This window comes from Agrobacterium sp. MCAB5 (assembly GCF_052114365.1).
Taxonomy (GTDB): domain Bacteria; phylum Pseudomonadota; class Alphaproteobacteria; order Rhizobiales; family Rhizobiaceae; genus Agrobacterium; species Agrobacterium tumefaciens.
The window spans coordinates 113,083-169,198 of sequence record NZ_JBFREP010000004.1; the positions used below are offsets into that span (position 1 = coordinate 113,083).

Genomic DNA, 56,116 nt, shown 5'->3' on the forward strand with positions numbered 1-56,116 from the left:
ATTTTGACCCCTGGAGCCATGTTGATGACGGCAGATCGACTTGCCGCTCATCCGGTTGTCATCACCGTAAGTGATTGATATTTAGTCGATAATATCCACAAAGCCTTCCGTGTGACGACCTAGTGGATGTTCAGAATATGCGCGTGGCTGCTTGCGACGAGAAACGATTCCCGCGCTTTTTCGATGTCGCATTTTCCAGCGATAGCATCGAGACAGTTTCTGCGTGCGTCCTCATATTCCGGTCCGTGTTCGTCGGGCCAGCGGTACATCAGCATGTCCAGCGCCACCAGAGGGCTGTAGATTTCCACCGCTGCGGATAGCGGCAGGTGGATCGCCACCGGCTTCATCCACGAGGCGTGGTGACACGGCTCCGTTTTGTTAATCAGCATGTCATTCTCCTCCCTGTTTCATGCGCCTTGACGGCAGATTTCACTCCCATGCGCGAAATGCTCACCTCACGAAATGGTTCCCGATCACCTAAAATGTGATCGGGAAGGGGGTTCCAATTTGCCAAGATGAATGGAAGATGAACGAATTGATGAACCGGAGATGAACAAAACCGTGATTCGGGCGTTGTAATAGCCAAGAAGGAGAACGCACATGTTCAATTTGTCAGGCATTCAGGAAAGCTTCTTTGGAGACCGCATGGCGGGTGTGTGCGAGGCCATCACCTCTGCACTGGCTTTCGAAAACGGTCTCGAGAAGTCGCGGATTTCCGCAACCGTCGAAAATGACGTGATCTATCTTGAAGGGACGGCGGATTCGGTCGAGGCAATCGACATTGCCATCAATCTTGCCGCATCCATTTCCAATTGCCGGATTTTGAGCCATATCGAGCCGGTTTACTGAGATCTTGCCGGCCGGGCGAAACGTCGTCCGGCCTTTTCAGACGCAGTAACGCGGCAATGTCATTTCCGGTTGCCGATTTGTGCACTGCGAACCACATCGCCCGGTTTGATGCCGTAGCGTTTGGCAGTGCCGCCATTCAGTTCAAGCACGAATTTGACCGACCCACGGGAGCTTATGATCGCTTCTGAATGTGGCACGGCGTTTTCGTGGATATGGGTTATGCGCCCGTCCCGGGCGATGAACAGCATGTCGAGAGGAATGAGAGTATTCCTCATCCACATGGCCACATCCCGCTCCTTGCCGAAATCGAACAGCATACCGCTTCCAAGCGGCATGGACTTGCGAAACATAAGGCCCTGTTCGCGCTGGGCGTTGTCCAGCGCCAGTTCCGCAACAAATTCGTGGGTTTCTCCGGAGGCGGTCTCTATCGTCAGCGGTTCGGATTGAAACGTCTGCTGCTGTTGAGCCTGCGCTGCGCTTGAGAGCGTGAAAAAAAGAAGCGCCAGAACGGCGCTCTTCATCAAGTTGCGAAACACAGCGGCCATCAGTGCGACATCCCGATCGGGGCCGGGTTGTCGGGGTGGATTTCCGCCGCCATCAAACCCTTGTCGCCATCGCCAAAGCGCACCAGCACCACCTGGCCCGGACGCAGTTCCGTGAGGCCGAAACGGCGCAGCGTCTCCATATGCACGAAAATATCTTCCGTGCCTTCGCCGCGCGTCAAGAAGCCGAAACCCTTCGTGCGGTTGAACCACTTGACGATTGCACGCTCAAGCCCGCTTGACGGCGTGACCTGCACATGGGTGCGCACCGGCGGCAGCTGCGACGGGTGAACGGCGGTGGACTGATCCATCGACAGGATGCGGAAGGCCTGAAAGCCGCGGTCACGCCGCTGGATGAGGGCAACGATGCGCGTACCCTCGAGAATGGTCTGATACCCATCGCGGCGCAGGCAGGAGACATGCAGCAGCACGTCCTGCATGCCGTTGTCAGGCACGATAAAGCCGAAACCCTTGGCAACGTCGAACCATTTCACCGCCCCGGTGATTTCGGTCAGGTCCACGGCATCGGCCGAAAGGTCCTCGACATCGACTATCGTTTTCGATGACATCCTATCAGCCATATCCTGCCAACCCCTCGATTACGCGCCACACACCGGTCAACTGATTCCTGTGTACCAGATTAACATCTTGGTAACGGTTCCACGCAAGCCCTAGTTTTTGATTTGCGTAGCTGCTTTTATGTCGCCGTCCTTGTCCGGGGCTTGCGATCATGCGTTTATGGCCCGGAAAAGCGTATTGGAGAGGAAGAAAATGCGGTATCTGCACACGATGGTTCGCGTCAAAGACCTTGGCGAATCAATGAAATTCTATTGCGACCTGATGGGTCTCGAGGAAATACGCCGGATCGAAAACGAAAAAGGCCGTTTCACTCTGGTTTTTCTTGCAGCGCGCGACGATGTCTCTGCGGCGCGGGAAAAAAAGGCGCCTTCCCTTGAACTCACCTACAATTGGGACACCGAAGATTACACTGGCGGCCGCAATTTCGGGCACCTGGCCTATGAGGTCGACAATATTTACGACTTCTGTGCCCACCTTCAGCAAAATGGCGTCGTGATCAACCGGCCGCCGCGTGACGGTCACATGGCCTTCGTTCGTTCGCCCGACGGTATTTCTTTCGAAATCTTGCAGAAGGGCGAAAGCCTCGCGCCAGCCGAACCGTGGATATCTATGCAGAATACGGGTTCCTGGTAGGGGTTTTCCCGACCAGAAGCGACGATTTCGGTCACTCTTGCCTTGTCCGGATGGGTTGAGGCATAGTCCGCGAATCGAAACGGCATGTYCTGTTTTGAAAAAGCAGACGATTCCGTTCCCGTGCTGCTGTTGTAAATGCAAGATACGGAGGCCACCCATGAAAGCTGTCGATAGCGCGAAAGGACGCGTTGCCTGTCAGCGTCTTGTTGTCGCGGTTTCGTTGCTCGGCCTTGCCGGATGCGTTTCAGCGGTGACGGATGACGACATGGCTGCCAACAGCAAAAAGCCGGCARTTTCCGCCGAGCAGAAGGCGCWGGCSGCATCGGCGGTTCATAATCCGGCCGCCAAACAGCAGCAGGGGCATTACGTGGATCCCGCCGTGGCCTCCGCAACCGGCGGGGCCGTTGCGGCCCAGCCGCAGGCGCCCGGTGGCCCCGCACAGGGTTACGGTGCCGCCGCCGATATCGGCGGCCTGACGACGCAGCCGACGGCGATTTCCGCGGGTACATCAAGCATATATTCAAGCAGACCTGCCGTTGCGGCGGGGGCTACAGCCGCAGCGGGTGCACCTTCCCAGGGAATCGCGCCCGCCGTCAGCAGCGTCTACTCGGCACCGGTGCAGGCGACACAGCCGCAACCGGTATCCGCAACGGGACAAGCGCCGACTGCCGTGCCGGTACCGGCAGAACAGCACAGCGAAAACCGTCAGGCGGTTCCCGTACCAGCGCCGCAAAATGCGTCGGAACAGCTCGCAGCTGCTTCAGCACAGTCTTCTGGAGCCGGRAAACGGGCAGGCGAGGGGCAGGAAAGTGAGGGCACAGTCGTGCCGCTGGCAGCTTTCTTCGCCGGWGCGGCCAAGAAGCGCCTTCCGAAAATGATCGAAAACGGTACGGCGGAGAATACGCAGGTTGCSGCGCTYTCCGGCGGGTCGGACAGGACGATGGGTATAGCGCTTTCCGGCCGTTCGATGATGTCTGACGAATTCGACGATGCGCATCTYGAAGACGAGGATGACCAGCCGGCCGGCCTGATGAAGCTTGCCTCGCTCTCCGGCCTCACTCGAGTTTCTCCGAACGGGCTTTTCCTGCAGACCGATCATGTTGAAGTCGGTTGTTTCAAGCCGGAACTGGTGCGCATGATCAAGGATGTCGAGCGCCACTACAACAGCCCGGCCATCGTCACCTCGGGTTATCGCCCGCCAAAGGGCATAAGGCAGGGTTCCAAGCACTACACCTGCGATGCAGCCGACATCCAGATCAAGGGCGTTTCCAAATGGGAGCTTGCGTCCTATCTGCGCTCGATGCCTCAACGTGGTGGTGTAGGCACCTATTGCCACACCGAATCGGTTCACATGGATACSGGCGAAGCCAGAGACTGGAACTGGCGCTGCCGCCGCACCGCCCCGCGTAAATAATCTCGCGCCGCATTCTCRAACCATCARAGCTTGCGCGTTGCTCGCCCGAAATTTTGCCGGCGTGGAAATCACGGCATGCAGACAGGGTGCGCCACATGCTGTAGGAGACGGTTTCCCGACCCTATGCGCATGGTGCTTTCCGAATGCTGCCGATATCCGCTTTTCCCGTTTACATCATCTCCATCGCCAGAGCGCGCGCCCGTCTTGAAAAGATGCTGAACGGAGCATCAGGTCTTGGGCTGGATTTGCGCCCGGTGGAAGGTGTTGACGGTAAGACCATTCCCGCTGCCGAATGGACGGATTTTAACAGGCGCGGCTTTGAGCTTCGCAACGGCCGTCATGCCTTGCCTGGGGAGTATGGCTGTTATGCCAGCCATATCAAGGCACTGGAGATWTTCCTCGCCACGGATGCGCCGGTKGCCGTGATCGTTGAGGATGATGTTGCCTTCACGCCTGACTTCTCCGATCGGGTCAAGGCAATGGTCGCGATCATGCCTGAGAATTCCATCGTAAAGCTGACCAATCACCGCCACAGAGGTTTCAGAGCCAGGAAGACCAGCGCTCTCGGAGACAAGCTGGGGCGCTGCATATACGGGCCACAGGGATCGTCGGCCTGCTATATCATCTCACGCGGTGGAGCGGAGGAGTTTCTGAAAGCGGCAAGGGTGATGACGCTGCCTTTCGACCGGGCGCTGGAATGCGGCTGGGGTTACGGCACGCATGTCTACGTCACCGAAAAGGATTTTCTGCCTTTCGGCGATCCGGACACGCTGGTCGGCACGCGCGCGGAATATCGCGGCAGCAAATTTGCCCGGTTGAACCGGGTGCCAGCCTATCTCTCCAGTTTTTATGACAATATTGCGCGGTATGTGTACGCCTATCTGTAGAGGGAGGCCGCTTAACGCACGAAATCTTCCCTCTGGACCGCTTTGCGGCCCGTGAGGCTTTCTTTTTGGATGCTGAAGAAAATCGGCTTGGTGGAGTCCGTTCCATTTTCGTGCGGATGGATCGTTGAGCCTCCCGGCTCCCACCAGTTCGGGTGTTTCTGGATCAGAGACCAGGCGTAGATCCGCTCGCTTTGCCATTGCTCGTTATCTTCAAGCTCCTGATAGAGGCCATGGAGAATTACGCTTGTCCATGTGCTGGTGTTTTTGACCTCATCGACCTGAAGGCAAACATGAGGGTTCAGGCGCATATTCTCTATCTTGGCTCCCATCATCGAGAAGCTGTAGACTCCACCCTCGTGAAACACGAAATGGATCGGCACCACATAGGGCCTGTCATGATCGATACAGGCAAGATGCCCGAAGCTCATCCGGGAAAGGAATGCGATGCATTCCGCCGATGTCATTTCTTCTAGATGGACACTTGACGCCATGATGATCACTCCGTTCTGGGCAGGTGACAACGATCATCTGATCGCGCCGCCTTCATTTTCCCATCTCTCGACAGCCGGGCTTCCGGATTTTTGGGTAGACTGAAATATGTCCCGGTTCTTATGGTGAGGAGCCGACGCAGCCGGGATTGGTTTACGCCTGCCGGAACCACGTCGAATGGCGGCGATCAGAACTGGCCTGCACGCGTCGAATTTCGACGAACCGCATAACGTTGCAGCACCTTTTTCAAGCCTGTCGATCGCCTTGACGAGCAGTGGCGCACGATCTGGATCGACATTTCGTTTTCGATTGATGGAAGACATTTCGTCCTCCTTTGGTTGGGGCCAAGGCAGATGCACCTTTACACAACAGCGCCCGCTTCAAATGCTGCCATTGATTTATTCTGCGCTCTATATGAGGGATGCGCAAGCACATAGCTTGTCTGGAAACCATCCATGAAGTGCTGCAGCTGCTACTGTACGACCGGCACACCAAGCGCGTTCCGTTGCACATGGAATCGGCGCGCGGGCGCGATTTTCCGTATTYTGWCGTAAATTTTCTAGCCTGTTTGTTTCAGCACGAGTTTTGTCAAAAGGTCGATCTGCTGCTGCTGTTTATCGACGAGAGCTTTCAGCTCGATAGAGCGCATCCGATCGAACTTATCGTGCAGCGCCATGATTTCGATCTCTGCCTTCAGATTGACCTCGTAGTCATGTGCGGCGTCGATCCGATCCTTGGCCGCATGGCGGTTCTGGCTCATCATGATCACCGGCGCCTGAACCGCTGCGAGCATGGATAAGATGAGATTGAGGAAAATGAACGGGTAGGGATCGAAGGCGTTCGAAGTCGCGATAATGTTTGCGCTCAGCCATATCGCAAGCAAAGCCGCAAATATAAGGATAAAGGTCCAGGAACCACCGAATTTGGCAACCGCATCCGCAAGCCGCTGGCCGGGCGTCAGTCTCTCGTCGAAAACCGCATTCGCGTCAGTCGAGATGGTGCGCCTTGCTGCAAGACGACGAAATATTGCTTTTTCCCTGTCTGGCAGCAGCTCAAGCGGTTTCCCCAGATAACGGCTCGCTCCCTGCGCCAGGTCCTGAGGTATGAGGATGTCACTGTCGTCTTCGATAYGGGTTGCCATYGTTCTTTCTCCCTTGGCTCGCGYCAMTCCGACRACCGMCTCCGGACCGAAGGYCGCCCCTACACGGATCAGGTATTAGCACACGCCATCGTACCATGCTTTGCATTGAGCKGCCTTATCGGCCGGTTCGCGAGCCAGGGGACGGCGTGTCGGGGAGGGCGGCGATTTGCGTTCTTCTGGGRGGCAGTTTCAGGGACGAGRTCTGTCGKRACGCAACTTCAWGTCACGCGGCGCAAGCGCATATCGTTACCGCCAGCGAACATATCGATGAGCATTATGCGTCTTAACTTACTGATATCTTTGATGAAGGTGGTGAGAGCGCAGGGATTCGAACCCTGGACCTACTGATTAAAAGTCAGTTGCTCTACCGGCTGAGCTACGCTCTCCCGTGTCGGGGCTGGGATGCCCTTCGGAAGTGCGCGGAACATAGGTAGAGCGATCCGTTCGGTCAACCCAAAAAAAGCGCTTTCTACAATCAATCCGKTTTTTTTTGTCGCACCCCCGAAAAGGTGATTGGAGAGAGGGGGCGGCTGGGGATAAAAGCGGCGTCAGACATGTCTGGCAAACGGGTGAAATCGTTTTGCGGCAATGGCATGCGCCAAAATGAGAGCGTGAAACGCGGCGAATCTCGGGAATCGCGACGTGCCTTGCTGATCTTTTTGCGCGTGACGTTATCCCAAAACCGATTCCCGCTTTTGGGAGACATGCGTCAATGCGGAGTTCTTTCTTGTCGATTGCCGATATTTCCCTGTTCAGCGCGCTTCTGGCCGGTGCCCTGTCATTTCTGTCGCCCTGCGTCCTGCCGTTGGTGCCGCCTTACCTCTGCTATATGGCCGGTGTTTCGGTGGAGCAGTTCAGGACGGAGAATACCGCGCCGCGKCCTGAAATCCGCCGGGCCGTGCTGTTTTCGGCTTTCTTCTTCACGCTCGGTTTTGCCACGGTCTTCGTGGCGCTGGGTGCCGGTGCTTCGACGATCGGCACGCTGTTGCGCCAGAACCTCGATATTCTCGCCAAGATTGGCGGTTTCATCATCATCCTGATGGGCCTTAACTTTCTCGGTGTTTTCCGCATTGGCCTGTTTTCGCGTGAGGCGCGGTTTCAGGGGGCGGGCAAACCGGCCACGCTTTCCGGCGCCTATGTCATGGGCCTYGCCTTTGCCTTCGGCTGGACGCCCTGCATCGGTCCTGTCCTCGGCGCGATCCTCGGCGTTGCCGCCTCGCGTGACACGGTTGGMGATGGCGCGATGCTGCTTGCGGTCTATTCGCTTGGCCTTGCGGTGCCATTCTGGATTGCTGCAGCCTTTTCCGGTTCCTTCATGCGTTTCCTCGTCCGTTTCCGCCGCCATCTCGGTCTTGTGGAAAAGCTGATGGGTGTGTTGCTGGTGCTCACCGGCCTCGCTTTCATGACCGGTTTCATCACCAATGTGGCGATCTGGTTCCAGGAGACCTTTCCGATCCTGATGAAAATCGGCTAAGCCTCCCCGCGTATTTCATACGCGGGGGAAAGACTGTGGCCGATATCGTCGGATTGCTTTTGCCGTTTTTCGGCCTGATCTTCATCGGCTACGGCGCGGCGCGCATAACGAAACAGCCGGTCGAGGCGATGGGCTGGCTGAACACCTTCATCATCTATGCGGCGCTTCCGGCGCTGTTTTTCAAGCTGGTGTCGAAAACGCCGGTGGAAGAACTGACGCGCATGGATTTCGTTGCCGCCAGTCTTGCCTGCACCTACGGCATTTTCTTGGCTGTGTTCCTGATCGGCCGGTTCGTGAGAAAGAACAATCTCGCCGAAACGACGATCCAGAGTTTCGCGGCAAGCTACGGCAATATTGGTTATATGGGTCCGGGGCTTGCGCTTTTGGCGCTCGGTGAGAAAGCGGCAGTGCCCGTCGCGCTGATCGTCTGTCTCGAAAACGCCGCYCATTTCATCGTCGCACCGGCAATGATGGCGGTTGCGGGCGGTGACAAGCGCTCTGYAGCAAGGCTTGCGCTGGATGTGGCGCGCAAGGTCATTACTCACCCGTTCATCGTGTCGGTAATCGCCGGTTTTCTGGCCGCTTCGCTGTCATGGCAGCCGCCGGAGGCGGTGCAGCGGCTGGTGGATTATCTGGCGCAATCGGCAGCACCMTGCGCTCTGTTTGCCATGGGTGTCACGCTGGCGCTGMGGCCAATGAAGCGGGTGCCGGTCGAAATCAGCTATATCGTCCCGGCAAAGCTTATCCTGCATCCGCTTGCCGCTTATCTTGTGCTCTCGTCGCTCGGGCGGTTCGAACCGGTATGGATATATTCCGCCGTGCTGCTTGCGGGCTTGCCGACCGCGACAAATGTCTTCGTCATCGGTCAGCAATATCACGTCTGGCAGGAGAGGGCGTCGGCGACGATCCTGATCTCGACGGTGCTTTCGGTCTTCACGCTGACGGGCGTGGTTTATTTCATCCAGCCTTTTTGAAGCTGCCGAACAGCAGCGAGGGCAGGGCCTTCAGCCCGCGCCCCGGCTCGATGCCTTCGCGCATGACTATGCTTCTGAGCGTGCCGATGCCGGATAGCACATGCAGACCAGCCGCACGCGCCATCTGCACCGGCAGTAGATCGGAAAGCAGCGACCGGTTGAGGAGATCGACGCTGAGGGTGCGGGTGTAGACATCCGCCCGCCGCTTGCGGTCGAAGCTGCTGCCGGCATCCGCCGCAATCGGGCGGTCGGAGACGGCGCCGAGCAGTTCGGTGAGGGCGATGATGTCGCGCAGGCTGAGGTTCAGACCCTGTGCGCCGATGGGCGGGAAACCATGTGCAGCCTCGCCGATCAGGGCGACGCGGCCCTTGCCGAAGCGATGCGCGGTCATGGAAGACAGCGGCCATGCCTGCACGCTGTCTTCCACCGTAACGGCGCCGAGCATGGATTGCATGCGCTCCTCCACCCTGAGGCTGAGCGCTTCAAGCGGCAGTGCCATCAGCTCTTCCGCTTGCGCTGGAGTGACAACCCAGACGAGGCTGGAGCGGTCGCCGGGCAGGGGAACCTGCGTGAAAGGTCCCGTGGGTGTATGGAATTCTGTCGAGACATTGCCGTGCGGCCGGCTATGGCTGAAGTTCAAAACGATGGCCGTCTGCGGATAGGACCAGGATYTGACGCCGATTGCGGCTGCATCCCGCACCATCGACTTCCTGCCATCCGCGCCGATCAGAAAATCGGCGGAGAGCGCTTCACCATCGCCAAGTGTTACCGATACACGGTCGTTGCCGATATCAATCGTCTCGGCGGTGGTTTCGAAGCGGGTAATATTGTGTTCCTGTTCGACCGCTTCGCTAAGCACGCCAAGCAGCGCCTCATTGGGAATATTCCAGCCGAATGCATCCAGCCCGATTTCAGAGGAGCGGAACTGCACGGTGGGCGCGCGCAGCAGGCGGTCGGTGCCGTCAATAATCTGCATGGTGGAAAGACGGGCTGCGGCAGGGGCTATGCGCGACCAGAGGCCAAGGCGGTCCATGAAGCGGATCGACTGGTCCATCAGCGCCGTCGTACGCCGGTCCTTCTTTTTGCTGGGGGGCGCAACAAGCGCCACGTGGCGGCCCGCCCGCGCAAGAGCTATGGCCGCAATCTGGCCCGCAAGTCCCGCACCGGTGATGGCGATATCGAAGTGTCTCATGGTCCTGATCCGTTGTTATTTCCAAGGCATCATAAAGGCTTTGCGCGGGTAAATCCACTTTGACCCCGGAACATCCCGGCGTAAACATTCGTTGGTTGTACCGCTATATTAGTCCTAGGATAAGCCAGATCAGCCGGTTGCAAAGCGTGGTGAATGGCCGCATACCGGAATGAACAGGGCGGATGAAAAGCGGGGCGCAGACGCTGACCATGAAAATTTTCAACTACAAGCGTGTTCCCTACGCGGAAATCCGCGCCTTTTCCGTTCATATTTTGACGGCATCCGGGTCATTTCTGGCTTTTCTTGGCGTCGTCGCCGCTTCCGAACACCGCTTTGTCGACATGTTCTGGTGGCTGGGGCTTGCGCTGCTGGTGGATGGCATTGACGGACCCATCGCCCGCAAGGTTCGGGTGAAGGAAGTTCTGCCCAACTGGTCCGGCGATACGCTCGACAATATCATCGACTATGTCACCTATGTGCTCTTGCCCGCCTTTGCGCTTTACCAGAGCGGCATGATCGGCGARCCGCTATCCTTCGTTGCGGCTGGCATGATCGTGGTGTCGAGCGCCATCTATTATGCCGACATGGGCATGAAGACGGACGAATATTTCTTCTCCGGCTTTCCGGTGGTGTGGAACATGGTGGTGTTCACGCTGTTCGTCATGGATGCCAGCGCCACAACAGCCATGACTGTTGTTACCGTTTCGGTGTTCCTGACATTCCTGCCGATCAATTTCCTGCATCCGGTGCGCGTGAAGCGATTGCGGCCGCTTAATCTGGCAATCGTGTTCGTCTGGTGTGCGCTTGGCGGTTATGCGTTGCTGATGCATTTCGAAACGCCGACCTGGGCGGTGATCGGCTTTGTAGCGAGCGGGCTTTATCTCTATTGCATCGGCGGAATATTGCAGTTTTTTCCCGCGCTCGGCGCGAAATAAGAAAAGCGTAAAGCCGTTTATTGCTTGTGCAAATTGCATTTAAGCAACGTCTTTTTCAGTTGTGCGCAGCAGCAAAACAGTTATCAATAAATCATGATCGCGCAGCATTGCATACGTGTTGTAGCCTGATTGGGAACAATGACCACGGTTGCTGAAATGCTTCGAAGAAAGCATGGGTAGCCGGTGTAGAGAGGGAATTCGTGACTGGAACTATGGCGCCGGAGGCCGTGCCTCTCCTGTCCGTTCGCAAGCTGACCAAGCTGTTCGGCAATTTCGCCGCATGCAACGGCATCGACCTCGATATAGCGCCGGGCGAAATCCACGCGCTTCTGGGTGAAAACGGCGCGGGCAAGTCCACGCTCGTCAAGATGCTGTTCGGCGTGCTCTCGCCGAGCGAGGGTGATATCGTCTGGCAGGGTCAGCCGGTTTCCATAGGTTCGCCAAGCGAGGCCCGCAGGCTCGGCATCGGCATGGTGTTCCAGCATTTCTCCCTGTTTGAGGCGTTGACGGTTGCTGAAAACATCGCCCTGTCGCTGGACCCGAAAATTTCATTGAAGGAAATCGCCAAGGAAGCGGAACAGCTTTCGCGCGCCTATGGCCTGCCTCTCGATCCCAATGCGCATGTCGCAGATCTTTCGGTTGGCGAGCGCCAGCGTATCGAGATCGTGCGCGCCCTGTTGCAGAACCCGCGCCTTATCATTCTCGACGAGCCGACCTCGGTTTTGACGCCGCAGGAGGCGGACAAGCTGTTCGAGACGCTGGCGAAGCTGAAGGCCGAAGGCCGTTCGGTGCTTTATATCAGCCACCGGCTGGAAGAGGTGCAGCGTATCTGCGACCGCGCCACCGTTCTGCGCCACGGCAAGGTTACGGGCGCCTGCGATCCGCGCAAGGAAACACCGGCATCTCTGGCGCGCATGATGGTAGGCAGCGATGTCGCAAGCGTTTCGCGACCGACGGGCGAYGCCCTCGGTCAACCGCAGATCGAAGTCATGGGGCTTTCCGTTRCGCCACGCACGCCCTTTGCCGTGGCGTTGAAAGCGGTTTCCATGACTGTGCGCGCCGGCGAAGTGCTGGCGATTGCCGGGGTTGCCGGAAACGGGCAGGGCGAGTTGTTCGATGCACTCTCCGGCGAATATCCTGTCTATAATAATGATGCGATCCATCTCCGCGGCAAGCCGGYCGGYCGCATCGGCATCAATGGCCGGCGGCTGATGGGCGCCGGTTTCGTACCCGAGGAGCGCCAYGGCCATGCCGCCGTTCCCGGCATGAGCCTTTCCGACAATCTTCTGCTGGCGCGGGCGCGCTCCGACCGCAAGGCRTTTCTGACGGGYGGTTTYCTGCGCATCGTCAGGGGTTCAGCTATCAAGGCGGCGGCGCGGCGCATATCGGAAACCATGGATGTGCGCAAAAGCGGGGGAGATCCGCTGGCGGGATCGCTGTCGGGTGGCAATCTGCAAAAATTCATCGTCGGGCGCGAACTCGATCGTCAACCGGCCGTACTTGTTGTCAACCAGCCGACATGGGGTGTGGATGCGGGGGCGGCGAGCCGTATCCGGCAGGCGCTTGTCGATCTCGCCAAAGCCGGCTCTGCCGTCATCGTCATCAGCCAGGACCTCGATGAAATCTTCGAGGTCGCCACCAATATCGCGGTCATTTCCGATGGGCAGCTTTCGCAGGCCTATCCGGTGGAAGACATGACGCTTGAAAAGATCGGCCTGCTGATGGGCGGCGTCCACACACAGTCAGGAGCCGCCCAGCATGCGCATTGAGCTTGAAAAACGGGCAGGGATCTCGAAGCTATTTACCCTTCTCTCGCCGCTTCTGGCACTGGTGCTGACGCTGCTTGTCGGCGCCATCATGTTCGCCATACTCGGCAAAAATCCGCTCGATGCGCTTTACGCCTTTTTCATCGAGCCTCTGCTGGAGGTCTGGTCGCTGCATGAGCTGGCGATCAAGGCCGCACCGCTGATCCTGATCGCGGTTGGCCTGTCTATCTGTTATCGCTCCAACAACTGGAACATCGGCGCGGAAGGACAATTCACCATCGGCGCGATCACCGGTTCCATCCTGCCGGTGCTTTATCCGGAYTGGCATTCGCCACTCATCCTGCCGTTGATGCTGGTTATGGGCGCCATCGGTGGCGCACTCTATGCCGGTATTCCGGCGCTGTTGAAGACGAAGTTCAACACCAACGAAATCCTCGTCAGCCTGATGCTGGTCTATGTCGCGCAGCTTTTTCTCGACTGGCTGACGCGCGGCATCTGGCGCGATCCGGGCGGCTATAACTTCCCGCAGACGAAACCCTTCAACGAGAGCGCAGTGCTGCCGGAAATGCTGGCATCGGGCCGGGCGCATTGGGGTTTCGTGTTTGCCATCGTGGCGGCCATCGCGCTGTGGTTCATGATGCGTTACATGCTGAAAGGCTTCGAGGTCACGGTTCTTGGCCAATCGGCGCGGGCAGGGCGTTTTGCCGGTTTCTCATCGAGCCGCATGGTCTGGTTTTCGATGCTGCTTTCCGGCGCGCTTGCCGGGCTTGCGGGCATTTCGGAAGCCTCCGGCTCCATCGGCCATCTTCAACCCAGCATTTCTCCGGGTTACGGCTTCACCGCCATCATCGTCGCCTTTCTMGGCCGCCTCAATCCGCTCGGTATCATCCTCTCCGGGCTGGTGCTTGCACTGACCTATCTTGGTGGTGAGGCGGCGCAGCTTTCCATCGGTGTGTCTGACAAGGTGACGCGTGTGTTTCAGGGGYTGATGCTGTTCTTCGTACTCTCCTGCGATACGCTGATCTTTTACCGCATCAGGGTCGTCTTCACCGGCAAGGCGCATAACAGCCAAGGAGCGGCATGATGGATATGCTTCAGGCCATCCTTCTCACGGTCATCACTGCCGCCACACCGCTCGTCCTTGCCGCCTCGGGCGAGCTGGTGGCGGAACGCTCCGGCGTCCTCAATCTCGGCGTCGAGGGCATGATGATCATGGGTGCGGTCTGCGCTTTCGCTGCCGCGCATATGACCGGTTCGCCCTATCTCGGCATTCTGGCCGGTATCGCGTCGGGCGCGGTTTTCTCGCTGCTCTTCGGTTTCCTGACGCTGACGCTCGTTACCAACCAGGTGGCGACGGGACTTGCGCTGACCATTCTCGGTCTTGGCGTTTCCGGCATGCTGGGCGAAAGCTTCGTTGGCCTGCCGGGCGTCAAGCTGCAGCCCATCGTCTTTCCGGTGCTGTCGGAGATACCCTTCATCGGCCCCTTGCTGTTCCGGCAAGACCTGATCTTCTACATGTCCATCGCGCTCGTTGCCGGCATAAGCTGGTTTCTGTTCAAGAGCCGCACGGGTCTCAAGATCCGCGCCATCGGCGACAATCACGGTTCTGCCCATGCGCTTGGCATCAACGTCATCCGCACACGCTATCTGGCTGTCATGTTYGGCGGTGCGTGCGCGGGGCTTGCYGGCGCGCAGCTTTCGCTGGTCTATACGCCGCAATGGGTGGAAAACATGTCGGCCGGGCGTGGCTGGATTGCACTGGCGCTTGTCGTCTTCGCGTCCTGGCGTCCATGGCGGGTGCTGGCAGGCGGTTATCTGTTCGGCGCTGTCACCATCGGGCAGTTGCACGCCCAGGCATTCGGCATTGGCGTGCCGTCGCAACTGCTTTCGGCGCTGCCCTATATCGCAACTATTGTCGTGCTGGTCATCATCTCGCATAATCGCCGCACGACCTTGATCAACACGCCGGCATCACTGGGCAAATCCTTCGTGCCGGACCGGTGAGAAAAACTTCCAGTCTCCAAACCAAACAGGGGTAAAAATGAAAAAACTGGTCATCGCACTTGCTGCTTCCATAGCGGCTCTTGGAGGCGTCGTTTCTTCGGCTGAGGCCGCCGACGCAAAGAAGGTCTGCTTCATCTATGTCGGCAGCCGCACCGATGGCGGCTGGACGCAGGCGCACGAAATCGGTCGCGAAGAGCTCCAGAAGCATTTCGGCGACAAGATCGAAACGCCGTTCCTCGAAAGCGTTCCGGAAGGCCCGGATGCCGAACGCGCCATCGAGCGCATGGCACGTTCCGGCTGTGAGCTGGTCTTCACCACTTCCTTCGGCTTCATGGATGCGACCATTAAGGTTGCCCAGAAGTTCCCCAAGGTGAAGTTCGAGCACGCCACCGGCTTCAAGACCGCCGAAAACGTCGCGACCTACAATTCGCGTTTCTATGAAGGCCGCTACATTCAGGGCCAGATCGCCGCAAAGATGTCGAAGAAGGGTGTTGCCGGCTATATCGCTTCCTTCCCGATCCCGGAAGTGGTGATGGGCATCGACGCTTTCGTTCTGGGCGCGCAGTCCGTCAATCCTGAGTTCAAGGTCAAGGTTGTCTGGGCCAACACTTGGTTTGACCCCGGCAAGGAAGCCGATGCCGCCAAGGCGCTTATCGACCAGGGCGTCGATATCCTGACGCAGCACACCGACACGACGGCTCCGATGCAGGTTGCAGCCGAGCGCGGCATCAAGGCCTTCGGTCAGGCTTCCGATATGATCAAGGCCGGTCCGGAGACACAGCTGACCGCGATCAAGGACACCTGGGGCGCCTATTACATCAAGCGCACGCAGGCCCTGCTTGACGGCACGTGGAAGTCCGAATCCATCTGGGACGGCCTGAAGGACGGCATCCTGACCATGGCGCCTTACACCAACATGCCTGATGACGTGAAGAAGATGGCTGAGGAAACCGAAGCCAAGATCAAGTCGGGCGAGTTGCACCCCTTTACCGGTCCGGTGAAGAAGCAGGACGGTTCGGAATGGCTGAAGGCGGGTGAGAAGGCTGAAGACGGCGTTCTGCTCGGCCTCAACTTCTACGTTGCCGGCGTGGACGACAAGTTGCCGCAATAATATGACACGCAGGTACTAGCTGCTAACGGGACCGCGCATGCAATTCATGCGCGGTCTTTGTTATTTTGATGTGTTTTATTGTTCGAACGAAGTTTGGCTTTGCTTTTCAAGCGCGTTGATGTTTTTCACTGTATTCTGCGTTGAAAATCGGGCTGCTTTCCTAGATTACACAAGTCAGGCGCGATTTTTACATCTTCAACCGAACGGAAGGACATGGAATTTGCAGCGCGGAATGCTCGATGCGGCGATCGGTTTTCGAAAGTTGCGGACAAATCATGCTCAGGTCGTTCACAAGCTCGGTCTCGATATCGTGTCCGGAGTTTTCAAGACGGGTGACATCCTGCCGGGCGATGCCGAGYTGATGGAGCGGCTGAAAGTCTCTCGAACGGTGCTTCGCGAGGCGATGAAGACGCTCACCGCCAAGGGCATGATCTCCCCCAAGGCGCGCATCGGTACCCGTGTGACGGAGCGCGAAAGCTGGAACATGTTCGACAGCGAGGTGCTGCTCTGGCACTTCGAGGCTGGTGTCAGCGAGGAATTCCTGGTGCATCTCTACGATATCCGCCAGGCGTTCGAACCCTATGGCGCGGGTCTTGCTGCCGCCAGGGCAAAAGACGCCGATATCGCAAGGCTTGTCGCTTACGCCAATGAGATGGGCAACACGGCTTATTCCAAGGAAAAGCGCGCGCTTGCGGATATGAATTTCCACGTTCTCATCACCGAAATGTCCGGCAACCCGTTCATGCGCACCGTCGGTTCGCTGATAAAGGCGGCGCTGGCGGGCATTTTCCGGATGAGCAACCCGGAAGCCGATCCCAACGAGATTTCCGACGTGTCTGCCTCTCACCTGCGACTCGTTGAAGCGTTTCGCCTACGCGATGAGGGGGCAGCCCGGCGCGAGATGGAAAGGCTGATTGAAAACGGCCGTCAGCAGATACTCGAATTCACGGCCCGTAACTCCCGCCCATAGATCATGCCAGCCTGCCGCTGATCACGTTTGATGAAAATCGGCGTGGAAATTTGGTGGAGATTTGCATGGTTTCTTAAGTGGGGCGCCGTTATAGCAGTGCCGGAAAGAAATCACCCATACGCCCGTCCGCARTGCTGGCCGGCGTAAAGTCAAACATTGCCCCTGTCCGGGCCGCCTGTGGCCGGTGACGGGGTGTTGGAGGTCTTATGGAGCGCAGCTCTCTAGCCGTTATTCTCGCAGCGGGCGACAGCACGCGCATGAAGTCTTCGAAGTCCAAGGTGCTTCATCCGGTCGCTGGACGCCCGATGATCGGGCATGTGGTGGAGGCTGTTGCTGGAGCGGGCGTCGGCGCGGTGGCGCTGGTGGTCGGGCGCGATGCCGACAATGTCGCTGCTGCGGCAAGTCTCAAGGGCCTCCAGGTCGAGGCTTTCCTGCAAAAGGAACGCAAGGGCACCGGTCATGCGGTTCTTGCCGCACGCGAGGCGATCGAACGCGGTTTTGACGATGTCATCGTGGCTTATGGCGATGTGCCGCTCATCACCTCAGCCACGCTCGACAGGGCGCGCGAGGCGATTGCCGACGGTGCCGATGTCGCCGTTATCGGGTTCCATACCGACCGTCCTACGGGTTACGGGCGGCTTCTGGTCGAGAATGGCGAGCTGGTCGCGATCCGAGAGGAAAAGGATGCCACCGACGAGGAACGCAAGGTCACCTGGTGTAACAGCGGATTGATGGCCATCAACGGCCGCAATGCGCTGGATCTGCTGGATCGGATCGGCAACAGCAATGTGAAGGGCGAATATTATCTGACTGACATCGTCGAGATCGCCCGTTCTCTCGGCCGCCGCGCCATTGCCATCGATGCGCCGGAAAAGGAATTGACCGGCTGCAACAACCGCGCTGAACTCGCCTTCATCGAGAGGCTCTGGCAGGAGCGCCGCCGTCACGAATTGATGGTCGACGGYGTTTCGATGATCGCGCCTGAGACAGTATTCCTTTCCTTCGATACGAAGATCGGTCAGGATGTCCTGATCGAGCCCAACGTCGTTTTCGGTCCCGGCGTGACGATCGAGCCGGGTGCGATCATTCATGCATTTTCGCATCTGGAAGGGGCCTATCTGGCCCAGGGTGCGGTTGTCGGTCCATTTGCGCGGTTGCGTCCGGGTGCAAACCTGCACGCCAACGCCAAGGTCGGCAATTTCTGTGAGGTCAAGAAGGCCGAGATCGGCGAGGGCGCAAAGGTCAACCATTTGACCTATATCGGCGATGCTTTCGTGGGTGCAGGCAGCAATATCGGCGCGGGTGCCATCACCTGCAATTATGACGGTTACAACAAGTCCGAAACGCGGATCGGAGCCAACAGCTTCATCGGCTCGAATTCGTCGCTGGTTGCTCCCGTCTCCATTGGAGAGCGGGCCTATATCGCCTCCGGCAGCGTGATTACCGATGACGTGCCTGCCGATGCGCTGGCTTTCGGGCGCGCGCGCCAGGAGGTGAAACCGGGCAGGGCGGTCGCSTTGCGCGAGCGGGCGAAAGCGCTGAAGGAAGCGAAGAAAAAATCCTCTTAGATGACGTTACCGAGCGATACTGAAAGTGACCGGCGGGATAATTGCCGATTTCAGAGAAACGGTTAAAGCATTTCCAGTAAAGGTGCGCAGCGGTTTTACGTCCGGAAATGCGTCAGAACAAAAAGGTGGTGTATTTTCGCATTTCAGGCAAAGGCGGAAATACTCTGGAAGTTTCGGTGAAGAGATCGCCGTCTGGAGAAATATATGTGCGGAATTGTCGGAATTGTCGGAACGCAGCCCGTTGCTGAACGGCTTGTCGATGCGCTGAAGCGCCTCGAATATCGCGGTTACGATTCGGCGGGTGTCGCCACCATCGACAATGGCGCGATGGACCGTCGCCGGGCGGAAGGCAAGCTGTTCAATCTGGAAAAGCTGGTCTCTGAAAAGCCGCTGCCAGGTGTCGTCGGCATCGCGCATACGCGCTGGGCGACGCACGGCGTGCCGAACGAAACCAACGCCCACCCGCATTTCGTCGAAGGCGTTGCCGTCGTTCATAACGGCATCATCGAAAACTTCTCCGAATTGCGCGAGGAACTGAGCGCCGAGGGTGCAACCTTCACCACCCAGACCGACACCGAAGTGGTGGCGCAGCTTCTGGCAAAATACACCCGYGAAGGGCTTGGCCATCGCGAGGCGATGCTGAAGATGCTGAACCACGTGACCGGTGCCTATGCGCTGGTGGTGATGTTTCAGGACGATCCCCATACGCTGCTTTCGGCGCGCTCCGGCCCGCCGCTTGCCGTCGGTTACGGCAGGGGCGAGATGTTCCTGGGGTCCGACGCGATCGCGCTTTCGCCTTTCACCAATGAGATCACCTATCTGGTGGATGGCGACTGCGCCATCGTGACCCGTGACGGTGCGGAAATCATYGATTTCTCCGGCAAGCCGGTGAAACGCGAGCGCCAGATTTCGCAGGCGACGGCTTTCGTGGTCGACAAGGGCAACCACCGCCATTTCATGGAAAAGGAAATCTATGAGCAGCCGGAAGTCATTTCCCATGCGCTCAGCCACTATGTGGATTTCGCCTCCAAAACCGTGAAGGATGCCGATAAGGCGATCGATTTCGCCAGGCTTTCCGGCCTTGCCATTTCCGCCTGCGGCACGGCCTATCTTTCCGGCCTGATCGGCAAATACTGGTTCGAACGTTACGCGCGCCTGCCGGTGGAAATCGATGTCGCATCGGAATTCCGTTACCGCGAGATCCCGCTCGTTCCCACGCAGGCCGCACTGTTCATTTCGCAATCGGGCGAAACCGCCGATACGCTGGCGGCCTTGCGTTACTGCCAGCAAGAGGGACTGAAGATCGGCGCAGTGGTCAATACACGTGAATCGACCATGGCGCGCGAATCGGATGCGATCTTTCCGATCCTCGCCGGCCCGGAAATCGGCGTGGCCTCCACCAAGGCCTTCACCTGCCAGCTTGCCGTGCTCGCTTCGCTCGCGGTTGCCGCGGGCAAGGCGCGCGGCACGCTTAAGCCGGGCGAGGAAAAGGAACTGGTGCAGCAGCTTATCGAGATGCCGCGCATCATGAGCAAGGTGCTGAACCTCATCCAGCCGCAGATCGAGGCGCTGTCGCGCGATCTGTCGCGCTTCAAGGATGTACTTTATCTCGGCCGCGGCACCAGCTTCCCGCTGGCGCTGGAAGGCGCACTGAAGCTCAAGGAAATTTCCTATATCCAYGCCGAAGGATATGCAGCCGGCGAGCTGAAGCATGGGCCAATCGCACTGATCGACGAGAACATGCCTGTCATCGTCATCGCGCCGCATGACCGCTTYTTTGAAAAGACCGTTTCKAACATGCAGGAAGTGGCCGCGCGCGGTGGCCGCATCATCTTCATCACCGACGAGAAGGGCGCCGCTGCSTCCAAGCTCGACACCATGGCGACGATCACGCTGCCCAATGTCGACGAGCTGATCGCGCCGATGGTCTTCTCGCTGCCGATCCAGCTGCTGGCCTATCACACCGCCGTCTTCATGGGCACGGATGTGGACCAGCCACGCAATCTGGCGAAATCGGTGACGGTGGAATGATCATCCGGCCGGAGCGGCAAGGTGATGAAGAGGCGATTGCTCGCGTTACGGAAGATGCCTTCCGGAACGTCGATTACAGCGACAAGACGGAACATGTGATCATCGAACGGCTTCGCAAGGCCGGTGCGCTGGCTGTTTCTCTGGTTGCCGAGGACAGCGAAGGCATCATCGGCCATATCGGTTTTTCACCGGTAACACTGTCGGGCGGCGAGACCGGCTGGTTCTGTCTTGCGCCCTTATCGGTGGCGCCGGACCGGCAACGGCAGGGTGTTGGCTCAGGGCTGGTTCGGGAAGGGCTTGCCGCGCTGGACCGTCTGAGTGCTTCTGGCGCAGTTGTCGCTGGCGATCCGGACTATTACGGCCGCTTCGGTTTTCGCCATGTTGAGGGCCTGAGCGGCAAGGGGATTCCTGACGAATATTTCACAGTTCTTCGCTTGCATGGCGGAACTCCATCCGGCATTCTCGGTTTTCATCCGGGTTTCGATAGCGACAACGCTTAATTCCGAACGGTAAATGACCGATATTCCAGTCAAAATTTCATTCGCAGCCCGTCTGCGCAACAGCTTCCTCACGGGCGTCCTCATCCTTGCGCCTGTCACCATCACCATGTGGCTGGTATGGAGCTTCCTGCAATGGGCGGATAGCTGGGTTAAGCCCTATATTCCCGCCCGTTACGATCCCGAGCAATATTTCGATGTGGCGATCCCCGGCTTCGGCCTGCTGATCGCCGTCATCGGCATCACACTCATCGGCTTTCTCGGCAACAACCTCATTGGCAAATGGATCGTCGGCGTCGGCGAATCCGTGCTCAACCGCATGCCTCTGGTGCGGCCGATCTACAAGAGCATCAAGCAGCTGTTCGAATCCGTCCTGAAAGAGCATTCGAACTCTTTCAAGAAGGTCGGCCTGATCGAGTTTCCGTCACCCGGCACCTGGGCGATGGTATTCGTATCCTCGGAGGTCAAGGGAGAGCTTGCCCATCGCTTCAACGAGATGGGCCAAGAGATGGTTGCCGTCTTCCTGCCACCGACTCCGGTGCCGACGGCGGGTTTCCTGCTGTTCGTGCCGAAGGACAAGATCGTGATGCTGGACATGACACCGGAAGACGCGGCGAAACTGCTGATATCAGGTGGCCTGGTGGCTCCGGATTTCACGCCGCCGAAAATGATTGCGCCGGTTTGAGCSTTACAGGAGGCCGCTGATATCTGTTTGCGAAAAGTCGTTGCCGACGTAAAGCAAAGGGCAGCCTTCAGCTTTTGCCAGCTCATAGGCAAAGCAGTCTCCGAAATTCAGCCCGGCGGGGTGGATACCCTTTCCCCAGATGCGATAAGCTTCCGAAATGCCACGGATTGATTTAGCAGTAACGGGCTTGATTTCGACGCTCAGCCCTTCGATCAGCATCTCGAGTTCCCGGCTGCGGCCACGTCTTTGCGCTACGATCACAGCTTCGGCAAGCGTACCGGCGGATATCAGCAATGATTCATCCGTATCGAGAGCCATGGCACATGCATCTGCTGTGGGTTCATCAAGCAGGATTGCAAGCAGAGCAGATGTATCGATGACCATCATTTTGGAAGGCCGTGCTCGTCATAAAGGAAATCCTGACTATGCGCGGCATCCGGGCCATCGTCGCTCTTGGTCGCGACGGCCGCGCGCACTTTATCAAGCACGGCCCTGCGGGATTTTTTATCCGCCACAACAACCACTGGAACCAGCCGCACTGCTGCATGACCATGCCGGGTGAGAATGATTTCGTCCCCGGCCTCGGCGCGTCGTACCAATTCTGTCAGTTGGCCTTTTGCATCAGTTACGGATATCTGCATGGCTAACCTTAAGCGTTAAATCTCGCTTTAGATTAGTCTATTGAATGGACCAAATCAATCCTCGTCATCGAGATCATCCACCTCTGTTCCCGTCGTGGTCGCATGGAACACGGGGACGAAAAGCCGCATRTAGACCAGCCGCACGCTCCAGCCCTGTTCCAGTGCCTCKGTCCATGCCTTCTTGCGGCCKGGCTTTTTGAAGGCCTTGCCGATCGCTTTCTTCTGGCTTTTGGCGAAGGTGTCGGGTTGCAGGATGTTTTGCGGYGAGCAGAGCGCGTAGCCCTTTCTGAAGGCGGGCGGTGGGCGGCGTGGGTCGATCATGTTCATGGCGGTTCACTTTCAGCCGGCGTGCAGGAAGCGGATAGCTTCGTCGCGGCGGTGCAGATAGAGCAGGGTGCGCAGGCTTTCGCCGCGCGGGCCGGTCAGTTCGGGGTCGCGCTCGATGACATAGGCGGCRTCCTTGCGGGCGATTTCCAGGAGGTCGGCATGGGCTTCGAGGCTGGCRATGCGGAAGCCCGGGGTGCCGGACTGGCGGGTGCCGAGGAGTTCGCCTTCGCCGCGCAGCTTCAAATCCTCTTCCGCAATCAGGAAGCCGTCCTCGCTGTCGCGCAGGATGGAAAGTCGGGCGCGGCCGTTTTCGCTGAGCGGCCCCTTGTAGAGCAGGATGCAGGTGGAGGCCTCGTCACCGCGTCCAACCCGGCCMCGCAGCTGGTGAAGCTGGGCCAGGCCGAAACGTTCGGCATGTTCGATGACCATGATCGTGGCGTCCGGAACGTCGACACCCACTTCCACCACTGTCGTTGCCACCAGCAGCCGGGTTTCGCCGTTCTTGAAAGCCAGCATGGCGGCGTCCTTCTCMGGGCCGCTCATGCGCCCATGGATGAGACCGATATTGGCACCGAGCATCTGCGAGAGAACCGCATGTCGTTCTTCCGCCGACATCAGGTCGGACTCTTCCGTCTCCTCCACCAGCGGGCAGATCCAGTAGGCCTTCTTGCCCTCCTTCAGCGCGGCGCGCAGCCGCTCGACGATATCGCCGATGCGCTCTGTGGGGATYGTCACGGTCTGGATGGGTTTTCGGCCGGCCGGTTTTTCGGTGAGTTTTGATACATCCATGTCGCCGAAGGCGGCCAGCACCAGCGTGCGCGGAATGGGCGTGGCGGTCATAACAAGCATATGCGGCGTGATGCCCTTGGCGGTGAGACGCAGGCGCTGGTGTACGCCGAAACGGTGCTGCTCATCCACCACGGCCAGCACGAGGTTCTTGTAACTCACGCTGTCCTGGAACAGCGCGTGGGTGCCGATGACGATCTGTGCCTCACCGGAGGCCACGCGTTCTTCGATCTCGCGACGCTCCTTGCCCTTGGTGCGGCCGGTCAGCACCTCAACCGTGATGCCCGCGGCATTGGCGAGTTTGGAGATGGTGGCGAAATGCTGCCGGGCAAGAATTTCGGTTGGGGCCATCAACACCGCCTGTCCGCCGGCCTCGACGGCGGTTGCCATAGCCATCAGCGCCACCAGCGTCTTGCCCGCGCCGACATCGCCCTGCAACAGCCGCAACATACGGTCCTCGCTGGCCATATCGGTCAGGATATCTTTCACCGAGGCATTCTGGCTCGGCGTCAGGGAGAAGGGCAGTTGCGACAGGATTTTTGCAGCAATGTCCCCCTTGGCGCGGATCGGCTGGCCCGCGACCTTGCGCAGTCTTTGCCGCACCAGCGCCAGTGACAACTGCCCGGCCAGGAATTCGTCGTAGGCGAGCCGTCTGCGTGCCGGGGCCTGAGGATCGATATCGGCGCTGTCGCGCGGATCGTGCAACTCACGGAAGCTCGATGCCACGTCGCCGAACCCCTGCCGGGTCTTCAGCGTTTCGTCGATCCATTCGGGAAAGACCGGCAGTTTCAAAAGTCCGCCTTCAATTGCCCGCCGCAGCACCTTCGGAGACAGCCCGGCTGTCATCGGATAAACGGCTTCGACCAGCGGCAGGTTCTCTGCCTCGGAGAGTTTCACCATGAAATCCGGATGCACCATGGAGGCGCGGCCGTTGAACCAGTCCACCTTGCCGCTGACGAGAACCTCTTCATCGACGGGCAAGGCCTTGGAAAGCCAGTCTCCCTTGGCGCGGAAGAAGGTCAGCGCCAGTTCCCCGGTCTCGTCATGCAGGAAAACACGGTAGGGCGCGGAACGATTGCCTGGTGGAGCTGGCTGATGCCGGTCGACACGTCCCTGRATGGTGACAATGGCGCCGGGAGCGGCAAGYGCGATGCCCGGGCGGTTGCGCCGGTCGATGACGTTTGATGGTGCGTGGAACAGAAGATCGATCACGCGGGTGTCGTCAGCATTTTCCCGGCTCAGCAGTTTGGCCAGAAGGTCGGCAAGCTTCGGCCCCACACCGGCAAGGGTGGAGACGGAAGCAAATAGCGGATCGAGAATGGCGGGACGCATGCTCAGCAAAATCGGGGAAGGGGACGCGTTATGCAAGACGTGGCGCCCGACAAAGGCTGTTTATCACCGGCAGATTTTAGCCGCCGTGGCATTATTTCGATAAAAACCGGTTCCAAGCGTTCGCCTCCTGTTCTATAGGAGGGCGCAATCAACATCCTGTTGAATAGCCAACCGAAAGGTGAATGCGATGACTGGACTGGTGCGCACGAGCGCCGACCTCGATCCGAGGCGCAGGCGGATACTTTACCGCTGCTGGCACCGGGGCATTCGCGAGATGGATCTGGTGCTCGGGCAATTTGCGGAAGACAATATTGCCGGGCTTTCCGACGATCAGCTCGACGAGCTGGAAATCATCATGGCGGAAGAGGATAACGACCTCGTCAAGATGGTGACGGGTGCCCTGCCGGTGCCGGAAAAATTCCAGACCCCGTTGTTCGAGAAGATCGCCTCTTACCGTCCCGATTTCGATCTCGTCACAGCCGAAACCCTGAAGGCCTGAAACATGATAGCCGGATTCGATGCAAAGCTGGTGGCGTCGGCCGATACGCCGCTGACCATCGGAAACGTGCCCTCCGGCATGGAAGCCCTGCTGCTCGCCGATATGGCGCGGGCGGGAACATCGGTGGCTTACGTGATGTCGGACGGCCAGCGGGTCGCCGATCTCGAACAGATTCTTGGTTTTGTCGCGCCGGATATTCCGGTGTTGACGCTGCCGGCCTGGGATTGTCTGCCTTATGACCGCGTGTCACCGAGTGCGGACACCTCGGCGCGCCGGCTCGCGGCACTTGCCGGCCTCATCAATCACGCCAAGAAACCGCATCCGGCCATCGTTCTCGTCACCGTCAACGCCATGCTGCAGAAGATGGCGCCGCGCGACGTTATCGAGAGCCTGGGCTTTTCGGCCAAGCCCGGCAACCAGATCCGAATGGAGGACATCGCCGCGCGGCTGGAGCGCAACGGTTTCGACCGGGTGGCGACGGTGCGTGAAGTGGGTGAATTCGCCGTGCGCGGCGGCATTCTCGATGTCTTCGTGCCGGGCACCGAAGAGCCGGTGCGGCTCGATTTCTTCGGCGATACGCTGGAAAGCATCCGCACCTTCGATCCGGCCAGCCAGCGCACCATCGCACAGGCGCGCTCGCTTGATCTCAATCCGATGAGCGAAGTGACGCTGACGCCGGATACGATCGGCCGGTTCCGAAAGAACTACCTGTCGCTATTCGGTGCGGCGACGCGCGACGATGCGCTTTATCAGGCCGTCTCCGAAGGCCGCCGTTATGCCGGCATGGAGCACTGGCTGCCGCTGTTTTACGAAGAGCTGGAAACCGCCTTCGATTATCTCAGCGGTTTCCGTATCGTCACCGACCATACGGCGCGCGAGGCGGCGAAGGAACGCTCCAAGCTGGTCCTCGATTATTACGAGGCGCGGCGGGCCTCCGGCGAGACCAAGGGCTCGACGCAGGGCGCGCCTTACAAGCCGGTATCGCCTGGGCAAATCTATCTCGACGGCAAGAGCTTCGAGGCGGCGCTTGCGAGCGTCAATGCGGTGCGGCTGACGCCCTTCAACGAACACGATAGCGAAGGYCGCCCGGTYGCGACGCTTGATGCCCATGTTGGTCCGCGCTGGGCACGTCCACCGACGGAAGGCGACAGCGAAGAGCGGGTCAATGTTTTCGATCTGGCGGTAAAGCACATTGCCGAGCGCCGGGCCAAGGGCTGGAAGGTGTTGATCACCGGCTGGTCGGAAGGTTCGCTCGACCGGCTGTTGCAGGTCTTGAACGAACACGGGCTTGAAAAGATCAAGCCGGTGACATCGCTGAAAGAGGTGGAGAAACTCGGCAAGGGTGAGGCGGCTTCTGCGGTGCTGAGCCTCGAAGCCGGGTTTGAGACCGGAACGCTCGCGATCATCGGCGAGCAGGATATTCTTGGCGACCGCATGGTGCGCCGTTCCAAGCGCCGCAAGCGCGGCGCGGATTTCATCGCGGAAGTGGCGGGGCTGGACGAAGGCTCGCTCGTGGTTCACGCCGAACACGGCATCGGTCGCTTCGTCGGTYTSCAGACCATCGAGGCAGCGGGCGCGCCGCGCGCCTGTCTGGAACTGCATTATGCCGACGACGCCAAGCTGTTCCTACCGGTCGAAAACATCGATCTTCTCTCGCGTTATGGTTCTGATGCCGCGGAAGCCACACTCGACAAGCTCGGTGGCGGCGCATGGCAGATGCGCAAGGCCAAGCTCAAGAAGCGCCTGCTCGATATGGCTGACGAGCTTATCCGCATTGCAGCCGCGCGTCTGGTGCGCCACGCGCCGGCGCTTATCGCACCGGACGGGCTTTACGACGAGTTTGCCGCCCGTTTCCCCTATGACGAGACCGAGGACCAGCTGAACGCCATCGACGCTGTTCGCGACGATCTCGGTGCCGGGCGGCCGATGGATCGCCTGATCTGCGGCGATGTCGGTTTCGGCAAGACCGAAGTGGCCTTGCGCGCCGCCTTCCTTGCCGCCATGAATGGCGTTCAGGTGGCGGTGGTGGTGCCGACCACGCTTCTGGCGCGACAGCATTTCCGTACCTTTTCCGAACGGTTTCGCGGTCTGCCGATCCGGGTGCAGCAGGCCTCGCGCCTTGTGGGTTCGAAGGAGCTTGCGCTCACCAAGAAGGAAGTGGCTGATGGAAAGACCGACATTGTCGTCGGCACCCATGCGCTGCTCGGTGCGGGCATCAGCTTCGCCAATCTCGGCCTGCTGATCATCGATGAGGAGCAGCATTTCGGTGTGAAGCACAAGGAGCGGCTGAAGGAGCTGAAAAGCGACGTGCATGTGCTGACGCTGTCGGCGACGCCCATTCCGCGCACCTTGCAGCTGGCCATGACCGGCGTGCGCGAGCTGTCGCTCATCACCACGCCGCCAGTGGACCGCATGGCGGTTCGCACCTTCATTTCGCCCTTCGATCCGCTGGTAATCCGTGAAACGYTGATGCGCGAGCATTATCGCGGTGGCCAGAGCTTTTATGTCTGCCCGCGCCTTGCCGATCTCGCTGACATCCATGCATTCCTGCAGTCGGATGTGCCGGAACTGAAAGTGGCGGTGGCGCATGGCCAGATGGCGGCGGGTGAACTCGAAGACATCATGAACGCCTTCTATGACGGCAAATACGATGTGCTGCTTTCGACCACCATCGTCGAATCCGGCCTCGACGTGCCGACCGCCAATACGCTGATCGTGCATCGTGCCGACATGTTCGGTCTCGCCCAGCTTTACCAGCTGCGTGGCCGTGTCGGTCGTTCCAAGGTCCGCGCCTTTGCGCTGTTCACCCTGCCGGTCAACAAGGTGTTGACGACGATGGCGGAGCGGCGGCTGAAAGTGCTGCAATCGCTCGACACACTCGGCGCCGGTTTCCAGCTTGCCAGCCACGATCTCGATATTCGCGGCGCTGGCAATCTGCTTGGCGAAGAACAGTCCGGCCACATCAAGGAAGTYGGYTTCGAGCTTTACCAGCAGATGCTGGARGAGGCCGTGGCCGAAGTGAAGGGTGACGAAGAGGTGCGCGACAGCGGCTGGTCGCCGCAAATCTCGGTCGGCACCTCGGTSATGATYCCGGAAGACTACGTGCCGGATCTGCATCTGCGCATGGGTCTCTACCGCCGTCTCGGCGAGCTTGCGGATATAGGCGAGATCGACGGTTTCGGCGCAGAAATGATCGACCGTTTCGGCCCGCTGCCGAAGGAAGTGCAGCATCTCCTCAAGATCGTCTACATCAAGTCGCTCTGCCGCACGGCCAATGTCGAGAAGGTGGATGCCGGGCCGAAAGGCGTGGTTGTGCAGTTCCGCAACAAGGAATTCCCCAATCCGGCAGCGCTTGTCGGTTACATYGGCAAGCAGGGCTCGATGGCGAAAATCCGCCCGGACCACAGCCTGTTCCTGAACCGCGATCTGCCGACGCCGGAAAARMGGCTGGCGGGTGCGGCGATGGTCATGACGCAATTGGCGGAGCTGGCTCGGTCGTAGATTTAAGCCTTTGGGGGGCGGTGGGTGKGGCTTACCCCCCKCTGCCCTGCCGGGCATCTCCCCCACAAGGAGGGAGATCGGCAAGACGCGCTGTCACCACTTCATTCTCTAACGTTGATATAGGCAAAACCTTKCYGCATATCGATCTCCCCACCTTTGGGGGAGATGCCCGGCAGGGCAGAGGGGGGTAAGCCACACCCACCTTCGACTCACTTCCGTTAGCCAATCCCTCGAAAACTACACTCACTGCCTTCAGCGAAAATTACCGCGATGTAACGAAACAGACATGTATCGGTAGTCTTCGCGGGCGTAATCTTTCCTTCATACTCGGTGCGGCGGATCGTAAAGCCGCCGGGTCTTGAAGGAGCAGGACGATGTGGACCAACATCAACAGGTTTGCCACCGCTGGTCTGGTTGCTTTGACAATTGCGGGCACCACAATTGCCACCACCAGTCAGGCGGAAGCGCGCAATAATTTCGGCCGCGGCCTTGCCGCCGGGATAGCAGGAACGATCATTGGCGGAGCGCTCATCGCCGGGGCAAGGCATCCCGGTTACGCTTATGGCCCCGCTTACTATGCACCGGCCTATGGTCCACCCGTCTACGCCGCGCCAGCTTATGGACCGCCCGTTGTTTACCAGCCGGTTTATCCTCGCTGCCACGTGGCCTGGCGACAGAACGCCTGGGGCGACATGTATCGGGTCAGGGTTTGTGATTGATCGAATGCCATGCCAGCGACGCAAACATGCGTCGCTGGTTCTCATGCATTTTCGACTTTAGCGCTCGTCTTCCGGCGTGATCCCGACAGCCACATTCTGGTCAGTCGCGGCGATGGAGGCGGGAAGCGGCACTTTTCGCTGCTTCTCGCGGATCAGCGTCAGCAGGCCGGAGCCGACGATCAGGGCGATGCCCATCAACATCCAGCCATCAATACGGTCGCCGAAAATCAGGTAACCGAACAGAATCGCCCAGAGCATCTGGCTATATTGCGTTGGGCCGATCATGGCGGCGGGCGCATATTGGGCAGCATACATGACAAGCACGTTGCCAAGCGCGCCGAGCAGGCCGTATCCCGCCAGTAGCAACCATTGTTCGCCGCCCGGCATGATGAAGGTCGGCACCATGGCGATGCCGCTGATGGCAAGACAGCCCAGTACGCCGGCCCCATACAGCGAGACGTTCTTTTCCGACGGACCCATGGCGCGGAAGATGACGATGCTGAGTGCGCCGCTGAAGCCACCGATGATGGCGCCGATATGGCCGATGCCGAGTTCACGGAAACCCGGCCGCAGGATGACCAGCACCCCGAGGAAACCGATGATKACCGCAGACCAGCGGCGGATGCCCACCTGTTCCTTCAAAAACACCACCGACATGATGGTGACGAAMGARGGAAGMAGGAAGATCAGCGCRAAGGCTTCGGCCATGGAAAGATGGGTGAAAGCGGTGACGCTGCCGACGGCACCCGTACCGGCGGCAAAAAATCGGATGATCCATAAAGGCCGGTTGGTCGTCTTCACCACATCCACCCAGCGATCATTGCGCTTGCGGATGAAGGGCAGGGCGATGAGGCCGAACAGGGCGCCGAAGAAGGCCGATTCGATCGGCGAAATCTGGCCTTCTATGAGTTTAACGCTCGCGTCGCTCCAAGCGTAGGCAGCGAAGGCGGCAAAGGCAAGCAGAATGCCTTTCAGGGTCTGGTCGGACACGGGAAAACACCAACAGTTTATGGATTACGGCAAGCTGCCGGTGTTCGACCGTCAGTTCATCGACTTATGCTCGTCCGCCTTGATTTTTGCAATATCCCGCAGTGCAGCAATCAATACATCAGGCGTTTGTGCACCGCTGATGGCGTATTTCTGGTCAACGATAAAGAACGGTACGCCGGAAACACCCATTTGCTGCGCCGCGTCAATTTCGGCAATCACCGTGTCCTTGTCTGCATCCGACGCCAGAAGCCGTGTTACCACCTTGGCGTCCATGCCTGCCTTTTCGGCGATATCGGTCAGCACGGCGTGATCGCCGATATTGCGGCCTTCCTCGAAATTCGCCTTGAACAAAGCGGTGACGATCCTCTCCTGAACGTCACGGCCTTCAGCATGGGCCCAGAGCGACAGGCGATGTGCGTCGAGCGTGTTCGGGCCAATCTTGATTGCATCGAAATCGTAGTGGATGCCGACCTGTTTTCCGAGTTCCACCAGCGAGGCATGGGCCTGCTCGAGACGCTCCTTGCCGAGCTTTTCCTCAAGCGCGGCCTTCTGATCAACGCCTTCAGGCGGGTAATCCGGGTTGAGCCGGTAAGGTCGCCAGTTCACGTCGACGCTGATTTCGTCCTGCACCTCGGCAATGGCAAGATCGAGCCTTGCCTTGCCCAGATAGCACCAGGGGCAGACCATATCCGATACGACGTCGATAACGATGCGTTCCATGGCTTTATCTTCCGTTGTCTTGGACCGGGCAGGGGCGGATTATTGCGCCCGCGCATCCCACCAGGTCTGTTTCTGATTGCCTGATATCGGGGTCATATCCGGGCGGTCGATATATTTCCAGCGGGCTATCCATTGCGCGCCGATGTAGTAGAGCGGAATGACATAGTGGCCGGCGACGAGAAGACGATCATAACCACGCACTGCCGCCTGAAAATCCTCCGTGGATCGGGCCTGCAACAGGGCCTCGATCATGCGGTCGATGTCGGGGCTGGCCGCACCCGCATAGTTRAAGCTRCCCTGCGCATCYCGCGACAATGAACTCCAGCGGTTGAGCTGCTCGGCGCCCGGCGAGAGCGATGAGGGCAGGGACCGKATGATCATGTCGTAATCGAAGCTGTTGGAGCGTGCCTGATATTGGCCATCGTCAACGGAGCGGATGCCCATGGCGACGCCGATCAGGTTCAGCGAACGCTGATAGGCAAGCGCTATGCGTTCCTGCGCCGGGTTCTGCGTCATGATTTCGAATGCGAGCTGGCGGCCATTGGCGTCGGACATCCTGCCGTTCTTGATGCTGTATCCGGCCTCTTTCAGCTTATCGACGGCGAGCTTCAGGACCTTGCGGTCCGCGCCGGTTCCGTCGGTGGTGGGCATGACGTAGGTTCCCGCCAGAAGTTCCGGCGGCATGCTCTTGGCCGCATCGCCAAGCAGCGCAAGTTCGCGCTCATCTGCGGCATTGCCATAGGCRCCGAGCGCKGAGTTCTGCCAGTAGCTTTGCGTACGCTTGAAKGCGCCGCCGAGAATGTTCTTGTTCATCCACTCGAAATCGAGCGCATAGGAYAGGCCCTCACGCACCTTTTCGTTTGCAAAGACCGCGCGGCGGGTATTGAAGACAAGGCCGAACATGCCCGATGGCAGGCGCGGCTGGAACACATCCTTGACAATATCGCCGCGATGAACGGCGGGGAATTTGTAGGCCTGGCCCCAATGGGACGTATCGGAGGTGCCGTTGATGGCGTCGCCTTCGGGATAGATGTCGATATCGCCTTTCTTGAAGGCCTCGAACATGGTGGTGACCTGAAGGAAATAGGTGATGCTGATCTCGTCGTAATTCTCGAAGCCGACCTTGCTCGGGATATCCTTGCCCCAATAGTCCGGGTTTCGCTCCCAGATGATTCGTTCACCCGGYCGCAATGTCTTGATTCGGTATGGACCCGAGCCAACGACAGCGCCAAGGCCCGCCTGCTCGAATTTTTCCGGATCGATCGCGTGTTTCGGCAAAATCGGGGTGGAAGAGGCGAGAATGAGCGGCGTTTCGCGGTTCGCCCTGTCGTTAAAGGTGAAGCGGACGCCGTGTTCGCCGATCTTTTCCAGCTTCGCCACGCCGTCTAGGCGGCTGTTGAACGGCGGACGGCCTTTTTCCTTCAGGAGATTGAATGTGAAGATRACATCGTCAGGCGTCACCGGCTCGCCATCCGACCACTTGGCCTTGGGATTGATGTTGAACTGGGTGAAGGTGCGTTCCTCGTCCCACTCCACGGTTTCCGCAAGCAGGCCGTAAAGGCTGAAAGGCTCGTCGCTCGAGCGCTGCATCAGCGGCTCGTAGAGGAGATTGCCGAATTCAGGGTCCCAGACGCCGCGCGCCGTTGTGCGCATTCCCTTGATAACAAAGGGGTTGAGGCTGTCAAAGGTGCCGACGACACCGTAGGATATGCGACCACCTTTTTTCACGTCCGGATTGACATAAGGGAAGTGCCGGAAGTCGGCGGGAAGTGCCGGCGTGCCGTGCATGGAAATGCCGTGAAGCGGCTGCGCTACGGCAATTTCCGGAGAAAGCAGGGCCGTTCCCCAAAGAAACAATGCGGGGATGAGGGCCGCAAGCTTGCGCATGTCACTATCCTGTCTCAACTGTCGGTCCGTTTTGTCGTCGTGGTCGGTTATCGTCATGATTGGTTTTTTGTTATGATTCTGGCGAATATGTAGCACAAGCCCATGGCTGGACCCATGCGAGGGCGGGAAATCTTGGGTTGCCTCAAGAAAAAGTTAAAGAAGTGCTGGATATCGCCGCGAACGGCATGTAACAGGGTGGCCGGAAGAGACGGGTCACGCATTTGCCTCATTTAAACGACAGTTGAACGGGCAGAAGGATACCGCCATCGGCGAGCAGGACCCGCGGTTCTGTTCTGGCAGACATTCAGGAGACGGAACTCTTATGATGCAAAAGGCAAACACATTCACCCGGACAGCTCTGTCCGCTCTCGTTCTTTCCCTGGGCGCGGTTTCCGCTCCGGCCATCTCGCAGGCACAGGATGCTCCCGCCAATCAGGGCGCTGGCGCTCCGCCGCTTGGCTGGTTCAAGACCTGCTCCAAGCAGGAAGACAACGATGTCTGCGTCGTGCAGAACGTGGTTCTTGCCCAGAACGGCCAGATGATCACTGCCGTCGGCCTCATCACTGTCGAGGGCAAGGTCAACCGCAAGCTGCTCCAGGTTTCCGTTCCGACCGCGCGCCTCATTCCCCCGGGTGTGATGATGCAGATCGACGGTGGCAAGGGTCAGAAGCTCGATTACGCTGTTTGCCTTCCCGACAAGTGCACGGCCGAAGTTCCGCTGACGGACGCCATGATYGCGTCGCTGAAGAAGGGCAACGAGATCGTCTTCACCTCGATMAACTTCCGCCGCGCGCCRAACCCCATCAAGATCGCGCTTACCGGCTTTACCGGCGCTTATGACGGYGCGGCTATCACCCAGTCGCAGCTCGCAGAAAGCCAGCGCAGCCTTCAGGAAGGCATGCAGAAAAAGGCCGAAGAGGCTCGCAAGAAGCTGGAAGCTGCTCAGGACGCCGCAAAGGGCGCGCCGAAGCCCTGATCTCTTTACGAGAACACGAAAAAACCGGCCTGTTTTCAGGCCGGTTTTTTTATGCGCGGTTTTGATCCGACGTATTTTCATTAAAAGCGCACAGCGCCCTTATGATTGTTGTCAAATCGGGCGTGCGCTAATGCGCCAGCGACATCTTCGGCCGCCACTCGCCGTTGGGCGCCTTGTCGAACATCCGCTCGATATTGCGGTTGCGGAGCGGCGCCTCGTTTTCATCGTGGACGAGGTTCTGTTCGGAAACGTAAGCGACATATTCCGTCTCATCGTTTTCCGCCAGAAGATGGTAGAAGGGCTGGTCGCGCTCCGGGCGAATATCGGCGGGGATGGCGTTCCACCACTCTTCCGTATTGGCATATTCCGGATCCACGTCAATCACCACACCGCGGAACGGAAACACCTTGTGGCGGACGATCTCGCCAAGCGTAAATTTTGCGTCTCTTTGTTTCATGGTATGAACTTCCTTTCCCACTAATAGTTGGGTGCGGAATGGGAAATATCAAGGGCTAGCGGGTATCCGGCCCTTGTTCCCGTGATGCTCTTAAGCGACCCTGCGGCCGATCGGTGCGGTGGCGATGACGACGCCGCCGGTAACCAGTACGATGCCGATGGCGTGATATGTTTCAAACGTTTCACCAAGGAAAAGCGTGGCCATGACAATCGAGACGGGTGGCATCATGTAAAGCGTGATGCCTGCCGTGGCGGGGCCGAAAACGCGGACCGTATGGGTGAAGCAATAAAAGGCAAGCAGTGAGGCGAACAGGATGATGCCGCCGATCTTGGCCCAGGCGATGGCCGTGGCCGGCAGCAAGCCACCATGCGCCAGTTCGACCGCTGCCGGCGGGAGCAGGACCAGCGCGCCGGAGAAGGCGATGAGGCCGAAAAGGCTGAACGAGGCCATCTGCCGCGCCGCGGGATCGCGCAACAGCAGCGAATAGACCGCAAACGCAATCGCTGCCGTCAGAATAGCAAAATCGCCAATGTTGAATTTCATCTGCCAGAGAGCCGACATATCGCCCTTGAGCACGATTGCCGCCACGCCCGCAAAAGCGATGATCATGCCCGCCACTTCGAGCCTGCGGATCGGGCGGCCCTGAAAGATGCGCTGGAACAGGATGATGAATAGCGATGAAGTCGTGTAGATCAACGTACCGTTGGCAGCCGTCGTCATTGTGAGGCCCCAATAGACCACGCCRCCGCAGACGCCCATGCCGAGAATGCCAAGAACGAGCCAGAGCAGCGTTTTCTGGCGCACGAAGGCGAGGCAGTTCCGCCAGTCGGCGATCATGAACGGAGCGATGATGAGGCTCGATCCGATCCAGCGAATGAAGGCGGCAATGAAGGGCGAGACCTCTCCGATGACGCCGCGGCCGAAAATGATGTTGCTGGAGAAAAAGAACGGTACCGCCAGAAAGATGAGCCAGTCCGTGAGGCGCGTTTGCTGAGAGGCTGGCTTGATCGACATTGTTCGCGACATGGCTGGGCATCAAAAGAAAACGGCGGCTTTCCAGGGGAAAACCGCCGAGCGGGAAGGGACGCCTCTAAAGGCGTCCCAAATGCCGGTCAGGCMGAGTAGTACATGTCGAATTCGACCGGATGCGGGGTCATTTCGAAGCGCATGACTTCCTGCATYTTCAGCTCGATGAACGAGTCGATCTGGTCGTCGTCGAACACGCCGCCGGCGGTSAGGAACTTGCGATCCTTGTCGAGGCTTTCCAGCGCTTCGCGCAGCGAGCCGCAGACGGTCGGGATCTTTTTCAGTTCCTTGGCAGGAAGGTCGTAAAGGTCCTTGTCCATCGGCTTGCCGGGATGGATCTTGTTCTTGATGCCGTCGAGGCCGGCCATCAGCATGGCCGCAAAACCGAGATAGGGGTTCTGGGTCGGGTCCGGGAAGCGGACTTCGACGCGCTTTGCCTTCGGGTTGGAGCCAAAGGGAATGCGGCACGATGCGGAGCGGTTRCGGGCGGAATAGGCCAGCAGAACCGGAGCTTCATAACCCGGYACCAGACGCTTGTAGGAGTTGGTGGTGGGGTTGGTGAAGGCGTTGATGGCCTTGGCATGCTTGATGATGCCGCCGATGTAGTACAGGCAGTTTTCAGACAGGCCGGCATATTCGTCGCCAGCAAAGGTCGGCTTGCCGCCCTTCCAGATCGACTGGTGCACGTGCATGCCCGAGCCGTTGTCGCCGAAGATCGGCTTCGGCATGAAGGTTGCCGTCTTGCCATAGGCATTGGCGACCTGGTGCACGACGTACTTGTAGATCTGCATCTTGTCGGCGCTGGATACCATGGTGTCGAACTTCACGCCCAGTTCGTGCTGCGCGGAGGCGACTTCGTGGTGGTGCTTTTCGACGACGACGCCCATTTCAGCGAGAACCGTCAGCATTTCGGAACGCATGTCCTGCAGGCTGTCGATCGGCGGAACCGGGAAGTAACCGCCCTTGACGCGCGGACGGTGGCCAAGGTTGCCGGTTTCGTAATCCGTGTCGTCGTTGGACGGCAGTTCCGATGAATCCAGCTTGAAGCCGGTGTTGTAAGGGTCTGCCTTGTATTTCACGTCGTCAAAGACGAAGAATTCCGGCTCGGGGCCAACGAAGATGGTGTCGCCGATACCGGAGGCCTTGAGGTAGGCTTCGGCCTTCTTGGCGGTGCCGCGCGGGTCGCGGTTATAGGCTTCGCCGGAAACCGGGTCGAGAATGTCGCAAAGGATGACGAGGGTCGACTGGGCGAAGAACGGATCGGTATGGGCAGTTGCCGGATCGGGCATCAGCACCATGTCGGATTCGTTGATGGCCTTCCAGCCGGCGATCGAGGAGCCGTCGAACATGACGCCATCGGCGAACATGTCTTCGTCTACGCAGACAACATCCATGGTGACATGCTGCAGCTTGCCCTTGGGGTCGGTAAAGCGCAGGTCCACGAACTTGATGTCGTTATCCTTGATCTGCTTCAAGATATCGTTTGCGGTCGTCATTTAAACGTTTTCCTTGAGTGTGGTGGTGACGAGGTGAAAAACCTGAGCCTCCCCGGCTCAGGACCTGGTTCCGATTATATGGCGTCCACGCCTGTTTCACCGGTACGGATTCGGATGACTTCCTCGACGTTGGAAACGAAAATCTTTCCGTCGCCGATACGTCCGGTCTGTGCCGCATTGCGGATAGCCTCAATGACGGCTTCCGCATTTTCGTCCGCCAATACGACTTCGACTTTCACTTTCGGCAAAAAGTCCACGACGTACTCTGCTCCGCGGTAGAGTTCCGTGTGGCCCTTCTGACGACCAAAGCCTTTTGCTTCCGTGACCGTGATTCCCTGAAGTCCGACTTCCTGAAGGGCTTCCTTCACTTCATCGAGCTTGAAAGGCTTAATGATCGCTTCGATCTTTTTCATGAGAAAATATCTCTCCGCTTCTCCCGTTAAAGCAGGTTATTCCCGCTCTGCCACAAGAATGCACGTATTGTGCCAGATCGGAAGCGGGCTTGAAGAAAAAACTTCGCTTGCCCGGCTTTCTGGCACAAAATGCATTCGCTTTTTGTGGTTTTCCAGCCAATTTCTCGCCAAAACCCGAAAAATCCGTCATCAATTCTGTCGGTTTTCCTTATTTTAGTTATGTTGAATATTYYGGAATKCRCTGACRGCGTTTTGTTGATTTGTTTATATTTTATGCATTTGATTATTATTTCGCCGCAGSCATTTGCTTATTTTTGTATCGATTGCCTTTCCGGCGTTTTGAAGGGATGATCGCTCCATGAAATCCCTATTGAATCTCTCTCTTATCGACCCTGCTGTGATGGCCCGCATCGATGCGGCCTCAGGCCAATCCGGCATTCCCCTATACGATCTTATGGAGCGGGCAGGGCAGGCGGTCGCTGCTTCGGCCCTTCGCCACTATCCGGACGCGCTGCGTTTCGTCGTGCTCTGCGGAGGCGGCAATAATGGCGGTGATGGTTACGTTGCGGCACGCTCGCTTGTGCAAAGCGGGGCGACAGTTGCGGTTCATCATCTTGGCCAAGTCACGGCCATGAAAGGCGATGCCCGCACGGCTTTCGAGGTTAGCGGCGTCACAGCCCTGCCGCTTGGCGACTATGTACCCATGGCTGGAGACGTGGTGATTGACGCGGTGTTCGGTGCCGGATTGTCCCGCGAGATTCCGTCGGAGCTTCGGCGCGTGATCGATGCGGTGACGCAGGCAGCCGTGCCGGTTCTCGCCGTCGATCTGCCGTCTGGTCTTTGCGGCAGGAGGGGCGTGCCTCTGGGCGCATCGTTCAAGGCGGTGCGGACCGTAACCTTCATGGCGCGAAAACCCGGCCATCTGTTGATGCCGGGGCGGGAACTGTGCGGGACGCTTGAGGTGTTCGATATCGGTATCCCCTCCCGTATTCTCGCCGCTCATGCGGGATCGGTTGCGGAAAACGATCCACTTGTCTGGCGCGACGCCTTGCCCCGCTCCGAAATGGAAACGCATAAATTCCGCCGTGGGCATCTGACCGTCTTTTCCGGACCGCCACATGCGACGGGAGCAAGCCGCATGACGGCAATTGCAGCGCTGAAGGCGGGGGCGGGCATCGTCACCATTGCCGCGCCGAAGCAGGCGCTCGACGTGCTTTCGGTGACATTGACGGCGGTGATGAGCTCCGGTCTGGATGATGCGGACGATCTGCGCCACTGGCTGGACGACAAACGCCACGGCGCTTTCGTCCTCGGTCCCGGTTTCGGCGATCTCGAAAAGGCGCGGCAATTCGTGTCCCTGCTCGGGGACAAGGTGGTGGTGCTGGATGCCGACGCGATCACCGCTTTCAAGGACTGCCCGGAAACCCTGTTCGACCGGATGATTTCAGGCGCGGGGAAATTCGTATTGACGCCGCATGAGGGCGAGTTTGCTCGGCTCTTTCCCGATCTCGCCGCTGACACGTCACTGAGCAAGATCGAGAAGGCGCAGACCGCATCGGCGCGCAGCGGCGCAGTGCTGGTCTACAAGGGGGCGGATACGGTCATCGCCGCGCCGGACGGCCGCGCGCTGGTCAATACCAATGCGCCGTCGAGCCTTGCGACGGCGGGGTCAGGCGATGTGCTGGCTGGCATCATCGGCGCATTGCTTGCGCAGGGAACGCCTGCCTTTGAGGCCGCCGCTGCCGGTGTCTGGCTACATGGCGTGGCGGGCAGCAGGGCTGGTGCAGGTATGACGGCAGAAGATCTCGCCCACGCGGTGCGGCCGTTTGCGTGACCTTGAGCTGGTGTCCACTCCGTCACCGGACTTGATCGCAGGAGATACCTTTCGCTGCGCAGACGCGTCGTGGCTGTATGCCGGATCTAGTCCGGCATGACGGAGGAAAGGTTTTCATYMCTGAAGCGAGGGCTTTTTCGCCCTAGAGGTTTAAAGCCGCGTCAGTGCGCGGCTTTGCCCTGGCTCGCGGTTGCCATCCGCGAAGCGCTGATCAGCAGCTTGCGTTCCGCCCGTTCCTGTTGCGGCGTGCGATTGTAGATTTCGCGATAACACTTGGAGAAATGCGAAGCGGAGACGAAACCGCAGGCAACGGCAACCTCGACCACCGGCATGGCCGATTGCACCAGCAGGTGGCGGGCGCGGTCCAGGCGGATTTCAAGATAGTAGCGGGCGGGTGAGCGGCCCATTTCCTGCCGGAAGAGACGCTCCACCTGTCGGCGCGACAGATCGGCCGCATCGGCGATGTCGAGCAGCGACAGCGGCTCGGACAGATTGCCTTCCATCAATTCGATGATCGACAGGACCTTGCTATTCTGAACGCCGAGGCGCGCACGCAGCGGCAGGCGCTGGCGGTCGTTGGGGCTGCGCACCCGGTCCGTCAATTGCTGCTCGCAGACGCGGTTGACAAGATTTTCGCCGAAATCCTGACCGATCAGGCTCAGCATCATATCGAGCGATGCGGTGCCGCCGGCGCAGGTATAGATGTTGCTGTCGACCTCGAAGAGATCGGCATAGACTTCCACCTGCGGGAAGGCCTCGGAAAAACCAGGCAGGTTCTCCCAGTGGATCGCACAGCGTTTGCCATTTAAGAGACCGGCCTGCGCGAGGATATGCGCGGCGGTACAGAGGCTGCCGATGGCGATGCCGCGATTATAGGCTTCACGCAGCCAGGCATTGACGGATTTGTTGATGTGCTGGTCGACATCGATGCCCGAACAGATGATCGCCATTTCAACGCGGTTTTCGCCGCTGACATATCGTCGCTCATCGGCAAGACAGGTGTCGACCTCAAGACAGATGCCGCTTGATGACATGACCTTCTGGCCGTCGAGCGAGGCGAGGCGCCATTCGTAAGCCTGATACCCCAGCATGCGATTGGCGATGCGAAGCGTTTCAACCGCTGCGGCGAACGGCAGCATGGTAAATTGCGGAATGAGAAAAAAGACGATTGAGCGTTTCTTCTGGGAGTTCCTGCTCATTTGCCCGTGCTCCGTTGCGAATACGCAATTCCTCCCTTGGAATCGGTCTTCTGGATGTCCTGTTTCCGACATCTTTAACGAAAAATACGCCGTGAAATCCGGGCTGTCAAAAAATAGCTTTTGAAATATGCAAAATTTGCGACAAGCCTTTTTAAAGGGCGTCGTGTCGCATGTAAAACAGGCAGGTCATTTTACGCCTCTGCCGGGGCGTCTCGGGATTGACGGGGATGGCTCGCAAGTCCTGGGACGGTTGCGAGCCATGGGGTTGCGCATCATTTGCGGACGACCCTGATGCGATTGCTGTCGGTTGTCGGCCATCCAATGTCCTTCAATGTTTCAGGCGGCAAACCTTCCAGCGCGCGGAGCATTCTTGCGCGCTTCCATGACGTATGGAGAGCGGAAATCTGGCCGGACAGGCGCTGGAGCCAGCTACCGGTCGAGGGGCGTTGCGATGAACGGCTCGCTGCGGGGTGATAATGTATCATGGCCATGTCTTGATCCTTTCGTGAACCACGATCCTGTTTACGACTTCGGTATGCGCTTACATATCTCATCAAACAAGAGAATGAATTTTATGTCATTCATCAATTTTAGGAATGACTCGCGCTCGCCGCCTGCCGGAATTCCTGTCGTTCCGTGATGGGCCAGCGCTTCATTCCGACAAGGCGTTAGTTGCCCCGTCATTCGATGTCCCGGATGGTGCGCCTGTGTTGACATTCAATCAAACGAAATGATATCCATCTATAAATCAAAATATTTGAAGGTTCGTGCCATGACCGTAACTTTCCGCCAACCGTTGCCGCTGCTGGATAACGACATTCTGAGAACCTTCGTCGCGATTGCCGAGACCGGGAACTTCTCCACCGCTGCAGAGGTGGTGTTCAGAACGCCGTCCGCCGTTTCCATGCAGATAAAGAAGCTGGAGGAACAGCTGAAGACGACGTTGTTCCTGCGCGATGCCCGCTCGGTGACTTTGACGGCGCATGGCGAAACGCTTCTTACCTATGCGCGCCGCATGATCGCGCTGTCTAACGAGGCCGTGTCGCGTTTCGTCATGCCTGAACTGTCTGGCGTCGTCAGGCTCGGTGCGCCGGAAGATATTGGCGAGCGCGGTTTGCTCCCGGGTATCCTCAAGCGTTTTGCCGAGGTTTTCCCCGGCATCATGATCGATGTCACGATCGATTCCAGTTCCAATCTCTACAAGCGCATGGATGAACGGCGGCTGGATCTGGCACTGGTCAACTGTGCGTCGCATCCGCTGCGGGATACGGGCGAGGTGCTGATGCGCGAACGTCTCGTCTGGGCCGGGGCAAAATGCGGTACGGCCTATCTGCGCGATCCGCTGCCCATATCGATCTGGGAAGAGGGCTGCATCTGGCGTTCGGAAGCGATCAACTCGCTTGAAAAGCGGGGTCGCAATTTCCGCGTGGCCTATCTCAGCGGCCATACCATGGCGCAGCGCGCAGCAATTGCCGCCGATCTCGCCATCGCTCCCCTGCCGCGCTCCTATGTGCAGAACGACATGGTCATTCTGAGCGACAAGGAAGGCCTGCCGGAACTTGGTTATTTCGATATTCGCCTGATCACGGGCGAAAGACCCTCGCGCCCCATCCTTGCGGTCGCGGAAAGCATCCGCAACGCCTTTGTCGAGGTCGCCAAGGCGGCCTGAGGTAGATCTTTATAACGGGAATGCGCGACGGCGAGCGTCCGTCGCGCCATAGGCAAAGGTGGGCCTAGATCGCTACCGTGCCCCGTTTTGCGGAAAAGTCCGCATCGCCGATTTGCCAGCTTCCACGACCGGCCAGCCAGTCTGCCGAATTCTGTAGCCCACCAAATGGGAAAACGTGGATTTGCCGGATCGGCCCTGCCGGATTTGCCTGCCAGTGCCGTTCGATAGGGCCGACCACGCTTTCCGGTGAATGCCCCTTGGCCAACGTCGTCAGGGAGAGCGCGTTCTTTTTCAGATAGGCRATGGAATTGCCGACGCCGCAGAGAGCCGCATATTTCAGCAGCGTCGTGATCCTGGCCGGACCGGAGACGCCGATATGCACTGGCAAGTCGATGCCGGAGGCGGCGAGTCCTTCCGCCCAGGCGATGAAGCGCGCGGGGTCGAAGCCGAACTGGGTGACGATGCGCATTGCCGCATCGCTTCTTTCGGCAAAATCATACTTCAACTTCAAGACGGCCGTCGCCGTCTCATCGCTGAAATCGGGGCTGCCTTCGGGATGGCCGGCGATTGCAATCTGATTGATCCCGCAGCGATCGAAGATGCCGGTCGACAGCATATCCATGCTGGATGYGAAGGGACCAGCCGGCGTGGCGACGCCACCGCCGACTACCAGCACATCCGACACACCCGCTTCGCCTGCCAGCCGCTTCACCTGCTCCTCGAATTCCACGCCAGACGATATGCGCCGTGCCGCGAGATGCGGCACTGGTGTGTAGCCGAGATCGCGAAGATGTTTTGCAGCGTCGACCAGCCTGTCCTGCGAGGCCTGTCCGGTGTCTGTCAGATAAACACGCACGCCCTGTGGAAAGATACCGGCAAGACTTGCCGGGCCGAGCACCTGTGCGGGTGAGGCTTCAATGGAGGCGGCAATGGCGGGAGAGGTCGAGATATCGTGCAATTTGAATTTGGTCCTTTTCCCTTATCATGCACCCGTTTGTTGCCCACGTCTTTGCCTGTTGCGGCAAGACAGCCCTGCATCTGCGACGAAGCTTGATTTCATCTGTTTGGCTAGCGGCAATGGCTGGTTGTTCTCACCAGACACGTTTGGTGAGGCCGTTCCACAGCCATGTCCAGATCGTCGGCGGAAACCGCAGCACCGATTTGCCAGGCAAGGGCGGTTGCGGCGCAAGGCTGCCGGAAAGGGCGTCCTCGATAGCGCTGACCGCAATATCGACCGAGGCGGCGGTCAGAAGCAGGGGGTAGGTGGCTATGGTATCGGAAGGCGAGGGCTTCAGCCGCTTTTCGTAAAGGGTTGCGCCGGTATCCACGCCCTTGTCGACCAGATGCACGGTCGCACCGAAATTACCCCGGTCCTTTTCCACCAGCGCCCAATAACCGCCCATCTGGCCGCGATAGGCGGGATTGATGCCGGCGTGGAAATTGATGACCGGGCAGCGCAGAGCTTGAAGGGTTGCCGGTGTCAGAAGGCGGCAGGAAATGGTGAAGATCGCCGCCGGTTGCAAGGTGTTGATGGCCTTGTGGCACTCTTCGTCGTTCAGGGAGGCCACGTGTGTAACAGGAACTGCCTGGCCGAGATCGGCAGAGAGGCCATGTTCGGCAATGATCTCATTTGTGCGCCGAACAGTGAAGCGTTTGCCGAGCCGGGAGGCGATCATCGTCGCCATCTGGCCTGCGGCTGTCATCCAGCCAAGCCGCCGCGCCCGTCTTTTCAGAATGGCCGATTTGCTTTCCGCCTGCTCCACGATGACATGGATATCCGGAAACCGGGCGGCCAGCGCATTGATCATGACATTGGGGTTCAGCCCCCCCGCCGTCATCACCAGTAGCCGATTGTTTATCTCAGTCATGTCACCCACACGATTTTCCCGATCATGATCCCTGCGCCCGAGTTTCCCTCGCGAAGTTMAAAACCATGTTAATTTTCACCGACGGGATTTTTTCAAACGCCGGTGGAACCGATTTCCAATGCTCACGTTATTGTGACGCATATCACATCGGCGCTTGCCTTTGGACGGCAAGTCATAGGGGAGTTATTTCAAATGATCACACGTATTCTTTCGACAGTTTTCGTGGCTTTGTTGACCGTCGTGACCTTGAGTTCCTGCGGTAATACCATTCGCGGCGTTGGCCGGGATACGGCAAATGCAGTGGACGCCACGCAGGACGCAGGTCGTAGCGTAGACCGCGCCGCGCGTCGCTAAGTCTCTCCCCTCCAAGGTCTGGCGTTTCCCTGAATGAAGGGGACGCCTTTTCTTTGACCTGATTTCACCGTCACAGTTCATGTGTAAGAATCGCGCCGTACTAAGATGGGGCGAGAGGGCATGAGCGGGCGCTGATGAAAAGACTGGTGACGAAAAGACTGATTAGCTTGCTGCTGCCATTGCTTTTGCCGTTTTCGGCTAAGGCGGGCGGACAGGCGGATTTCTGCAAAACCATGGAGCATGCGGGCGGACGTTACATCGTCTGCAGTTTCGATCCTGCGAAAAGCATGATCCGGATTTACGACCGCGATCATGTCTCGGGTGAGGGATATCGCTCCTTCTCCGATCTCTCCTCCGCCCTGTGGCGGCAGCACATGTTCAGCGTCTTCGCCATGAATGGCGGCATGTATCATTCCGACTATTCCCCCGTTGGCCTTTTTGTCGAAAACGGCGTCGAACGTTCGCCGATTATTACCGGCGGCGGGTGGGGCAATTTCCATCTTCTGCCGAATGGCGTGTTTTATCTAAAGGGTGCAATGGCGGGCGTTCTGGAAACGCAGGGCTATGTCTCTGCCGGCTTGAAGCCGGATTTTGCCACCCAGTCCGGCCCGATGCTGGTGATCGATGGAAAGCTGCATCCGCGATTTCTGCCCGATAGCGACAGCCTGAAACGCCGCAACGGCGTCGGCGTGTCGCGCGATGGCATGGTGCATTTCGCGATTTCGGAAAACACCGTGCGTTTTTACGACTTCGCGACGTTGTTCAGGGATGCGCTGGATGCGCCAAACGCGCTGTATCTCGACGGGACGATTTCCAGTGTCGACATTCCCGCGATGAAAAGGCGCGATTCCCTGTTTGCCATGGGGCCGATTATCGCTGTCGTCGACAGGGTGCCTGACTAAGTCAGATCGGCGCCTTGGGGTAGGCTTTTTCGAGGCCTGCCGATGCCGTCAGTCCCTTGCGGAAGGCCAGATAGGCAGGGTGCTGGCTGGCCTTGGCCGCTTCGGTGATGCGTATCTGCAGGCGGGCAGGGGCGTTACAGCCCAGCCATTCGCCTGATGTCTCCAGTTTCAGACTGTTGAGGAAGCGGGCATTGGCCTGTTGATCGAGATAGAGATTGAGGCCGGCCAGCAGGTTTTCATCCTGCAACACGTTTTCCATCAAAAGCAGCACCCACGCCTTGTCCTCGCTTGCAAGCGAGGCAAGTTTCGATGCGACCGTCTCGCGGTCCGGAAAAGATGATGCCTGCTGCATGTAATGACGAATCCCGTTGCCGTTTTCTGTCGATAAGGCAGAGCCGAAAGGCTTTCAAGGCACAACAGTCCGAACACCGAAATTCAACTCTGGAATGCCGATTGCCGCTGGCTTCAACAGGCGTTTGTGCGAAACCTTGATAAACCAGTTACACTTTGGTTCAAATTGAGGCGAACAGCAAAAAGGGGTAACCCGAAAGCCTCGATCTAAAGCCTTGTTTTTTCACACACCTATGCAACTGACGAATGGCAGCCCGTCAAAAACGCCTTCATTTAGCCGCTTTTTGCATTTGCGTTCTGCGCCGGATTTTAATAAATGCTTCCCCCAACGGGCCCGGTCTTGAAGATCGCCCGGAGAGTGAATAGCTGGAGTAATCATGGAAGAAACCGCTCAGAAATCCTGTTGGGCCGTCACCTTGCGCGCGCTTGCAGGCTTTGCCGCATTTCTCGCATTGACGTACATTTTTGGCAGCCCATAAGCACTTCTCATGAATGACGGGTTTTGAAACGGCGCGGTTTCCTCTGGAAACCGTGCTGTTTTCGTTTCTGCGGCCTGTATGTCGCAGCTGCAAAAGCCGGTGCCGCTCTTTTGTGGCGATCCGTCGCGGCTTTGGATATGATGGCGGTGGAATCCATTCTTATTCAAGGTAAGCCTCATGTTTCTTTCGGTCTTCGACGTCTTCAAGATCGGTATCGGTCCTTCCAGCTCGCATACGATGGGGCCGATGACGGCGGCGAACCGCTTTCTTGCGCTGATCCTCGGTGATGAATGGCCGCGTCCGGCGGGTGCTTCCGTGTCGCGCCTGAAGGTCAGACTTCACGGTTCGCTTGCCTTTACCGGCATTGGCCACGGCACCGGCCGTGCGGTCATCCTCGGCCTGACGGGCGAGCGGCCGGATCTCGTCGACCCCGACGCCATGGACCCGATCATCGAAAAGGTTGAAAAGGCCGGTACCGTGTCGCCACCCGGCCACCCCTCCTATGAGTTCAACCCAGCCGAGGATCTGGTCTTCGACAAGAAGAACCCGCTGCCCGGCCATGCCAACGGCATGACCTTTTCCGCCTTCGACAATCAGGGCAGGCTGCTTCTCAAGCGCATCTATTATTCCGTCGGCGGCGGTTTCGTCGTGACCGATACGGAACTGGAAGCGATCAAGCAGCGCGGCAAGACCATCGATAATGGTCCGCGCGTGCCTTATCCGTTCGCCACGGCGCGGGAAATGCTTGAGATGGCGGGCCGCTCCGGCCGCACCATCGCCCAGATGAAGCGCGCAAACGAAGAAACGGTAATCTCCCGCGACGAGCTGAACGAGCGCCTCGACCAGATCTGGGAGGCGATGAACGGCTGCATCGAGCGCGGGCTGAAGGTGGACGGCATAATGCCGGGTGGCCTGAAGGTGCGCCGCCGTGCCCGCTCCATCTACGAGAAGCTGAATGAGGAATGGCGCAGCAACCGGCTCAATCCTGTCATGGCGAATGACTGGTTGAGCGTCTATGCCATGGCCGTGAACGAGGAAAATGCTGCGGGCGGGCGCGTGGTGACAGCGCCGACCAACGGTGCTGCGGGCGTCGTTCCGGCCACGGTCCGGTATTTCCGGCATTTCCACGAGGATGCGACCGTTGACGATGTTCGCGATTTCCTGCTGACGGCCGCCGCGATCGGCGGCATCATCAAGCATAATGCATCTATTTCAGGTGCCGAGGTCGGCTGTCAGGGCGAGGTTGGGTCCGCTGCCGCCATGGCGGCCGCAGGCCTTGCCGCCGTCATGGGCGGTTCGCCAGAACAGGTGGAGAATGCCGCCGAAATCGCGCTCGAGCATCACCTCGGCATGACCTGCGACCCGATCGCCGGTCTGGTGCAGGTGCCCTGCATCGAGCGCAATGCGCTGGGTGCGGTGAAGGCGGTAACGGCGGCTTCCCTGGCGCTGAAGGGTGACGGCCAGCATTTCGTGCCGCTCGATGCCTGTATCGAAACCATGCGCCAGACCGGCAACGACATGAGCGACAAGTACAAGGAAACTTCCACCGGCGGTCTTGCCGTGAACGTTGTGGAATGCTGAGCGGGCAGGGCGTCAAGCATGGTCCACATGCTTGACGCCCGACGCAAAAAGGCATTGATAAGCATATGCCTCTACATCTTATAAAACTTTGCGTCGGCGCGGATTCACTCCAGGACTTGAGAGACTGGGTCGCGCATCGCTCGCTGACCGCGATCGCMGCTGGCCTTGAGCCGCACAGCGTCCACACCACGCGGATGATCCCGAAACGGCTTGAMGAATTGCTGGAAGGCGGTTCGCTCTATTGGGTCATCAAAGGCCAGGTGCAGGCACGGCAGAAACTTCTCGACATACGTTCTTTCAAGGGCGACGACGGCATTACCCGCTGCGATCTCATTCTCGGCCCCGAGGTGATCGAGACGTCGCCTGCGCCGAAGCGGCCGTTTCAGGGCTGGCGCTACCTCAAGGACAACGAGGCCCCACGCGATCTCGGCGGCGGTGATTTCGGCGGCGAGGAGATGCCCTCCGACCTCAAGCGGGAACTRGCCGARCTAGGYCTGCTCTGATCGTCAATGRATGTGATTGAAATGAAAAAGCCGGCTTCCTTCGCGGAGCCGGCTTTTTCATTTGGGGAGACGGTATTTGCKTGGGTTTGGGTGGCTTCAGTTGATGCCGCCAACCGCAGTGGTGGCGCGGCCATCCTGTATTTTCACCCAGCGTCCGGGATTGGCGGTGTCCTGACGCTTCAGGTAGGTATATTCGGTCTCCGACCAGTTCATGACCTTGTTGCGCATGTTGTCGAGGACGAAATCACCGCGATCGGTGCGAACGGTCAGAACTGCATGGCCTTCGCCATTCGGCTGCAGAACAACCGTGATCAGCAGGTTGTTGGCGGAGAAGCCCTTGTTCATCAGCATTTTGCGCTTCAGAAGCACGAAATCTTCGCAATCGCCGACCGTGGTGGGGTAGGCCCAGCGCTCTTCGACGCCGTAGATTTCCATGTCGGTCATCGGCGTGATCGTGGTGTTGGCGGTATAGTTGACGTCCAGCATCGTCTTCCAGCGCTCTTCGGTCAGTTTCATCGGGCCGTTATCCAGCGATGTCGGCTGGCATTCGCTCTGATAGGTCTGGCAGAACTCGTAGTGGCCGATCGGCGGGTTGGCCTTGCCGATCACGCGCATGGCGGCGGATGGCGAAGCGCTGGCCTGATGGGCGATGGCGCTGACGATGAATGCGATCAGAAAGAAACCGAAACGGTTGTTTTTGTTCATTGCTTGTCTCCCCGTGTTGAGGAGACACTCGCATGTATATTTTGACCCCGCGGAAAGATGCGCGTGTCAATTTGAGCTTATATTTCAGCAAATTAGCGCTTGTTTTGAACTGTATTCGAGTTAGTTTTTACGCGTGTTTGAAGCAAATTTTATTACAATTTTACGCATCTCGACCTTAGGTTTTTGGTAGCCATTTAGGTCGCTGTATTGAAAGCGATTTTCGGCACAGAGATATTTTTGCGATGCTGGGTAGTCAGGCCGCGGAGCGTATCGAAGACGCGGATTTCCCGTTTTGGGATTGGTGTTTCAAGTCGGGACAGGGCAAAAAGGCAGCGAAAAAAACTTGAAGAAAACTGTTTTTTTCTTGGAAAAAATGCCTGGAGCGGGATTTTCCAGTGCGGTTTTGCGCGAGAACTAACGCGAAATGGAGCGCGCCGGGCACTCTGACCGGATAGCACGGAAGTCAGCTTCAACGGAATCCAAAGTGCGGGAAAGCAGTATTTTAAACTGTCAGCGCAAAGGCACGAGCGGCATTTTTGTAGACGAAAGCAGTCTGCTCCCATCATTCTGGCCTTGAGCCGGAATCGGATCGATGTGCGCCTGCGTGACGGTTAAAGCTTTTTCGGCCAAAAGACCTGGGCTGGCTGTATTCCGGCTCACGGCCGGAGCGCCGGAAAGCGATAGCCGTGACAAGATCTGGCGAATGCCGCACTTGCCGCACGGACATACCGCTCCACGGTATTACGGGAAATGACCTAGAGAAATTCGATCAGGGCGTCGGGCGACTGGACCCGGTCGAATTCGACCGCAACGCCTTCCATGAAGTGGCGTACGATCTTGCCGCTCATGTTCTTGCCAAGCTGGACCCTGGTGCCGAGTGGAGGCCGGTTTTCGATCTCGATGGCTGCGCCCGACAAGGAAAGGTCGATCAGCCGGCAGGCGAGAAGCACGCCRTCTTCCAGCATCAGATGTGCCCGGGTATTGCGTGGTGTCAGGCGGTCGTGGCGGCGGTCTTCCGGCAGGCCGAGCAGCTGGCGCTTGGCGATCCATGCGAGCTGGGCGGCCAGCTTTTCTCGCTTGCGTTCGGGCGCATTGATGGCAATGACGAAGCCCGACGCGGTAAGCGCCGTAACCGTTCCTTCGATGCGACCGATATGCTGGAGATAGGAGATGACGCGATCACCGTTGCGCGCAATGCCCGAGCAGGCGAACAGCGCTCTTTCGGCGGTCATCTCGGTTGCGGTGCAATCATATTCCTGGTGATCGGGCAACATGAGGCGRCCRGTGAAGGACACACGGACGGGATCGTCGAAGTGAACCTCTTCAACCGGACGCAGGGTTTGGGCAGTGTTGACCGAACGTGATGAGAACATGGCAGCGCAATTGTAACCAGTGATGATGACAAATCTCTACGCCGCCCGGGTTAACAGACTGTATTGTTTAACCCTTACAATTTTTGCAATCGTCAAAATCGTTACAGCTTTGACGTATTTCGTACGAAATTCCGGCGCGATCATACGCGATCCACCCTCACCATGCGGGGTGGGATGCGGCAGTCAGCGGGTTACCGCATGCGGCATCACAGCGGTTCGCGCATTCGTAGAATACGTTGTCGGCGCGATATCCATGCGTAGCAGGCGGCTGCTTTTCATGACGAGGCAACTGATCGGTGCTGCGAATTCGTGACGGGGCCGCTCCGGCAGCAGCGCTCCGAGCAATCTCGGGGCTGTGTCATTATCCGAACTTAGTGGCAAGAGCAGCATTTCGAAAGCAAGCGGCGCCGCGCCATGGTCGTCCTCCGCTTCGATATCGAACACCACGGGCAATTGATGTTGCAGGATGCCGCGTGCGACGCGGCAGGGGAAGGTGGCACTTGCCGCCGGCCACAGATCCGAGAACGGGCTGTCGCGCAATTCCCGGCCGAACAGGTCGCACAGGTGCGTGCCTGCAAGGCGGAAGAATGGCGTCCTTTCTCCCTTGTCCGTCAGGATGAAGAGGTCGCCGAGATGATGTTTCAGCTTTGCGGGATCGAAGTCTTCTCGGCGGGGCGCAGGTTTATTGCCGCGCAGCGTGTCCCAATAGGCATATATCTCCAGTCCGGCCATGCTCTTCATAGCATCGTTCTCCATGTTCGTTTTTGGGACATCATGTCCATCCGAACGTCTGTTACTTGTGGTGTAGCGAATTTCATGCCAACCGATTTTATTAAGGTTAACAAATGGTTGAGATTGCGCGACGACCAAGGTCGTGGCATCGCTGCGGCCATGTCGGGGACATGCTCCCAGTCAGCACAATTGATGCTTTCGCCCGTAACTTTACGGCGGGCGCGCAGGCCGGACTGCCCCTGGGTACAGGCGCTTGAACCGATTGCGGTTTTTGCGTCGTGGCCCGAAAGGCAGGACGGCTTTTTTTTCGCCCGGGCTTCCTATATTGCTCGGGAGACGCAAATTTCCACAAAAACAGGGATGGAATCATGTCCAACGGCGACGGCGAACAGCCGCCGGTTTCGGAAAGTCAGGAACTGAAAGAGGACGCACATAATCCCGTCTTCAACCTGCCGCCGCTTCTGGTCGGCATATTGGCGGCGCTGCTCTTGGCCTTTGTGGTTCCGGCCTATCTTCTTTCGGAGGATGGCAACGGCTGGTTCATCTTCACCTTCGGCTTCATTCCGCTGCGTTACGCGGTGCCATTATCCCAGCAGGGGCTGGAATGGCTCTGGACGCCGGTGACATATTCTTTTCTGCACGGCGGCATCGAGCATATTCTTTTTAACGGATTGTGGTTGATGGCCTTTGGCGCACCGGTTCTGCGCCGGATCGGAACGCTTCGCTTCGTACTGTTATGGTGCATATCCGCCGCCGTTTCAGCTTTTGGCCACGCGGCGCTGAACTGGGGCGATGTGACGGTTCTGATCGGAGCATCTGGTGTCGTTTCGGCSCTGATGGGAGCCGCRTGCCGTTTCGCTTTCCCGTCRCGCGGYGGCTACAGCGCCTCTTTCGGCCATCTGATGCCGAGGCAGAGCATTGTCGCGGCGCTTTCGAACAGGACCGTGCTGATCTTCACGCTGATGTGGCTTTTCGGCAATGTCCTGATCGCGGTCGGTGTGCCGCTGTTTGGCGATGTCGGCGGTGAAGTCGCCTGGGATGCGCATGTCTTCGGCTTTCTSCTCGGCTTCCTGTTCTTCGGCCTGTTCGATCGCCCGATCCGCGGGAACCTTTCCRGTGRRAGTGTGGAACACCCGGTMTAGSGCGATCACGCTCCTTGTCGGCCGTGGCGCAAATTTGCTTGTGCAGGTCCCATCCGGGATTGCATTCGCATAGGCCTCAGCGCACCATGTTCCATGATTTGCAACCGCGGAGAGACTTCGCCGCGTTGCAGATTGCTGACAGGAGGAGGAAGGCATGGCAACATTCGTAAAAGATCTTCTCGACCGCAAGGGCCGGAATGTCGTGACTGTGGGWCCGAGCGTAAGCATCGGCGAGGCGGCAGCAACGCTGAATGCGCACAAGATCGGTGCACTCGTCGTGACCGATGCCGACGGCGTCGTTCTCGGTATTTTCACGGAACGCGATCTGGTGAAGGTCGTGGCAGGCGAGGGCGCTGCCTCCCTTCTGCAATCCGTTTCGGTGGCCATGACGAAGAACGTCATCCGCTGTCATCACAATTCCACCACCGACGAATTGATGGAAATCATGACCGGAGGGCGGTTCCGCCATATTCCGGTTGAGGACGACGGTCGTCTTGCCGGCATCATCTCCATCGGTGACGTGGTAAAGGCGCGGATCGGCGAGATCGAGGCGGAAGCCGAACATATCAAGGCCTATATCGCCGGATGAGGTTCCGTTTCCGGCGCGTCCGCAATAGTCATTTCGAAACGACTMCGTCATTCCTGTGACACGCGCAGGAATGACGGCCTAGGAGGTTGCGGATACCGCAAGCTGGAATGCTCAGCACGAATATTTGTAGTGTAGGTTAGCGTCGGAACGCCTGCTGCATGCGCTCCAGCTCGGGAACGCGGGCGCGTGTTTCCTCGTATCCCCTGTCGATGGCTTCGCTGGCGCGATGGAATTCCGACAGGCCGATATCGTTGATACGGGGATGCAGCATGAGGTCGGGCGGGTCGCCCGCCAGACGCGAGCGCGAAATCCGGTCCTGAATGATATTGAAGGCCTGCACCATGACGCCAGGCAGGCCGGGGCGCGGCGGACCTTCCAGGGAAGGTGCTGCGCCATTAGGGGGCGAAGAGGAATGTTTGACCACGGCAGAGCGGCCGAACAGATCGTAATTGAGATTGACGGCGACGACGAGCGCCTGCTCATAGGCCCTGCAGACCGAAACCGGTACGGGGTTGACGAGAGCGCCGTCGATCAGGGTGCGGCCGTTGCATTGCACTGGCTCGAAAATGCCGGGCAACGCATAGGATGAGCGCAGTGCGGTGACGAGGTCGCCCTGGTGAATCCAGACCTCGTGGCCGGTGCGCAATTCCGTGGCGACGGCGATGAAAGGGTGCTCGAGGTTTTCGACGCGCAAGCCTTCGAGATGCTCCTGCATGCGCTTGGTCAGCCGCATGCCGCCGAAGAGACCGCCGCCGCCRATCGTCAGATCGAGCAGGCCGGCAATGCGCCGCATCGTCAGCGAACGGGCAAATTCCTCCAGCTCGTCAAGCTTTCCGGCGAGATAACAACCGCCGACCAGCGCGCCGATCGAGGTTCCGGCAATCATGCCGATTTTTACACCGGCTTCGTCTAGTGCCCTCAGGACGCCGATATGKGCCCAGCCGCGCGCAGCRCCACCGCCGAGCGCAAGCGCAATCCGGCGAGTATCAACGATCTCGTTGACGATTGTTTCGGTGTTGCCAGCCGCAAGAGCATTRTGACGATTGCTTCCCCAGCCCAACATGACCGTACACTCCCTGCCTGCTCCCAGGACCCGGTCTGTTCCTCCCCGAATCCTGAATTATTGGTAGCAAATTGGTGCGGCGGATGGAAGGTGGCCGTTCACGTGCCTGAATAGGTAGTCGCCGGGTCGAAATGGCGGGTATCGTCGGTGATTCTGGTGACGGCATTGCCATCGGCCAACTCGACCGTGCGGTAGAAGCAGGAGCGGCGGCCGGTATGGCAGGTTGCGTCATGACCGGCGACGGAGACCTTCAGCCATACGGCGTCCTGATCGCAATCGGTGCGGAATTCCTTCACCGTCTGCAGGTTGCCGGAGGTTTCGCCCTTTTTCCAGATCTTGTCGCGCGAGCGGCTGTAATAGTGGGCGATGCCCGTTTCCAGCGTCARCGACAGGGCTTGCGCATTCATATGGGCGACCATAAGCAATTCACCATCACGCGCATCGGTGACCACGGCGGTGACAAGGCCGTGGGCATCGAATTTCGGTGAGAAGAGACCTGAATTTTCAAGCACTTCCTTGTCCGCAGGCGCGGACGGAAACGAAATGGACATTGCTACCCCGGGGAAAAAGCGGAACCGTTAGCGGTTCCGCACCATGGTCATGAAGCGCACCTGCTCTGCCGGGTCGTTCTTGAAGGTGCCGGTGAAGCTGGTGGTGAGGGTCGTGGACCCCTGCTTGTTTACGCCGCGCATGGACATGCACATATGTTCGGCGTCTATCATGACGGCCACGCCGCGCGGCTTCAGAGTTTCCTCGATGGATCTTGCGATCTGCGCGGTCATGTTTTCCTGTGTCTGCAGGCGGCGGCCAAAGATTTCGACGACGCGGGCGATCTTCGACAGGCCGAGCACGCGCCCGGCCGGAAGATAGGCGACATGCGCCTTGCCGACGATCGGAACCATGTGGTGTTCGCAATGGGAGAAGAAGGGGATGTCGCGCACCAGCACCACATCGTCATAACCGCCAACTTCCTCGAAGGTCGTGCCGAGAACGTCCTGGACGTTCAGCTCRTAACCGGCGAAGAGTTCGCGATAGGCCTTGGCAACGCGCTTCGGCGTGTCCAGGAGTCCTTCGCGGGCGGGATTTTCTCCTGCCCAGCGCAGAAGAACGCGCACTGCTTCTTCCGCTTCCGTCTGGCTTGGGCGAGCCTCTGCCACATCGGGTTTTGCGCCAGCGCCGGGGAAATTCTTCACGATCGCATCCATTCCGTCTCTCCCGATGCGGGTCAAGGCCGCACCTGAACTTTGTTTTTCGTAGCGGGGACTTCGTCCACCGTTGCTGCTATCTGGTTGTTTTACAGCATTTTGGCAAGGCCGATGCTGATATTTCGGTATCGGAGCCGTTAATTTCATATCGGCTTGATGTCCAGAAAGCTCGTTAGCATATAATGGGAATGAAGGGCAGGAAAGCTCCACTGCGACAAACGCTGTGTTTGAAAAAAATATCCTGTCCCGTTTTTGGGCATTCTTGAACGCCGGATACCTGATGATGGACGATATCTACAACAACCGAATTCTGGAATTTGCCGGAAATATTCCGCTGACCGGCGTGCTTGATGATGCCGATGCCAGCGCTGAAAAACACTCGCGGCTGTGCGGCTCCAAACTCAAGGTCTATCTGAAGGTGGAAGGCGGCATCGTCACGGCTTTTTCACATGAGGTTCGCGCGTGCGCGCTCGGCCAGGCATCCGCCTCCATCATGGCGCATCATGTCGTCGGCGCTTCCAGCGGTGAGATCCGGCAGGCGCGGGAAGACATGCTTGCCATGCTGAAACAGGGCGGCGAGGGGCCGACAGGCCGTTTCGAGGATATGCGGGTGCTTTCACCCGTCCGGGATTTCAAGGCACGCCACGCCTCGACCATGCTGACCTTCGAAGCGGTGGTCGATGCTCTCGACCAGATCGAAGCCCGGCCGGTTCTGAACGCTGCGGGTTAGGCGATGTGCGGTGAACCGGACTGCGGACATCAGAAGACAGGGGAGAAGGTCGGGCGATCCCGCAACTGGGGGGGAGTCTTTGCGAAGACCCCAGGCCGTCTTTTCGGCGTTGGCTTCATCCGGCTCTATCAGCTGACTTTGTCGGGTTTCGTCGGCAATTCCTGCCGCCACATTCCTACCTGTTCCGAATATGGSTATGAGGCGATCGCCCGCCACGGACTTTGGCCGGGCGGTTGGATGACGCTGTTTCGYGTCGCGCGTTGCGGTCCGGGCGGCACCAGCGGGCTGGACCCCGTGCCGGAAACGCTGGCCGCTGACAAGCACTG

General features: G+C 58.6%; 61 protein-coding genes and 1 tRNA gene (1 of these 62 cut by a window edge). 30 read left to right on the forward strand and 32 right to left on the reverse strand.

Annotated elements, in window-relative coordinates:
- Positions 1–119: 119 nt before the first annotated feature.
- Positions 120–389 (reverse strand): DUF982 domain-containing protein, encoded by a 270-nt coding sequence (locus tag AB4Z23_RS11240; protein ID WP_003515956.1) that lies wholly within the window; start codon positions 387–389, stop codon positions 120–122.
- 211 nt (positions 390–600) lie between these two features.
- On the opposite strand from AB4Z23_RS11240, the gene AB4Z23_RS11245 reads away from it, so the two are divergent.
- Positions 601–849 (forward strand): BON domain-containing protein, encoded by a 249-nt coding sequence (locus AB4Z23_RS11245; RefSeq protein ID WP_003515953.1) that lies wholly within the window; start codon positions 601–603, stop codon positions 847–849.
- A 59-nt stretch (positions 850–908) separates the two neighbouring features.
- Here AB4Z23_RS11245 and AB4Z23_RS11250 read toward each other — a convergent pair whose 3' ends face one another.
- Positions 909–1,394: a DUF192 domain-containing protein gene (locus AB4Z23_RS11250; protein ID WP_019567113.1), complete on the reverse strand. Its 486-nt coding sequence runs from the start codon at positions 1,392–1,394 to the stop codon at positions 909–911.
- Complete coding sequence (locus tag AB4Z23_RS11255) at positions 1,394–1,972, reverse strand: cold-shock protein (protein WP_013636345.1); 579 nt, start codon at positions 1,970–1,972, stop codon at positions 1,394–1,396. Before AB4Z23_RS11255 ends, AB4Z23_RS11250 begins: the two co-directional genes overlap by 1 nt.
- Positions 1,973–2,162: 190 nt before the next feature.
- On the opposite strand from AB4Z23_RS11255, the gene AB4Z23_RS11260 reads away from it, so the two are divergent.
- The 3 genes from AB4Z23_RS11260 (at position 2,163) to AB4Z23_RS11270 (ending at position 4,904) form a co-directional block, all read left to right on the forward strand.
- Positions 2,163–2,603 carry a VOC family protein gene (locus AB4Z23_RS11260; RefSeq protein ID WP_065659292.1) on the forward strand — a complete coding sequence of 147 codons (441 nt, stop codon included), beginning with the start codon at positions 2,163–2,165 and terminating at the stop codon, positions 2,601–2,603.
- 157 nt (positions 2,604–2,760) lie between these two features.
- The gene (locus tag AB4Z23_RS11265; RefSeq protein ID WP_441360120.1) at positions 2,761–4,017 is read left to right on the forward strand and encodes a D-Ala-D-Ala carboxypeptidase family metallohydrolase; all 1,257 of its coding nucleotides are present in this window, start codon (positions 2,761–2,763) and stop codon (positions 4,015–4,017) included.
- Between the two features lie 143 nt (positions 4,018–4,160).
- Entirely contained in the window at positions 4,161–4,904 is a 744-nt protein-coding gene (locus AB4Z23_RS11270) for a glycosyltransferase family 25 protein (protein WP_003515947.1), read from the forward strand.
- An 11-nt stretch (positions 4,905–4,915) separates the two neighbouring features.
- Here AB4Z23_RS11270 and AB4Z23_RS11275 read toward each other — a convergent pair whose 3' ends face one another.
- The 4 genes from AB4Z23_RS11275 to AB4Z23_RS11290 all read right to left on the reverse strand — a co-directional run bounded on the left by AB4Z23_RS11275 (position 4,916) and on the right by AB4Z23_RS11290 (position 6,920).
- A complete protein-coding gene (locus AB4Z23_RS11275) occupies positions 4,916–5,395 on the reverse strand; it encodes a pyridoxamine 5'-phosphate oxidase family protein (RefSeq protein WP_236735593.1) in 480 nt (159 codons plus the stop codon).
- A gap of 33 nt (positions 5,396–5,428) precedes the next feature.
- A complete protein-coding gene (locus AB4Z23_RS11280) occupies positions 5,429–5,716 on the reverse strand; it encodes a hypothetical protein (protein ID WP_155846286.1) in 288 nt (95 codons plus the stop codon).
- Between the two features lie 236 nt (positions 5,717–5,952).
- Positions 5,953–6,534 (reverse strand): DUF1003 domain-containing protein, encoded by a 582-nt coding sequence (locus AB4Z23_RS11285; RefSeq protein WP_441360121.1) that lies wholly within the window; start codon positions 6,532–6,534, stop codon positions 5,953–5,955.
- A gap of 310 nt (positions 6,535–6,844) precedes the next feature.
- A tRNA-Lys gene (locus AB4Z23_RS11290) sits at positions 6,845–6,920 on the reverse strand.
- 341 nt (positions 6,921–7,261) lie between these two features.
- Here AB4Z23_RS11290 and AB4Z23_RS11295 point away from each other — a divergent pair.
- Together AB4Z23_RS11295 and AB4Z23_RS11300 are read left to right on the forward strand one after the other, a co-directional pair.
- Positions 7,262–8,008, forward strand: a complete 747-nt coding sequence (locus AB4Z23_RS11295) for a cytochrome c biogenesis CcdA family protein (protein ID WP_025593718.1) — start codon at positions 7,262–7,264, stop codon at positions 8,006–8,008.
- Positions 8,009–8,043: 35 nt separating this feature from the next.
- Positions 8,044–8,982, forward strand: coding sequence for an AEC family transporter (locus AB4Z23_RS11300; RefSeq protein WP_441360122.1), 939 nt, complete (start codon positions 8,044–8,046; stop codon positions 8,980–8,982).
- Here the strand turns inward: AB4Z23_RS11300 and AB4Z23_RS11305 are convergent.
- Positions 8,966–10,174: a UbiH/UbiF family hydroxylase gene (locus AB4Z23_RS11305; protein ID WP_441360123.1), complete on the reverse strand. Its 1,209-nt coding sequence runs from the start codon at positions 10,172–10,174 to the stop codon at positions 8,966–8,968. The two genes, AB4Z23_RS11300 and AB4Z23_RS11305, sit on opposite strands and share 17 nt — an antisense overlap.
- A 209-nt stretch (positions 10,175–10,383) precedes the next feature.
- Between AB4Z23_RS11305 and pcsA the strand changes: the two genes are divergently transcribed.
- The 10 genes from pcsA to AB4Z23_RS11355 all read left to right on the forward strand — a co-directional run bounded on the left by pcsA (position 10,384) and on the right by AB4Z23_RS11355 (position 21,741).
- Positions 10,384–11,109 (forward strand): phosphatidylcholine synthase, encoded by a 726-nt coding sequence (gene pcsA, locus AB4Z23_RS11310; RefSeq protein ID WP_025593712.1) that lies wholly within the window; start codon positions 10,384–10,386, stop codon positions 11,107–11,109.
- 212 nt (positions 11,110–11,321) lie between these two features.
- Positions 11,322–12,878 carry an ABC transporter ATP-binding protein gene (locus tag AB4Z23_RS11315; protein ID WP_441360274.1) on the forward strand — a complete coding sequence of 519 codons (1,557 nt, stop codon included), beginning with the start codon at positions 11,322–11,324 and terminating at the stop codon, positions 12,876–12,878.
- Positions 12,868–13,959 carry an ABC transporter permease gene (locus AB4Z23_RS11320; RefSeq protein ID WP_013636336.1) on the forward strand — a complete coding sequence of 364 codons (1,092 nt, stop codon included), beginning with the start codon at positions 12,868–12,870 and terminating at the stop codon, positions 13,957–13,959. Before AB4Z23_RS11315 ends, AB4Z23_RS11320 begins: the two co-directional genes overlap by 11 nt.
- Positions 13,959–14,879, forward strand: a complete 921-nt coding sequence (locus AB4Z23_RS11325; protein ID WP_019566110.1) for an ABC transporter permease — start codon at positions 13,959–13,961, stop codon at positions 14,877–14,879. The genes AB4Z23_RS11320 and AB4Z23_RS11325 overlap by 1 nt, the downstream gene beginning before the upstream one ends.
- A gap of 37 nt (positions 14,880–14,916) precedes the next feature.
- Entirely contained in the window at positions 14,917–15,990 is a 1,074-nt protein-coding gene (locus AB4Z23_RS11330) for a BMP family ABC transporter substrate-binding protein (RefSeq protein WP_441360124.1), read from the forward strand.
- Between the two features lie 232 nt (positions 15,991–16,222).
- A complete protein-coding gene (locus tag AB4Z23_RS11335) occupies positions 16,223–16,960 on the forward strand; it encodes a FadR/GntR family transcriptional regulator (RefSeq protein WP_441360275.1) in 738 nt (245 codons plus the stop codon).
- Positions 16,961–17,166: 206 nt separating this feature from the next.
- Positions 17,167–18,528: a bifunctional UDP-N-acetylglucosamine diphosphorylase/glucosamine-1-phosphate N-acetyltransferase GlmU gene (gene glmU / locus AB4Z23_RS11340; protein WP_019566111.1), complete on the forward strand. Its 1,362-nt coding sequence runs from the start codon at positions 17,167–17,169 to the stop codon at positions 18,526–18,528.
- A 204-nt stretch (positions 18,529–18,732) separates the two neighbouring features.
- A complete protein-coding gene (gene glmS, locus AB4Z23_RS11345; RefSeq protein ID WP_080798336.1) occupies positions 18,733–20,559 on the forward strand; it encodes a glutamine--fructose-6-phosphate transaminase (isomerizing) in 1,827 nt (608 codons plus the stop codon).
- Positions 20,556–21,059 carry a GNAT family N-acetyltransferase gene (locus AB4Z23_RS11350; protein ID WP_441360125.1) on the forward strand — a complete coding sequence of 168 codons (504 nt, stop codon included), beginning with the start codon at positions 20,556–20,558 and terminating at the stop codon, positions 21,057–21,059. Before glmS ends, AB4Z23_RS11350 begins: the two co-directional genes overlap by 4 nt.
- A 13-nt stretch (positions 21,060–21,072) precedes the next feature.
- Positions 21,073–21,741, forward strand: coding sequence for a DUF502 domain-containing protein (locus AB4Z23_RS11355; protein ID WP_003515749.1), 669 nt, complete (start codon positions 21,073–21,075; stop codon positions 21,739–21,741).
- A 3-nt stretch (positions 21,742–21,744) separates the two neighbouring features.
- Here the strand turns inward: AB4Z23_RS11355 and AB4Z23_RS11360 are convergent, their stop codons facing one another.
- The 4 genes from AB4Z23_RS11360 to recG are packed head-to-tail and all read right to left on the reverse strand — an operon-like array spanning position 21,745 to position 24,827.
- Positions 21,745–22,128, reverse strand: coding sequence for a type II toxin-antitoxin system VapC family toxin (locus tag AB4Z23_RS11360; protein WP_112292232.1), 384 nt, complete (start codon positions 22,126–22,128; stop codon positions 21,745–21,747).
- Positions 22,125–22,382 (reverse strand): type II toxin-antitoxin system Phd/YefM family antitoxin, encoded by a 258-nt coding sequence (locus AB4Z23_RS11365; RefSeq protein WP_003515745.1) that lies wholly within the window; start codon positions 22,380–22,382, stop codon positions 22,125–22,127. Before AB4Z23_RS11365 ends, AB4Z23_RS11360 begins: the two co-directional genes overlap by 4 nt.
- A 54-nt stretch (positions 22,383–22,436) precedes the next feature.
- Positions 22,437–22,709, reverse strand: coding sequence for a hypothetical protein (locus AB4Z23_RS11370; protein ID WP_003515743.1), 273 nt, complete (start codon positions 22,707–22,709; stop codon positions 22,437–22,439).
- A 12-nt stretch (positions 22,710–22,721) separates the two neighbouring features.
- Positions 22,722–24,827 (reverse strand): ATP-dependent DNA helicase RecG, encoded by a 2,106-nt coding sequence (gene recG, locus AB4Z23_RS11375; RefSeq protein ID WP_421478004.1) that lies wholly within the window; start codon positions 24,825–24,827, stop codon positions 22,722–22,724.
- A 187-nt stretch (positions 24,828–25,014) separates the two neighbouring features.
- On the opposite strand from recG, the gene AB4Z23_RS11380 reads away from it, so the two are divergent.
- The 3 genes from AB4Z23_RS11380 to AB4Z23_RS11390 all read left to right on the forward strand — a co-directional run bounded on the left by AB4Z23_RS11380 (position 25,015) and on the right by AB4Z23_RS11390 (position 29,546).
- Positions 25,015–25,326: an FAD assembly factor SdhE gene (locus tag AB4Z23_RS11380; RefSeq protein WP_003515739.1), complete on the forward strand. Its 312-nt coding sequence runs from the start codon at positions 25,015–25,017 to the stop codon at positions 25,324–25,326.
- 3 nt (positions 25,327–25,329) lie between these two features.
- Positions 25,330–28,827, forward strand: a complete 3,498-nt coding sequence (gene mfd, locus AB4Z23_RS11385) for a transcription-repair coupling factor (RefSeq protein WP_441360126.1) — start codon at positions 25,330–25,332, stop codon at positions 28,825–28,827.
- A 374-nt stretch (positions 28,828–29,201) separates the two neighbouring features.
- Positions 29,202–29,546, forward strand: coding sequence for a hypothetical protein (locus tag AB4Z23_RS11390; protein ID WP_013636325.1), 345 nt, complete (start codon positions 29,202–29,204; stop codon positions 29,544–29,546).
- A gap of 57 nt (positions 29,547–29,603) precedes the next feature.
- Here AB4Z23_RS11390 and AB4Z23_RS11395 read toward each other — a convergent pair whose 3' ends face one another.
- The 3 genes from AB4Z23_RS11395 to AB4Z23_RS11405 are packed head-to-tail and all read right to left on the reverse strand — an operon-like array spanning position 29,604 to position 33,143.
- Positions 29,604–30,536, reverse strand: a complete 933-nt coding sequence (locus tag AB4Z23_RS11395; RefSeq protein WP_421478005.1) for a DMT family transporter — start codon at positions 30,534–30,536, stop codon at positions 29,604–29,606.
- A 51-nt stretch (positions 30,537–30,587) separates the two neighbouring features.
- Positions 30,588–31,256, reverse strand: coding sequence for a DsbA family oxidoreductase (locus tag AB4Z23_RS11400; protein WP_003515731.1), 669 nt, complete (start codon positions 31,254–31,256; stop codon positions 30,588–30,590).
- Between the two features lie 39 nt (positions 31,257–31,295).
- The gene (locus AB4Z23_RS11405; protein ID WP_441360127.1) at positions 31,296–33,143 is read right to left on the reverse strand and encodes an extracellular solute-binding protein; all 1,848 of its coding nucleotides are present in this window, start codon (positions 33,141–33,143) and stop codon (positions 31,296–31,298) included.
- Positions 33,144–33,465: 322 nt separating this feature from the next.
- Between AB4Z23_RS11405 and AB4Z23_RS11410 the strand changes: the two genes are divergently transcribed.
- On the forward strand, positions 33,466–34,119 hold the full coding sequence (locus AB4Z23_RS11410) for an invasion associated locus B family protein (RefSeq protein WP_013636323.1): 654 nt from the start codon (positions 33,466–33,468) through the stop codon (positions 34,117–34,119).
- A 127-nt stretch (positions 34,120–34,246) separates the two neighbouring features.
- On the opposite strand, the gene hspQ is transcribed toward AB4Z23_RS11410, so the two are convergent.
- The 5 genes from hspQ to AB4Z23_RS11435 form a co-directional block, all read right to left on the reverse strand.
- Positions 34,247–34,576: a heat shock protein HspQ gene (gene hspQ / locus AB4Z23_RS11415; RefSeq protein ID WP_003515726.1), complete on the reverse strand. Its 330-nt coding sequence runs from the start codon at positions 34,574–34,576 to the stop codon at positions 34,247–34,249.
- Positions 34,577–34,666: 90 nt separating this feature from the next.
- On the reverse strand, positions 34,667–35,590 hold the full coding sequence (locus tag AB4Z23_RS11420) for a DMT family transporter (RefSeq protein ID WP_075807527.1): 924 nt from the start codon (positions 35,588–35,590) through the stop codon (positions 34,667–34,669).
- Between the two features lie 98 nt (positions 35,591–35,688).
- Entirely contained in the window at positions 35,689–37,098 is a 1,410-nt protein-coding gene (glnA, locus tag AB4Z23_RS11425) for a type I glutamate--ammonia ligase (protein ID WP_003515722.1), read from the reverse strand.
- A gap of 74 nt (positions 37,099–37,172) precedes the next feature.
- Positions 37,173–37,511: a P-II family nitrogen regulator gene (locus AB4Z23_RS11430; RefSeq protein WP_003515720.1), complete on the reverse strand. Its 339-nt coding sequence runs from the start codon at positions 37,509–37,511 to the stop codon at positions 37,173–37,175.
- Complete coding sequence (locus tag AB4Z23_RS11435; protein ID WP_162633741.1) at positions 37,486–37,701, reverse strand: hypothetical protein; 216 nt, start codon at positions 37,699–37,701, stop codon at positions 37,486–37,488. The genes AB4Z23_RS11430 and AB4Z23_RS11435 overlap by 26 nt, the downstream gene beginning before the upstream one ends.
- Positions 37,702–37,869: 168 nt before the next feature.
- Between AB4Z23_RS11435 and AB4Z23_RS11440 the strand changes: the two genes are divergently transcribed.
- Positions 37,870–39,345: an NAD(P)H-hydrate dehydratase gene (locus AB4Z23_RS11440; protein WP_115063046.1), complete on the forward strand. Its 1,476-nt coding sequence runs from the start codon at positions 37,870–37,872 to the stop codon at positions 39,343–39,345.
- A gap of 161 nt (positions 39,346–39,506) precedes the next feature.
- On the opposite strand, the gene AB4Z23_RS11445 is transcribed toward AB4Z23_RS11440, so the two are convergent.
- Positions 39,507–40,544, reverse strand: coding sequence for a GlxA family transcriptional regulator (locus AB4Z23_RS11445; protein WP_003515714.1), 1,038 nt, complete (start codon positions 40,542–40,544; stop codon positions 39,507–39,509).
- Between the two features lie 272 nt (positions 40,545–40,816).
- Positions 40,817–41,035: a hypothetical protein gene (locus AB4Z23_RS11450; protein ID WP_025593690.1), complete on the reverse strand. Its 219-nt coding sequence runs from the start codon at positions 41,033–41,035 to the stop codon at positions 40,817–40,819.
- Positions 41,036–41,274: 239 nt separating this feature from the next.
- On the opposite strand from AB4Z23_RS11450, the gene AB4Z23_RS11455 reads away from it, so the two are divergent.
- Positions 41,275–42,213 (forward strand): LysR family transcriptional regulator, encoded by a 939-nt coding sequence (locus AB4Z23_RS11455; protein WP_003515711.1) that lies wholly within the window; start codon positions 41,275–41,277, stop codon positions 42,211–42,213.
- A gap of 64 nt (positions 42,214–42,277) precedes the next feature.
- Here AB4Z23_RS11455 and AB4Z23_RS11460 read toward each other — a convergent pair whose 3' ends face one another.
- Positions 42,278–43,171 (reverse strand): methylenetetrahydrofolate reductase, encoded by an 894-nt coding sequence (locus tag AB4Z23_RS11460; RefSeq protein ID WP_441360128.1) that lies wholly within the window; start codon positions 43,169–43,171, stop codon positions 42,278–42,280.
- A 133-nt stretch (positions 43,172–43,304) separates the two neighbouring features.
- Positions 43,305–44,081 (reverse strand): formyl transferase, encoded by a 777-nt coding sequence (locus tag AB4Z23_RS11465; RefSeq protein WP_065687284.1) that lies wholly within the window; start codon positions 44,079–44,081, stop codon positions 43,305–43,307.
- A gap of 192 nt (positions 44,082–44,273) precedes the next feature.
- Between AB4Z23_RS11465 and AB4Z23_RS11470 the strand changes: the two genes are divergently transcribed.
- Entirely contained in the window at positions 44,274–44,435 is a 162-nt protein-coding gene (locus AB4Z23_RS11470; protein ID WP_003515706.1) for an entericidin A/B family lipoprotein, read from the forward strand.
- 134 nt (positions 44,436–44,569) lie between these two features.
- Complete coding sequence (locus tag AB4Z23_RS11475; protein ID WP_149910043.1) at positions 44,570–45,337, forward strand: phosphodiester glycosidase family protein; 768 nt, start codon at positions 44,570–44,572, stop codon at positions 45,335–45,337.
- A 1-nt stretch (position 45,338) separates the two neighbouring features.
- On the opposite strand, the gene AB4Z23_RS11480 is transcribed toward AB4Z23_RS11475, so the two are convergent.
- Positions 45,339–45,689 carry a hypothetical protein gene (locus AB4Z23_RS11480; protein WP_003515702.1) on the reverse strand — a complete coding sequence of 117 codons (351 nt, stop codon included), beginning with the start codon at positions 45,687–45,689 and terminating at the stop codon, positions 45,339–45,341.
- Positions 45,690–46,079: 390 nt separating this feature from the next.
- On the reverse strand, positions 46,080–46,346 hold the full coding sequence (locus tag AB4Z23_RS11485) for a hypothetical protein (protein ID WP_019566127.1): 267 nt from the start codon (positions 46,344–46,346) through the stop codon (positions 46,080–46,082).
- Between AB4Z23_RS11485 and AB4Z23_RS11490 the strand changes: the two genes are divergently transcribed.
- Positions 46,345–47,748 carry an L-serine ammonia-lyase gene (locus tag AB4Z23_RS11490; protein WP_441360129.1) on the forward strand — a complete coding sequence of 468 codons (1,404 nt, stop codon included), beginning with the start codon at positions 46,345–46,347 and terminating at the stop codon, positions 47,746–47,748. The two genes, AB4Z23_RS11485 and AB4Z23_RS11490, sit on opposite strands and share 2 nt — an antisense overlap.
- Positions 47,749–47,813: 65 nt before the next feature.
- Positions 47,814–48,251, forward strand: a complete 438-nt coding sequence (locus AB4Z23_RS11495) for a DUF1489 family protein (protein WP_441360130.1) — start codon at positions 47,814–47,816, stop codon at positions 48,249–48,251.
- A gap of 96 nt (positions 48,252–48,347) precedes the next feature.
- On the opposite strand, the gene AB4Z23_RS11500 is transcribed toward AB4Z23_RS11495, so the two are convergent.
- The 3 genes from AB4Z23_RS11500 to AB4Z23_RS11510 all read right to left on the reverse strand — a co-directional run bounded on the left by AB4Z23_RS11500 (position 48,348) and on the right by AB4Z23_RS11510 (position 51,070).
- Entirely contained in the window at positions 48,348–48,956 is a 609-nt protein-coding gene (locus tag AB4Z23_RS11500) for a transglutaminase-like cysteine peptidase (RefSeq protein ID WP_019566128.1), read from the reverse strand.
- 755 nt (positions 48,957–49,711) lie between these two features.
- The gene (locus tag AB4Z23_RS11505) at positions 49,712–50,329 is read right to left on the reverse strand and encodes a PilZ domain-containing protein (protein WP_003515693.1); all 618 of its coding nucleotides are present in this window, start codon (positions 50,327–50,329) and stop codon (positions 49,712–49,714) included.
- Positions 50,330–50,512: 183 nt separating this feature from the next.
- Complete coding sequence (locus tag AB4Z23_RS11510; RefSeq protein WP_013636309.1) at positions 50,513–51,070, reverse strand: PAS domain-containing protein; 558 nt, start codon at positions 51,068–51,070, stop codon at positions 50,513–50,515.
- 359 nt (positions 51,071–51,429) lie between these two features.
- On the opposite strand from AB4Z23_RS11510, the gene AB4Z23_RS11515 reads away from it, so the two are divergent.
- Together AB4Z23_RS11515 and AB4Z23_RS11520 are read left to right on the forward strand one after the other, a co-directional pair.
- Positions 51,430–52,203, forward strand: a complete 774-nt coding sequence (locus AB4Z23_RS11515; RefSeq protein ID WP_441360131.1) for a rhomboid family intramembrane serine protease — start codon at positions 51,430–51,432, stop codon at positions 52,201–52,203.
- 154 nt (positions 52,204–52,357) lie between these two features.
- The gene (locus AB4Z23_RS11520; protein ID WP_003515681.1) at positions 52,358–52,792 is read left to right on the forward strand and encodes a CBS domain-containing protein; all 435 of its coding nucleotides are present in this window, start codon (positions 52,358–52,360) and stop codon (positions 52,790–52,792) included.
- A gap of 136 nt (positions 52,793–52,928) precedes the next feature.
- Here the strand turns inward: AB4Z23_RS11520 and AB4Z23_RS11525 are convergent, their stop codons facing one another.
- The 3 genes from AB4Z23_RS11525 to folE all read right to left on the reverse strand — a co-directional run bounded on the left by AB4Z23_RS11525 (position 52,929) and on the right by folE (position 55,060).
- Positions 52,929–53,855, reverse strand: a complete 927-nt coding sequence (locus tag AB4Z23_RS11525; RefSeq protein WP_038491283.1) for a patatin-like phospholipase family protein — start codon at positions 53,853–53,855, stop codon at positions 52,929–52,931.
- A gap of 98 nt (positions 53,856–53,953) precedes the next feature.
- Complete coding sequence (gene hisI / locus AB4Z23_RS11530; protein WP_013636306.1) at positions 53,954–54,406, reverse strand: phosphoribosyl-AMP cyclohydrolase; 453 nt, start codon at positions 54,404–54,406, stop codon at positions 53,954–53,956.
- Between the two features lie 27 nt (positions 54,407–54,433).
- The gene (gene folE, locus AB4Z23_RS11535; RefSeq protein ID WP_003515674.1) at positions 54,434–55,060 is read right to left on the reverse strand and encodes a GTP cyclohydrolase I FolE; all 627 of its coding nucleotides are present in this window, start codon (positions 55,058–55,060) and stop codon (positions 54,434–54,436) included.
- 283 nt (positions 55,061–55,343) lie between these two features.
- On the opposite strand from folE, the gene AB4Z23_RS11540 reads away from it, so the two are divergent.
- Both AB4Z23_RS11540 and yidD read left to right on the forward strand, forming a co-directional pair.
- Positions 55,344–55,790 carry an iron-sulfur cluster assembly scaffold protein gene (locus AB4Z23_RS11540; RefSeq protein ID WP_025593674.1) on the forward strand — a complete coding sequence of 149 codons (447 nt, stop codon included), beginning with the start codon at positions 55,344–55,346 and terminating at the stop codon, positions 55,788–55,790.
- Between the two features lie 3 nt (positions 55,791–55,793).
- On the forward strand, positions 55,794–56,116 hold the 5' portion of the coding sequence (gene yidD / locus AB4Z23_RS11545) for a membrane protein insertion efficiency factor YidD (RefSeq protein ID WP_013636304.1). It continues 37 nt past the right edge of the window; 323 of the gene's 360 nt are visible here — the first part of the coding sequence; the start codon lies at positions 55,794–55,796; the stop codon falls past the right edge of the window.

Bases quoted from the DNA above. Each gene is read 5' to 3' on its own strand.
- AB4Z23_RS11280 (WP_155846286.1), bottom strand. From the start codon at position 5,716: ATGTCTTCCATCAATCGAAAACGAAATGTCGATCCAGATCGTGCGCCA.
- AB4Z23_RS11480 (WP_003515702.1), bottom strand. From the start codon at position 45,689: ATGCAGCAGGCATCATCTTTTCCGGACCGCGAGACGGTCGCATCGAAA.
- AB4Z23_RS11380 (WP_003515739.1), top strand. From the start codon at position 25,015: ATGACTGGACTGGTGCGCACGAGCGCCGACCTCGATCCGAGGCGCAGG.
- AB4Z23_RS11245 (WP_003515953.1), top strand. From the start codon at position 601: ATGTTCAATTTGTCAGGCATTCAGGAAAGCTTCTTTGGAGACCGCATG.
- AB4Z23_RS11260 (WP_065659292.1), top strand. From the start codon at position 2,163: ATGCGGTATCTGCACACGATGGTTCGCGTCAAAGACCTTGGCGAATCA.
- AB4Z23_RS11255 (WP_013636345.1), bottom strand. From the start codon at position 1,972: ATGGCTGATAGGATGTCATCGAAAACGATAGTCGATGTCGAGGACCTT.
- AB4Z23_RS11440 (WP_115063046.1), top strand. From the start codon at position 37,870: ATGAAATCCCTATTGAATCTCTCTCTTATCGACCCTGCTGTGATGGCC.
- AB4Z23_RS11445 (WP_003515714.1), bottom strand. From the start codon at position 40,544: ATGAGCAGGAACTCCCAGAAGAAACGCTCAATCGTCTTTTTTCTCATT.
- AB4Z23_RS11450 (WP_025593690.1), bottom strand. From the start codon at position 41,035: ATGGCCATGATACATTATCACCCCGCAGCGAGCCGTTCATCGCAACGC.
- AB4Z23_RS11455 (WP_003515711.1), top strand. From the start codon at position 41,275: ATGATATCCATCTATAAATCAAAATATTTGAAGGTTCGTGCCATGACC.
- AB4Z23_RS11275 (WP_236735593.1), bottom strand. From the start codon at position 5,395: ATGGCGTCAAGTGTCCATCTAGAAGAAATGACATCGGCGGAATGCATC.
- AB4Z23_RS11465 (WP_065687284.1), bottom strand. From the start codon at position 44,081: ATGACTGAGATAAACAATCGGCTACTGGTGATGACGGCGGGGGGGCTG.
- AB4Z23_RS11435 (WP_162633741.1), bottom strand. From the start codon at position 37,701: ATGACGGATTTTTCGGGTTTTGGCGAGAAATTGGCTGGAAAACCACAA.
- AB4Z23_RS11240 (WP_003515956.1), bottom strand. From the start codon at position 389: ATGCTGATTAACAAAACGGAGCCGTGTCACCACGCCTCGTGGATGAAG.
- AB4Z23_RS11390 (WP_013636325.1), top strand. From the start codon at position 29,202: ATGTGGACCAACATCAACAGGTTTGCCACCGCTGGTCTGGTTGCTTTG.
- AB4Z23_RS11470 (WP_003515706.1), top strand. From the start codon at position 44,274: ATGATCACACGTATTCTTTCGACAGTTTTCGTGGCTTTGTTGACCGTC.
- AB4Z23_RS11490 (WP_441360129.1), top strand. From the start codon at position 46,345: ATGTTTCTTTCGGTCTTCGACGTCTTCAAGATCGGTATCGGTCCTTCC.
- AB4Z23_RS11510 (WP_013636309.1), bottom strand. From the start codon at position 51,070: ATGAAGAGCATGGCCGGACTGGAGATATATGCCTATTGGGACACGCTG.
- AB4Z23_RS11250 (WP_019567113.1), bottom strand. From the start codon at position 1,394: ATGGCCGCTGTGTTTCGCAACTTGATGAAGAGCGCCGTTCTGGCGCTT.
- AB4Z23_RS11485 (WP_019566127.1), bottom strand. From the start codon at position 46,346: ATGAGGCTTACCTTGAATAAGAATGGATTCCACCGCCATCATATCCAA.
- AB4Z23_RS11475 (WP_149910043.1), top strand. From the start codon at position 44,570: ATGAAAAGACTGGTGACGAAAAGACTGATTAGCTTGCTGCTGCCATTG.
- AB4Z23_RS11330 (WP_441360124.1), top strand. From the start codon at position 14,917: ATGAAAAAACTGGTCATCGCACTTGCTGCTTCCATAGCGGCTCTTGGA.
- AB4Z23_RS11355 (WP_003515749.1), top strand. From the start codon at position 21,073: ATGACCGATATTCCAGTCAAAATTTCATTCGCAGCCCGTCTGCGCAAC.
- AB4Z23_RS11500 (WP_019566128.1), bottom strand. From the start codon at position 48,956: ATGAACAAAAACAACCGTTTCGGTTTCTTTCTGATCGCATTCATCGTC.
- AB4Z23_RS11360 (WP_112292232.1), bottom strand. From the start codon at position 22,128: ATGATGGTCATCGATACATCTGCTCTGCTTGCAATCCTGCTTGATGAA.
- AB4Z23_RS11350 (WP_441360125.1), top strand. From the start codon at position 20,556: ATGATCATCCGGCCGGAGCGGCAAGGTGATGAAGAGGCGATTGCTCGC.
- AB4Z23_RS11400 (WP_003515731.1), bottom strand. From the start codon at position 31,256: ATGGAACGCATCGTTATCGACGTCGTATCGGATATGGTCTGCCCCTGG.
- AB4Z23_RS11540 (WP_025593674.1), top strand. From the start codon at position 55,344: ATGGACGATATCTACAACAACCGAATTCTGGAATTTGCCGGAAATATT.
- AB4Z23_RS11365 (WP_003515745.1), bottom strand. From the start codon at position 22,382: ATGCAGATATCCGTAACTGATGCAAAAGGCCAACTGACAGAATTGGTA.
- hspQ (WP_003515726.1), bottom strand. From the start codon at position 34,576: ATGAAACAAAGAGACGCAAAATTTACGCTTGGCGAGATCGTCCGCCAC.
- AB4Z23_RS11430 (WP_003515720.1), bottom strand. From the start codon at position 37,511: ATGAAAAAGATCGAAGCGATCATTAAGCCTTTCAAGCTCGATGAAGTG.